Below are 57,671 nucleotides of genomic sequence, written 5' to 3' on the forward strand. Positions count from 1 at the left end.
AATTACATCACCAATTGCTTTTCCTGTTTCATTTTCGAATAAGCGATATACTTTTTTATATCCTGGATTCGTTATTTTTTCCGTATTTTCAGAAATTTTGATTTTAGGAATAATTTTTCCATTTTTTTCCAGAGCCACTAACTTATATACACCACCAAAAACTGGCGCACTCCGTGAAACAATAAGGTTTTCACCCACCCCAAATGAATCCAGCTGGGCTCCTTGATCCAATAAAGAACGAATCAAATATTCATCTAATGAATTTGATGCTGTTATCTTAGCATCAACTAATCCCGCAACATCAAGCATCACTCGCGCTCGCTTTGATAAATAAGCAATGTCACCACTGTCTAAGCGGATGCCTTTTAATTTTTTACCTAACGGCGCTAAAACTTCATTTGCTACTTTTATAGCATTAGGCACACCACTTTTTAATGTATCATATGTATCAACTAATAATACACAATCATCCGGATATGTAAGAGCATACGCTTTAAAAGCTTCAAATTCACTTTCAAATGATTGAACAAATGAATGAGCCATTGTTCCTACTACAGGAATATTAAACATCATCCCCGCAGAAACTGTAGCTGTCCCGGCAACTCCACCAATATAAGCAGCTCGAGCTCCATATGTAGCACTATCATAGCCTTGAGCTCGCCTTGCCCCAAATTCTAAAACCGGTCGTCCTTTTGCTTCTCGAACAATGCGGTTAGCTTTTGTAGCAATCAATGATTGATGGTTTACAGTTACCAATAATAAAGTTTCAATTAATTGTGCTTCTATAAATTTTGCACGAATTGTAATTAAAGGTTCATTAGGGAAAACCGGTGTACCTTCTTTAACCGCATATATTGACCCCGTAAAATGAAAATCTCGTAAATAATCAAAAAATTCTTCATCAAACTTATTTAGTGAGCGGAGATATTTAATATCTCCCTCACTAAAATGTAGGTGTTCGATACATTCAATCAACTGCTGAAGACCAGCAAATATTGAGAATCCACCATTATCTGGATTTTTACGATAATACATATCAAAATACACATATTCATCTTTATTGCCTTGTTTAAAATAATTATAAGACATTGTTAATTCATATAGATCCATTACCAATGTTAAATTACGTTTACTTCCTGCATGTAAATCCATCTATTGTTCTCCTTGTATATATTTATCATTATAATAAACTTTTTTCTTATAAAAATCTAGTTATTTTAGAAATATAGTTCATAAGACTGTCTTGGTTGTGGTTGCGGCTGTGGTAATGGCTGTGGCTTCATTGGTGGCATTTTTTCAAATAGTACTGGAACTAATAATTGTTGCCCAGGATAGATCATCATTTTATCATCTAGGCTATTCATATTTTTAATATAGTCAACTCGTGTATTAAATCGTCGTGCAATTGCATAAACGTTATCACCACGATTTACAGTATATAGAAAGATATCACCTACCTTTGGTGCAACTGTTGGCATTGGTCGCCGATCAAACAAATTATCCATGTAATCTTCGTACATGTACATCCCTCCTACCATAACCTATTCAAATAAAAAAATAATAAATAGGCAAAAAAACAGACTTCATAAAAAAGTCCGTTATCTTGCTAATTTATTTAATGCATCTTTAGCTGCCTGTTGCTCTGCTCTTTTCTTCGAAGAACCTACTCCAACCCCTAATACCATCTCATCCATTTTAACAGCCATTTCGAATACTGGATTATTTGACGGTCCTGATGATGAGATTAGATCATAAGTTACCGTCTTTCTCTGATCAGCCTGAATCAATTCCTGCAATTTTGTTTTAAAATCTGTAATTTCATCGTAATTAACATCCTCAACATGCTTATAGATCGTAATATCCAGCATTTTTTCAACATATTCTGGTCCACAGTCATGACATATCGCACCCATAAAAGCTTCAAAAATATCGGCTAAAACACTATCACGATCACGCCCACCATTATTCAACTCACCTGCTCCTAAATAAATAAGCGGGCCTAGATCAAGTTCTCTAGCAAAACGTGCTAATGATTCTTCACGAACAAGTTTTGCTCTAAGTTTGGTTAGACGGCCTTCTGGCAATTCCGGGTATAAATCAAAGATATGCCGAGAAACATGATACTGTAAAACCGCATCACCTAAAAACTCCAACCGTTCATAATCATGATTTTTCATTTTATTTTCATTTGCATATGAAGGATGCGTAAAAGCTTCCTTAAATATTTCTATATTCTGATAAGGTATTTCCATTTTTTGTAAAAATTGTTCTAATTCCACGTTAATTCAATCCTTCTTTCATTTTTTCCACAACGTCACTAGAAACCATTTCAAAAGCTAAGTTAATTGCATTTTCAAAAGCAATTGCATCACTTGAACCATGGGCTTTAATAACCGGTTTAACAAAACCCATCATTAAAGCACCACCTGCTGCCTTAGTATCAAATTTAGTCAATAACTGTTTTAAAGCCGGCTTAGCAAGAACCGCTCCTGCCTTGGTTCTAGTTGATGACATAAAACCATCTTTTAAACTTTTAACCAGCACTTTTGCAACACCTTCAATTGTCTTTAATGCTACATTACCTGTAAAGCCATCCGTTACGACAACATCAACTTCACCATCCAAAATCTCTTTACCTTCAATATTACCAACAAAATTAATTTCTTGCATATCTTCTAACAATTTATATGTTTCTTGATGAATCTCATCACCTTTATGATGTTCACTTCCAATATTTAATAAAGCAATTTTAGGGTTGGTAATTTTTAAAACATTTTTAGCATAAGCGTTACCCATGATTGCAAATGATTTCAACTGTTCAGCTGTATTTTCTGAATTTGCCCCAACGTCAAGCATTGCTACTTTATTATCACTGTAAGTAGGCATCATTGCCATTAAACAAGATTTTTCAACACCTTCAATACGTTTTAAAAATAACATTGCACTTGCATAATAGGCACCAGTATTTCCACAAGATAAGACTGCATCAACTTCGCCCTTACGAGCCAGCATCATTGTTTTAACCATACTTGATTCCTTTTTACGACGAATGGCTAAAATATTTTCTGTCATTTCCAGAACTTCTCGCGCATCGATCAAAGTCACTTGATCATATGGTTTTAATGCTTCTAATTCCTCAATCTTTCCCACAACATATAATTCATCTGTTTTATTTTTCTCTAAAAATGATAGACATGCTTCCACAACTATTCTGCTTCCTAAATCACCACTCATGGCATCAATTCCTAATTTCATCTACTTCACCTCATATTAGTCATAATTATAACATAAATTAATCAATATATTTATTATTGTTGATTAATTGTTCTTCGATTTCTTTTATTAATTTTAAATATATTAAATCATTAGATTTGCTTTCAAGCAGTTCTAATGCATCCTTTCTAGAAATTTCTAAAATATTGGCATCTTCGAAAATATTTCCAACACTAAACACCGGTAATCCACTTTGTTGATTTCCAAGTATATCCCCCGGTCCGCGCAATTTTAAATCATAGTAAGAAACTTCAAAACCATCATGACAATTTCTTAAAAATTCTAAACGTTCCCATGCCTCTTGACTTGAAGAATTACTTAATAAAAAACAATATCCCTGCTGATCACTACGACCAACACGACCACGCAGCTGATGAATCTGACTCAATCCAAATCGCTCAGCATTGTAAATAACAATCCAATTTGCATTACTTACATCTACCCCAACCTCAATTACAGTTGTTGAAACTAAGATTTGAATCTCATTAGCTTTAAATGCTGCCATGATCTGATCCTTTGTTTCATCGTCCATTTTACCATGAAGCAGACCAATTTGATACTGTTCTTTAAAATAGGCCTTCATCCCATTATATATTCCCGTAGCATCCCTGCTATCGATAGCTTCACTTTCTTCAACCAGAGGGCAGACAACATAACATTGTCCTCCACTTGCTAAATACTCTTTCAAACGGTTTAAAATAGGTTTCATACTATGTGTCTTAAAAACTTCTGTAATTACTGGTTTTCTTCCACTTGGCATCGTTTTAATAGTTGATACATCCATATCCCCATATATACTTATGGCCAGTGTTCGAGGAATCGGAGTTGCTGACATAACCATAAAATCTACTTGTTTACCTTTTTCTTTTAGTGCTTTACGTTGATTTACTCCAAAACGATGTTGTTCATCTGTAATAACTAAACCAAGTTTTTGATAAATTACTTTTTCTTGAAATAACGCATGTGTTCCAACCACAATATCAATAGTCCCGTTTTCTAAATCATTATAGATTCTTTGTTTTTCTTTATTTGATAAATGTCCTGTTAACAAAGCAATATTGATATCTATTTTTTTAAATAATTTGATTAATGAACGATAATGCTGAGTAGCTAATATTTCTGTTGGCGCCATCATTGCTCCTTGATATCCAGCTAAATAATTTGCATATAAACCAATTGCTCCAACCACTGTTTTACCACTTCCAACGTCTCCTTGAACAAAGCGATACATCATTGTTTCTTTTTGTAAATCATTAATTACTTCCAACGCTGCTTGTTCTTGATCAAAAGTCAATTCAAAAGGCAATTGGGCAATAAACTCATCTAGAGTTTGGCGATTAAATTGCTTTTTTATTCCCAAATTATCTTTCCTAGATAATTTAATGTATTGCATAGTTAATTGAAAACGTAAAAATTCCTCATATTTTAGATAACGTAACGCCTCTTTTACATCACCATTATTACTAGGAAAATGAATTAAATTCAATGCTAATTCTTTATGGATTAAATGATGTTTAATTAATAAATTAGTAGGAACCTCGTCTTGAATATGACCATGATAAAAATTTAATGCCTTTTTTACATAACCTTGAAAAGATTTTTGAGTAATTCCTTCTTTTAATGAGTATATTGGTGTAATCCCACTGATTTCATCAAGTGGTTTTAATCGTAAATCACTAGCAGTGATACTTTTTGTTTTACTATTATATTTACCAATAATGGTCAAAGGCATTTCTTTAGTCATATTTTTTTTCAAAAAATGACGATTAAATAAAGTTACTTTATAAACCTCCTGCTTATATAATATTTGAAAAGATAATCTAGATAAGCGCCCCTTATAAAATATTTTAGGCTCATCAATTAAAACACCTTCAATAATAACTTTTTCGTTATCTATTAAAGGTGTTTCTTCAATCGATTCATAACGATAAGGGAAATGTAAAACAAGATCGCGAACTGAATAGATATTCATATTATTTAATAATTCAATACGATTTGTATTTATTTTTAATTGTTGTAACGGTATTTGTTTAGTCATATTATCACCACGAACATTGTATATTATTTAAACAAAAATATCTACTATTATACAAAAAGCATTAATAAAACAACTAAGACTCCAATCCCAATTAAAATTGATAAAGAATTGGCTACAGCAGCTACTTCTCCTTCATATTTACACTGTCTTGTAAAGACTGCAGATACTGTACTGATCGGTGCAGCTAAAGCAATAATTAAAATCTTTTTAGCAAGCAGCGGCAATGGTAATAAGAAGAAGCACAAAGCCATTAATAACATATTTCCTAAAAGACGGTATGATAAAATAGAGATTAAATCCTTGAAGTCATCATGCGAAATTTTAATTTCTAATAACAGTCCAATCATCAGCATTGCTAAAAAACCATTTCCAGCGCCAATAAAATCAGTGATTGATAAAATTGGAGCTGGTATTTTTATTTTAAATAATGCTAAAAAGAAAATAACAATATATACATCAAAAGGAATTGATGAAAATAATTTTTTTATTACATTGCTTACGGATAACTTCTGTTCACTACTAACAACACTTGAAGCAATCGCAAAGGTTCCCCCTAATCCCATTAACGCATTTCCAACATCAAACATACATAAATAAGCTACACCCATTCCTGGGAAAAAAGCTTGAACAAACGGTAAAACAAAATTACCAATATTGTAGCCCGAACAATTGATCATATACGCTGCTCTTGTTGGTGCCGATTTCCCGTTACTAACAAAATACCCAATTGCAACCATTAAAACGTTTAAAATAATCCCCATTAAAATTAAAACAATCATAGCACCATTGATCGTAATTCCATTAGCATTAGAAAAAAGTGCACATGGCAATGTAACATTCATAATAATTGTTGCCAAAGTATAACCGTCTTCCTTTTTTAATATTCTAAATTGTTTTAATAAAAAACCGATAACTATTACAATTACAAAACCTAAAGCCTTTATTAACACATCAAACATATTTATTCCCCTTTTTATATGATAAGACAATCATAACTACTTTTTAAACTTTTTTTATTCTTTTTTCAAAATATAAAAAAATAAGTTATTCAATCGAATAACTTATTTATTGATCATTTCAATTGCTTGTTCTAAAACAGCTTGCCCATCCATTTTAGAAAAGTTAACACCATCAATTGAAGCAACCGGAATAGAACTATTAACGATACCTTTAACCTTTTCAAGATCTCCAGCATTTTGAGGAGCAACTAAAATACAATCAGCATCAGCCCAAGATAAGTCGATTGCGCTTTCAGCAACTGCCCAAATCATCACATCTATGTTCTTTTCTTTTGCATCTTTTTTCATTGCATTTACAAGCATACTAGTAGTTAAACCAGATGCACAGCATAGCAAAATTTTATACATAAATATACCTCCATAAACATTTATCATTTACATATGAAACGATTTTATCACAATGAAATTAAAATTACTACAATTTTCAGAATTTAAAAATAAATTTTGACATAAAACGATTCACTGTTTATTTTATGAAAAAATATAGTAAAATATCCCCTATTTTAGTTCAATTGATAAAATTCTTTCTAAATGTAAAGCTAAATAACCAATTTCTGATTGTGGAATCTCTTTTTTCATTACCTTTGATAAACGAATACAAATTTCTTTAGAACGTTCATATGCAAAAGGAAATCTTTCTTGGGTAAAATCACTAATATCCATTTGTAATTTTTCTTCAGTATTAAGACGTAATAATAAATATTTAATGTGATTCATCAGTCGAATATAAGAGATTGAATTACGATCAATTCCAATATTCAATTCTTTTCGTAATTTATCAATACTCTCATGAATTATTTCCATTGCCTGCATCGATTCGCCAACATGATCAGTACTAATGGCTGAATGAACATGTAATGTTATATAACCAACTTCATCTTCAGTTATTTCGAAACCAGTAATTGAATTGATTAATTGTTTACCTTTTAATGCCACCTTATATTCTTCTGGAAATAGTAATTCAATATCTTTGGTAAACGGATTAGACATATTAACATTTTCTTGGATTCTTTTAATTGCAAAATCAATATGATCGGCTAACGGCAATAAAATCTTTGTATCTACGTGATCAAATTGTTCTTGAGCAAATCTAATTATATCGGATGCGATTTCAATAAAAACGGGATCAACATTCCTGATAATCTCGTGTGGCAACCTTTTTTCCTGTTCTTTTGTTTCCATCTTATACTTTTTAACTCCATCACTTGGAATATAAATATCGTTTATCTTTTTACCAAAACCAATACCCTTACCTAAAAAAATAACTTCCTGATTATCTTTACTTGCTAAAATACTATTATTATTTAACACTTTTTCTATTCGATACATGATTATCCCTTCCCATCTTATCCGTTTTCCTTAAGCAGCAAAATCATTTTATGTTTCACATGTTTATCACCATTATAAACTTACTATAATCTAACTTGATTTATATTACTCTTACCTAATTAAACCTTATTTAGCTTTTCTAAATATTCTTCTAATTTCATTTTTAGGTTTGATGCCTTAGGCCAAAGACCAGCTGGATATTTAATTCCCGATAAATAATTCCTATAACACCTGATTTCTTTAGTATATTTTCATCTATCTTTGCAAGATCATTAACAAACCTATTATTTCAACTATCCAAATATTTAAAGTTATTCTTTCCACCCAGTCCTTTTACAATATAATAAAATTGCTGATTAAAACCATCTATAACTTTACTGGCTGTTAAAACATCAAAATTTTTCTCATCTTGCTGCAATAGCAACTTACCGTTATTACTACGTCCCAATGTTTTTAAGTTATATTTTAGAATTAAATATTTAAAACTACTATAATATAAAAGAAAATAAATAATCCCCACTGGAATTATTAGCAGCCAATTTGTTTTGGCGTTCCCCTGCAATATCCCGAATATAATTAAATCAAGTTAATCCTACTGTAATATTCAAAATATGTGCAGCAAGATAAGCACTTTCCGCCAAAATACTTGCATCCCAAATAACATTGGTGCCATAAAAATAAAAGAAAATTCAATCGATTCTGTGATTCCTGTTAATATACACATTAATGCCGCAGTCAGCAATATTCTACATACCAACTTTTTTATTGTGAATCGGCACATTGATATATCGCTAGAGCCACATCAGGTAGTCCAAATATCATAAATATAAACCCTCCTGAAAAATAGCGCGTAGCTGCTACACTAAAATAGAGTATGTTAGGATCAGCTAGTTGGGCAAAGAAAATATTCTGTCCACCTTGAACTAATAAACCATCAATAAGCATACTCCCGCCTACTGCAGTTTGCCAAAATGGTAGACAAAATACATGATGCAGTCCAAAGGGAACTAATAAACGCTTTATTACACCAAAAATAAAAGTCCCTAAATATCCAGTTTCATTTACCAAACTTCCCAGTGTATAAATAATACTTTAAATCTGCGGTCAAATCACATACATTATAATTCCCATAATAATAAAAATCGAAAGAATCGGTGTGAATTTTAATTTTTCAATACAGGATACACATTTAGAAAGCTTAGTTCGGTAAAAAAATGATTATGCAAGTACGCTACCGTCGTTCCAACAACTATTCCGCCAAAAATTTCCATTTCTAAAGTCGGAATTACGCATATTACCGTAATCGTACCCTTTAAAACATTATTACTATCGAATTATCAGCTAAGATTTGACCGTTAATTACCAATAACACATTAATTAATGCATACATTACAAAGAAAGCAATCACCGACGATAAAACCGTAACTGCTCTTTCTCTTTTTGCCATTCCCAAAGCCATTCCAGCTGCAAAAATAAAAGATAGATTATCAATGATTCCTAAACCCGCTTTTTTCATTATAACAAGTAGAGCATTTATTATCGTCACCTCGCCTAAAATCTTCTACAAATTATATGAAGTGATCATTGTTTCATTTGCAAAAGCAATTGCTAATCCGAACACCGATCTCGTAACTGGTAGAACTGCTATTGATAACATAAAACTTCGTTCGATTCTTTGTAACAGCGCAAAAATTCGCTCTTTCATTCTTTCCTCCGAATCCAACGAAATCCACTTTCTCTATGGTATCATTGAAAGTGCTTTCGGTCAATAAATTGTATTGAATCAAAAACATTTTTTACATTCTAAAAACACACGAATCTAATCGTGTGTTTTTATCCTCACAGCATTAATTGTGTTTTTTTCTTTTACCTGCTAATGCTAATGCACCTCCTGTAAGACCTAATAAAACAGCATAGCCTATAGTTTCAATGCTATCTCCAGTTTTAGGACTAGTGCCTTCATTATCCGTTATTTTAATTTTAACAAGTGCATTCAATGCCTCATTTAATTTAGCAGCTGCTATGTCAACCATATCTTGCGTTGCATTTTTATCATCATATACAGCTCTACCGTTTTCTAAAGCAATTACTAAACCCTGATAAGAATCTTTAGTATACTCAGATTCTTTGATTAATTCTGCTTTTTTTATAGCTTCTAATAATAACTCTTTATTTATATTTACTTCAATATTTACATTAGGAATATCGAATCCTGTTTGTGATGTTGTATTAGTAGAAGTTAATGTATTTTGATATAGCAGATAGAAAGCGGAAGCACTCCAGCTAAAATTCTTAGTATGTAGCCCTTCTCCCGTTTCAGGGTTATAATTTTCATGGATTGGTCCTGTTCCTAACAAGCCTTTAGCATGATCAAATAATTTCGTTGTTGCCACTTTCGCTTCATCATAATAGCCGTAATTTTGTAAAGCTTCTACCGCATATAGAGCTTGATCTAGCCATACTGGTCCACGCCAATATTTTTCTGGTGCATATTTATTATTATCTTTTGAAGCTGTTGGGAAAGGTACAAATGTATCAAACTTATTAGCATCTGTCATACTTTCTACAACTCGTGCAGCTTTATCTTTAGTCGCTGCTTTAGCCCATAGTGGGATCCATCCTTCAGTTCCTTTACCCCGATTCACTAATAATTTCTTTTCTGAACCATCTTCATTTGTTTGAACATCATAATAGAATCCAGTTTCTTCATCGTACATTCTATCATTAATATATTCTTGAATATATTGTGCCTCTTGTGTATATTTTACTACATCATTTTGATACCCCAATTCTTCTGCCATTGATTTCAAGAAACCTTTTTCAGCATATAAATAAGCATTTAAATCCACTGATTCTTGATTAATAACATATCCAATTGGCGCATGTTGATTATTTCTTACTGTATAAATTTCAATGCCTTTATCATCTGCCCCGTTTCCTTCACGGTCAAAACGTGTTGCATTATCCATTCCACTTTCCCAAGCAGCCGCTTCAATTCCAGCTTCTGGGCATACAATACGTTCCCCATTATCATCTAAAATATAACCGTCTTCATTAACTGTACCAAACCCTTCAACATACTGACCAACTGTATATTCATAATTACGCCAATCATAACATGTTTCATGCACCATTCCACCATATTCAGCAATACCATTTTTATCAATATCACGATTTGTATACCACCAGTTATGATAAGCAGCTAATTTGGGATACATTTCTTTTAAAAACTCTTTATCACCAGTTTGACGATAAACATTTTCAACTGCCCATGCTGCTAAAGCTGGTTTAGAATTTCGTTCATTCCAGTTACCGCCATCACCACCGCGATCTTCATTTTGATTATAGAAAATACAGTCAATGATAGCTCCTGCATCTTGAGGGCGTACTGCATCATCACTTTTAATTTGATAATCAAATAAAGCACGAACATTATCTTTAGCTAATTCTTCATTAAAATATGTTGTAGCTACTACTTGTTTCCAAGAATCCCATGCCCACATACCGATGAACCATTTATATGACATTGATGGAACGATTCCATCATGTTTGATTGCTCCAGCAGCAGAAAACCAGTTAGTCATCAATGTTTCTATTGATTTTACTGCAGCCCGTTGATAATTAACATTAGCATCTACTCCATTTTCAAAAATAGTATCTACATATCCTTGCCAACGAGAATTATTTTTCTCGAAATATTTTTGAGGATTTTTTAATAAATTAGTTACTTTAGTTTTTTCTGAAACTCTTTCTTCATTTGTGAAAGTAAAACTTTGTGTTTGATAAGTATTATATTCGCTATCAGCTCCAATCGTTATTGATTCATTTTTGGTAATTGTATATGATAACCGATCATCACTTACCGTTGTTTTAATATCATCTTCACTTAATACTACATCAAATGAGTTTTCAGTTGTTGTCATATATTCCCAAGTGCCTCTTTTTTCAATGAAGTTAACTTTCACCCCATCTGCACTTTCACTCAAAGTAGTTCCCATACTTTTATTTTCACTAGTATACCAAGTAAATAAATGTCCATCCCAAGATAAATTTAATTTTAAATCATTATTAGTTTTATTAATTATTTTTGTTTCGATCAAAGCACTTCGGTTAGTACCAAAAATTAATTTTAATTTTAATGTTAACTCAGCCAAATCATAAGTTTGTTCAAGACGACCTGGATAATATACCTCATTAGTAGTCGCTTTAGTTAAATCAATTTTTTCATTTCCTTGTGCTGTTACTTTTTCTAAATTAATTTTATTAATTGAATCAGATAAATTAATTGGATATTCTTCTGCAATGATTACTGGTCCAGCAAATCCCCCATATAGATCTGTTGCTGTTTTTTGATGTAGATAGTAACCATGCCAAGCTCCCATATCTGAAAAGTTATTATATTCATTTGTACTATATGTCCCGTAGATTTTTTCTTTTGGATCGGCAGTTACATCTAAAACATTTCCAAAATCAGTAAGGGGTTTTGTATTCTCAGCTGCTCTTGTAATCGTTATTGTAGAGCCCAACATCATGCATGACAATCCTAAAATCAGTCCTTTTTTCATGATACCTCTTTTTTTCATTCTCATCGATTTTCTCCTCCATATAAAACTGTAAAAAGATGTATGCTATAGGATAAAGATGAACGCGCGCTTTTTCATCAAAAAAGGCATCAACATATACTAAAAAAATATATAAAGATAAAAAATATCTTAATATAAATCTAGTATAGTTGATGCCTGCATTACCAGTTACACACTATTTCAATTTTTACAAACTAAATACTATCATTGTAAACGGTTACTGTCAACCCTTTTAGTGAAAATTGTTTTTATCCCAAAACATTTCCTTGTTTTTAAAATAATCATCACCTCGACAAAATATACTGCGTCCAACTATTTTGCCAAAACATTTGGCACTCTTTTTAGCAACTTCAAAACTCATTGGTGCAAAATACTGTTCATCGATTCTTTCATCTGGGCAATAATCCAAGAGATTCCCCTCAAAATAAATATTGTCTTTAAAAATAGTAAGTAGATCATCGGGTTTATAATAATATCCCGGGGCACTGAATTTAAAACCGATTTGGCTTAACACATGGATAACAAATTCAACACATGTATATGATTGATATGTAGCAAATCCCTTTGTTACTGGGTAAGTAAGAACCGAAAAAAGGTTATATAAATATTCTTCATTACCATACAACTCCCCAATAATCTCATTAGCTAATTTATATTGTTCTAAACTAACCGGAATTTTTATAATTGCAACATCAACAAATGTTTCTTTTCTTAATGTATAGCGAGGAATTGTTTCAAGGACAATCCCGGCTAAAAATAATGAATTATGCTGTAGACGAGCAAATGAATATAACGCTTGAAGATTTTCATCTAATGCGATGGCACTATGATTATAGCGAATCCTTCCAACTTTTCTAATCATGTAACCAAATCTTGTTGGTGTTTTGGAAACCATTAAATATAAATTTTTTGTTTTATCCATCGTTAGATTCCCTTCAATATTTTTTATCTTAATATTATAACCATACCATATATTTTAAATATCGACAAATTTTGTTCAATTTTAGAAAAAATACAAGTCCCGTTAAGGACTTGTATTTAAAGTAATTCTTCTACTTCTTTATATTTACCATTAAGTGCTTGAGCTACCGGCTTACAAGTAAAATATCCTTTATAAGTATTTAATCCTTTCATAAATCCAGCGTCTTCTTTAAGCGCCTCTATACCTTTGTCGGCAAGTTTTAAAATATATGGTAAAGTTGCATTTGATAGAGCAATAGTTGAAGTTCTTGGTACTGCTCCAGGCATATTAGCCACTGAATAATGTAATACTCCATGTTTTATAAAAACAGGATCATCATGAGTAGTGATATGATCACAAGTTTCAATACACCCACCTTGGTCAATTGCAACATCGACAATCGCACTACCTTCTTTCATTGTTTTAACCATATCTTCGGTTACTAATTTAGGGGCTTTAGCTCCGGGAATTAATACCGCTCCAATTACTAGATCAGCTGTTTTTAGAGCTTGTCGCAAATTATATTCATTATTATAAATCGTATGAATAACCCCATTACTAATATCATCGATATATGCCATACGTTCTGCATTAATATCAAAAACTCTTACGCTAGCACCTAACCCACAAGCGATTTTAGCAGCATTTAAACCGACTTTTCCACCACCGATAACCACAACTTTAGCCGGCATTACTCCAGGTACGCCACCTAATAAAAGGCCACTGCCGCCATTTGCTTTTTGTAGCATGTTAGCCCCTATTTGGACTGCCATACGTCCAGCCACTTCACTCATTGGGGTTAAAAGTGGCAAATTATGATTTAATTCAACGGTTTCATAAGCAATTGCAGTTGTTTTTGAATCAATCAATGCTTGTGCAAACGGTTGATCATTTGCAATATGTAAATAAGTAAATATCATTTGATCTTCGCGTAAATATTTGTATTCACTTTCTAGATATTCTTTTACCTTAACGATCAAATCTGCTTTAGCAAAAACTTCATCACAACTACAGATTATTGCTCCGGCTTCTTTATATTCATCGTCATTAAAACCACTGCCAGTTCCTGCCATTGTTTCAACATATACTTGATGTCCGGCCTTGCATAAGGCAAATACTCCAGCCGGCGTCATTGATACTCTATTCTCGTTATTTTTTATTTCTTTAGGAATTCCAATAATCATATTCTAATACCTTCTTTCATTAATCTTACTATTTTCAAAATAAGTTTAGTACTATTATATCGCATCTTTAGCTATTAAACAAAATTTTTTTAATCTCTATTATCTTTTTCTTTATGAACTTAGTAAAAAGAAATTAATCAATGATAATTTAGACTAGTATCGTCAATCTCTTAATAATTTTCTATAACTTCTTTATTTCCTTAGAAATAAAATCAATAAATTTTGTAACAGTTAAACTAAATGACTGATATTTTTTCCAGACAAATAATGAATGTGAATTTAAACTTGGATAGAGAGGTCTAAAGCATAGTTCGTCACTTGCCGCATCACAAATTGACCCTTCAACCACTACGGCATAACCTACATCATTTTTCACTAATATTGCCGCCGTAGTCGTTAAATCAGAAGTTGCACAAAATGATAGATTTTCATATCCTGTTCCGTACCAGTTGGAAAATATAGTCTGCGCTTCACTACGCGCTGAAGCAATTAAAGGTAAATCTATTAGATCTTTAGATGTTATATATTCTTTTTTTGCCAGTGAAGCATTCTTTTTCATTAATATTCCCCATTTTTCTTCAGCGTTAAAATGAATAAAATTTAATTTTTCAAGCTCAACCGGCTCTAAAACAACTCCAATATCAAGCAAGCCATTATCAATATTTTCTAAAATAAAATCACTATTTCCGTTTCTTATTCGAAAAGATACATGGGGATATATTTCTGAAAATTTTTTTATTAATTTTCCCATTGTCTGAGTAGCTTCTGTAACTCCACAGCCTATTGCTATTTCTCCACTGATATCATGACTTTGACTGCCAACTTCTAATTCCGCTTTTTCAGATAAAATAATAATTTCCTCGGCTCGTCTTTTCAAAACCATTCCCTCTTCAGTCAAGACCATCTTGCGTTTTCCACGAATAAAAAGGACGGCACCTAGTTCATCTTCTAACTGCATTAATTGCCTGCTTAAAGTAGGCTGAGTAATATGCAATAATTCTGCTGCACGAGTGATATTTCCTTCTCTTGCTACTGTCAAAAAATATTTCAATACTCTTATTTCCATTTTTTCACCTTCTTAATAGTCGTTTATAATTATGATAAAATAAAACCTAAATAATAATGAGGTAGTTGGCAAAAAACAATCAATATACCAATTTCAATCACTTATATCAATATTATATAGGTTTTCATTTATTTATACTATTAATTAAATAACTTTAAATTGACGCCATTTACCTTTTATAAATCTTATTACAAAACAAACTGAACGACATAACCAGTCAGACCCCATTGCAATCCATACACCAATAATTCCTAGATTAAAGATAATTCCAAATAACACGGCTGCACCTAGTCTAAATAAGATCATCGATACAATTCCAACAACCATTGAAAATTTAACATCACCAGCAGCCCGTAATCCATTTGGTAAAACAAAAGCAGTTGGATGTAATGCTGTTGCCATGATATTATGCATAATAACTAAAATAAAAGTTAAATTTCTTGCTTCACTTGATAAAGAATATAGATTCAAGATCCACGGCAATAACAATATAACAGCACTGCCAATGATTCCTGTGACAATATAGGATATTTTCATTAATTTTTTTATATAGTATTTTGCCTGCTCATAATCATTGGCTCCAATACATTGTCCTACAACAACTACAATACCCAAATTAATTGCATTTACAACAACAACTGCAATTTGATCAATACTTCCAGCAACGCTATTAGCAGCAATTTGACTTGTCCCAAATAAAGCAACAATACTCGTTACTAACACCCGACCAAGCGTAAATAATCCATTTTCAATTCCATTAGGTACTGCAATTTTTAAAATTCTACTAATCATTTCTTGATTCCATGCAAATACGTTTTTAATCTTTACATAAACTAAATTAGATGAGTTTAGTGATAATGCGAACATAATAATCGCTGCAACAATCCTTGATATCAATGTTGGTACAGCTACCCCTGCTACTCCAGCATGTAAAATAAATACCCCAATATAATTTCCAACAACATTAATAATATTCATTAAGATTGATACATACATCGTAGTTCTTGTTTTTTCCATTGATCTATATAATGCCGCTGCTGAATTATACACACCTAAAAATGGAAAAGAAATAGCTGAAATTAGAAAATACGTCGTTGCTGCTTTCATAACATCCATTTCAATCGCACCAAAAAATGTACTAAGGAGTATACGATGAAATACGAGACACCCCAGCATAATTACAGTAGCAATTACTATTGTAATCGTCAAAAGCTGACTAGATGCTTTGTTAGCATTCTTTCGATCTTTATTTCCAATATATTGTGAAACAATTATCGCTCCACCAGCATCAATAGCAGCTAGTACAGTAATGATTAAATTATTGAACATATCTACTAATCCAACACCTGAAATAGCCACCTCACCTGCATAAGATACCATTACAGTATCAGCTACTCCTACTGCCATGATTAAAATTTGTTCAATGATCAGTGGTAAAATTAGTTTTTTTAATGCCTTATTAGAAAACATTGTTTCTACCTCCCTTTTTCTTTACAAAAACATTGTATATTAGGAATATTATAATGTCTAATACCTATCATTTATCAGTATGATACCTTTAAAGCATTATAAATAGCAAAACTAGTAAATATTATCTTTGATACCTTTAATCTTCTTTATCCCATATTCAATAAAATAAACCATGCAATAACTGTTATCTTTTTATTAAAAAAACTAAATATAAATTTTTGTAATGATTTTTGACACTATCTGTATATTAATTTTTTCTTTATACTTTTTTAATGTCAAATAATTGACGTATTCATAGAAAAGTAAATATAAAAATAAGGAGAAAAGCAAATTATGAAGACAAAAAAATTTAAAGAAATATCAAATGAATGGATTGAGTTAAAAAAGCTATCAGTAAAATATCCGACAATTGCTAAATATAGAGTCGTTATTGACACACAGTTAGCCCATCAATTCAATGATTATACGATGGAACAGTTTAATGAAGATATTATCATTGCCTATTTTAATAAACTGTCTACTAAAGAAAACTATGCCAATAGTACCCTTCTAAGTATTCGATATGTATTAAGAGCCATTATTAATTATTCTCATCAAAAATATAAAACTAATAATTGTAGTTTTGAGCTAATTAAAATTGCCAAGAAACAAAGACAAATTAATACGTTGTCTAATTCTCAAAAAATCAATTTATCTAACTACTGCTTTAATAATTTTCAACCAATCTCTATAGCTGTTGCCATTTCTTTATATACCGGTCTTCGGATTGGTGAAATTTGTGCTTTAAAATGGGAAGATATTAATTTTGAAGACAACTATATTTATGTATATAAAACAGTTGAACGTTTAAAAAGCAAGGAGGACACCGGTAATAAAACTGCACTCATGATACTTAACCCTAAAACCAGTTCATCTAAAAGAATTGTTCCTATTCCATTATTTCTTAATGAATTCTTAGTTAATTATAAAAGTCGATATCAAATCGAAGATAATAATGTTTTTATCATTACCGGCAATAATAAAATACCTGATCCCAGAACAACTCAGTATCGTTTTAACAAATTATGTAAACAGTTTGATTTTAATACTAACTTCCATACTCTTCGCCATTCTTATGCTACTAATTGCGTTATGAACGAAGTGGATACTAAATCACTTAGTGAAATGCTTGGTCATTCAAATGTAGGAACCACGCTTAATCTTTATGTACATTCAAGTTTAGAATTTAAAAAGAAACAAATTAATAAAATTTCCAGACTATAATTTTTTATAAATAATTTTATTTTAAAACAGGTTAAAAATAAAATTTAATTACTTTATTTCAGCCTGTTTTTATTAAATTATTGGAAATAAGAAATTAGTTGTGGCTTCTTTATGAGAATCTTTTATGCATAAGAAATAAATTTTATGATCTAGCGTTTAATAGTAAGTGCCCTATTCTACACTTAATTCAAATACAAAAAAACTCTACGATAAAAATCGTAGAGCCAAACCAATTTATAATAATAAAAAAACTTAATTTATATACTAGTCCATAAAAACAGTCTTTATGTTACCACTCAAAATTTACAATTTAAGTAGAATATATCATTTTTTATAATTTCTGATTAATCCCTATTATATCCATGATAGTGATCATTATCTATAATATTATAACTTATTTGAATTTCAAACATAACTTTTAAAAAGGCACTAAATGTAATCACTTGGTATCTTATCATTTAACTCACTTTTATTTACAAGATATTTATTATAAATTTATATATTAAAACAGTAATATTTCACATAATGTGTTTAAAACAATAAAGACACTCCAATATTTATCACATTCCTTACTAACTTATTTTAAAAACATTACTATTCATTCTAAAATCTAATTTTGCATGATATTTAATAATCACTTTGATTCTCAAGGATTATGCAAAGAATATATATGAATTATTGAATATTTATATACATATACTTCGGTTAATGACAAATTACCCCAATATCAAATTTTTTCTTATCTTTTACTCTTATTCACTTATTTATATTATAAAACACTATATTTATGTAATGTCACCAAAAAGTTAGACATATTAAATTAAAACTGAATCTTGAAAAGGTCTGTAGTCTACATGCAAGCGAACTCAATCCTTTTCTTTTTGTATTAATTTTCTCATTATTATAATACTCGATATATTTAATAATTGTAGCTTTGAATTGTTCATGCAATTTTCTTTATGAGAATGTAATTACTTGATTTCTTTATCACTTAACCATTTTTGATAGGTTTTATGCTGACAATGTCATTCTTGATCTAAATGAAAGATTAATCCTTTTGAGATTAAATAATAATTGCAAACTAAGATGTTGAGTTTTTTATTAATACATCGCCTTATACTGGCAGTTAAAGCTACTAACCGATAATTTTTTCTGTTTCCAACTCTATTTATCAGTTCCATTTTTTCGATGGATAAAGTCAGCTTATTATGTTCTAATCTTATTCTACTCGTCGAGTCAAAAATTCTTATGACATACACTCGATAGATTTTTTAGATATTCCCATCCTTATATTTTTAAATATATTCTAATTTAAATTTTTTACTATCCCATATAAAAAGTGACCTCCTTTTAGGGGTCACTACAATACATTATTTTTTAATTTCTCTTTATTATTCGACACCAACTATAAATGAATAAACAGGCTGTTTACCATTTACTACTTCTAATTCAGCCTCAAAATTATCTTCAACAAAACTTTCAATTTCTTCAATGTCATCATCATTTACGTCTTCACCATAAATCAATGTAATCAATTCAGCATCCTCATCTACTAGTTTTTCTAAAACAACTTTTAATGCTTTTAATTTATTATCTTTACAAGCAACAATATCTTTTTCCACCAAAGCCATATAGTCGTTAGCTTTAATTTCTACACCATCGATATTAGTATCTTTAATTGCAAAAGTTACTTGTCCTGTTTTTACATTTCCTACTGCTTCTGTCATTTCAGCAACATTATCATCCAATGAAGCATCAGGATTAAACATGATACATGCTGATAACCCTTGAGGAATAGTTTTCGTTGGAATAACAATAACATTTACTTCATCTTCTAAAATTGTTGCTGTTTGTTGCGCAGTCATCACAATATTAGAATTGTTTGGAAGAATAATTACATTTTTCGCATTTACATCTCTAACTGCTTGAACCATATCCTCAGCTGATGGATTCATTGTTTGTCCACCACTAACAACATAATCACAATGTAGTTCTAAAAAAGCATCCTTTAGACCATCACCTGCACAAACAGAGATAACTGCTGTTTCTTTAGCTTCACGTTTTGGTTTAGCATTGTCATCAACTCCGACAATCGTTCCTGCATTACTTTGAATAGTATCTGCCTGTTCTTGCATATTTTCAATTTTCAGTTTAACAAATTCACCAAATCGTTGAGCAATGTTTAAAGCATTACCAGGTTTTAAAGTATGAACATGAACTTTAACGATATCTTCATCTTGAACAACAACAATACTTTCACCAGGAATTCTCGCTAATTCTTTCTTTAATTGCTCCTCTTTAAATTTATCAACCAAAGAAGGCTCTAGACGAACAATAAACTCTGTACAATATCCATAACCTTCTTCTCCACCTTCAATATCAGCTACAGCATTCATCGCGGAATCAGATGATTTAATTTCTACATAATCGACTGTTTCTCCTGCTAATCCAGCTAAAAAGCCAGTAAAAACTAATAGTAGTCCTGCTCCACCACTATCTACTACTCCAACTTCTTTTAAAACTGGTAATAATTCCGGTGTTCTTTCTAATGAAGCCTCTGCTTCTTTAACAAAATAAGAGAAAACATCTTCAATTTCCATTCCAGGCTTTGCGTATTTTACTACCGCTTCACTCGATTCTCTAATCACTGTTAAAATAGTTCCTTCAACAGGACGCATAACAGCTTTATAAGCAACTTTTGCACCACTTTCTAGTGCTTGAGCCCAAAGTACTGCGTCAGCTTCTTCATGACCTTGAAGTGCCATTGAAACCCCTCTAAAAATTTGTGATAAGATAACTCCAGAATTTCCTCGAGCTCCCATTAAAAGTCCCTTAGATAATTTTTTTGAAATTTCTCCAATATTATTTGAATCCATTCCCTCAATTTCTTTAGCACCAGCAGAAAATGTCAAAGACATATTTGTTCCAGTATCACCATCAGGTACAGGAAAGACATTTAATGCATCAATTTCAGGATGATTATTATGCAACGTATTTGCGCCACATAAAACCATCTCTTTAAATAATTTTCCAGTTACAACTTTCATCTTCTATCTCCTCTACTCTATTCCTCGAACACCTTGAACATATACATTCACTGATTCGACATTTACATCTAAAGTAGACTCAACTACATATTTAACTTTCTTTTGGACTTCACGTAATACTTCCGTCATTTTAATTCCATATCCTAATAAAACATATAGATCTAAAATTAAACCAGTTTCACCATCTCGAGCAACGATTCCCTTAGAATAATTTTCTTTACGTAACAAATCATAATAACCATCTTTTAATTTTTTTTGACTTGCCATTCCAACAACGCCATAACATTCAATTGCAGCACCGCCAGCAATTGTAGCAACAACATCTAAAGAAATGTTAACAGTTCCCATATTATTATTTTTTTCAATCATTTATATACCTCCTCGTATACAATTGAATTGTATTCATCAATAACTAATTATATCTTAAAAATTCGTTCTTGACAATTATATTGCAGTCAGAAATTATTGTAACAAACCATAAAAAAATTCAAGCAAAAAAAATGTAATAATTTTTCAAAAAATAATTGCAATTTAAAACTAAAAATGATACTATATGCAAGTACGTTAAAACACTACTAATGAAGAGGAGGAGAACCTATGTCAAGAAAATGTCAAATCAGTGGTAAAGGACCTATGTCTGGAAATACACGTTCTCATGCATTAAACTCAAGTAGAAGAAAATGGAATGTTAATTTACAAAAAGCTACTATTTTAGTAGATGGTAAACCTACGACTGTAAGAATTTCTGCTAGAGAATTAAGAACTTTGAGAAAATCAGCTTAATAATATAAATAGTACTGCGGTACTATTTTTATTTTATCCAATTATAGTTATTCTATGATTGGTTTTTTTGAAACTTTTTTTCATTAAATTTACATTATTTTCTTATTCAATGAAACTATATTAATAAACAAGGCCAATGTATTTACACCTCAATTATTTCCTAATATGATAATACTATATAAATTAGGAGGATAATTAAATGACATTTCCAAAAGATTTTCTATGGGGTGGTGCTGTAACCGCTCACCAGAGCGAAGGTGCTTATAACGCAGGTGGTAAAAGTCCTGCAGTGTGTGATCTCTTCCCTAAACCAGAACATAGTGATTTTAAAGACGGAATTGATAGCTATCATCGTTATGATGACGATTTTTCATTATTTGAAGAAATGGGCTTCACCAGTTATCGTTTCTCAATTGACTGGTCAAGAGTATGCCCAGATGGTATTAACTTTAGTGAAGAAAGTATGCAATTCTATGATGATTTTATTGATTCAATGATTCGGCATGGAATGGAGCCAATGTGCTCATTATATCACTTCGAAATGCCCCAATTGCTAATGAATAAATATAACGGATTTTATTCACGGGAAGTAGTAGATATGTTTGTTACCTATGCTAATAAAATGATTGACCGTTATGGTGATCGTGTAAAAAAATGGATTTCATTTAACGAACAAAATGCAATTGCTTTACCAGGCAGCAGTAAGGTAGCTTATGGTGCCGTTTGTCCAAAAGACATTGACGAACAAACATTTATTAATCAGCTGGTTCACAATACTTTTGTTGCTCATGCTAAAGTTGTTGAAAAAGTTCATACTATCGCTGATGCTAAAGTCTTAGGAATGGTAATATATATTCCTGCTTATGCCGCCACTTGTAATCCTCTTGACGAGCTAGAATCTCGAAATCAAATGGCACTTACAGACATGTATTTTGATATGTTTACGTACGGGGAGTATTCAAGTTACATGATGGCAAAAATGAAAAATGAAAATAATCTGCCAAAAATGCTAGATGGAGATTTAGAGTTGCTCAAAAAGAATAAGGTTGACTGGCTATCATTAAGTTATTATTTTTCAACAGTAGCTTCACATGGCAAACTAAGCATTGAAATGAACGGTAATGCAAAAGCAGCTACCAATCCATATTTAAAAGCTAGTGAATGGGGTTGGCAAATCGATCCCCTTGGTTTACGTATTGGTTTAAGGGATATTTATGCGAAATATCGTTTACCGATTATGGTCGTTGAAAACGGCTTTGGAATGCGTGATATTTTAGAAAATGAAACCGTTATCGATGATACAAGAATTGATTACATGAAAGATCATCTTGAGCAAATCGCATTAGCAATTAATGAAGGTGTTGACTGTCGTGGATATTTAATGTGGGGACCAATTGACATTTTGAGTTCTCAAGGAGAGATGTCTAAACGCTATGGTACTATTTATGTTAATCGGGATGATAAAGACTTAAAAGATATGAAACGTTATAAAAAGAAAAGTTTTTATTGGTATAAAAAAGTTATTTCTACCAATGGTGACGATATAAAAAATGATTAATCTAAAAATTAGCCGTTTTGGCTAATTTTTTTGTTTTAATATCTATACATCTAAATAAAAAGTAAGGTACAATAAAAAGTAGGTGATAGAAATGAAAAAACTAATTCAAAGATTATATTATCGTATTAATAATCGGGTCCTCGACTACCGCTATAAAGTTAATAAAAATGCTGGTTTATGCTTTGCTTACTATTTAATCATGTCAATCATACCGATTTGTTCACTGTTTGCCTTCTTTGCCTCCATATTAAATGTTGATCTTGGCACCTTAGAACAATTACTAAAAAACTACTTAACTCCTGAATTTTCTAACATAATAATTGCATCCTTAAAATCAAGTCATATTACTTTATCATCAATAATTATCTTATTTATCTCATTATTTGTTGTTAGTCGAGGAATCAACCAGCTTTATGGAATTTCAAAAAACTTATTTCCTTCTGCACATCAAAGGAATATAATTATTGAACAATTATTAATGCTTTTAAAAACGATTGCTGTTTTCGTTTTATTATTACTAATAATATCCATATTAACAATCATCCCTCTAATTAATTATTTTATTAATTTTAAAGATATTTTAGTACTTGGTGATTTATATTTATTTTTAGTTTTTTTTATTATTTTATTTTTATTATATAAGATTATTCCAGATGTTCATGTTCACATTTTTGACATTGTAAAAGGAGCCTTTTGTTCAAGTATACTGATGTTAATTTTATTATCTGCTCTTGAATTTTATTTTAGCATAGCAGATTATACTAGCGTATACGGTCCATTGGCTTCTGTTGTAGTTATTATGATATCTTTTTCTCTGATTGCTGAAACAATTTTTATTGGCATGTATATCATGTTTGAAGCTCATATGAAAAGATTAATCATTGAAATGAAAAAAATAATCATTCTTAAAAAAATAAAAAACGAAGAATATTTTTCCTTCGTTTTTATTTTTTAAATTGACGTTTAAATGCATCAAAAATTGATTCTTTCTTCTTTGAAAGTTTTGATAATTTAGTATATAATTCTTTTTCTTCAGATGAAAGTTTAGTCGGAATCTTAACTTCGATTCTAACCATTTCATCACCATAATTAGTACTACGAAGATCTTTAACGCCCTTACCCTTTAGACGCAGTATTGTTCCTGATTGTGTTCCAGCAGGAATTTTTACTGTAACATCCCCTTGAACAGTTGGAACATCAACTTCACATCCTAATGTAGCATCTACATTAGAAACAGGAATAGTAATATGAATATTTCGCCCTTCACGTTTAAAATGTTCGTGACTTCCTACTTGAATTTCTACAAATAAATCTCCATTAGGTCCACCATTTGCTCCTCGTCCACCTTTGCCAGCTACGCGCAATTGTTGATTAGAATTAATACCAGCTGGTATATCTAATTGTACTGTCACTGTCTTAGTTTCATATCCACGTCCATGACAATGTGGACATTTCTCTTTAACAACTTTTCCAGTTCCATTACAGTCAGGACAAGTAGTTTCAGTTACAAATGTCCCAAATGGTGAACTTTGCTGCTGTTGAACAGTTCCACGTCCACCACAGCGTGAACACGTTTGGACATCATTAGGATTTTTAGCCCCACTACCGTTACAATGAGTACATGGTGCATCATAAGTAACTTTAATATCTTTCTTTACACCATTTACTGCTTCCATGAAACTGATATTTAAACGCATTAAGCGATCATCACCACGACGTGGTCCTGTATTTCTTTGACGTGATCTTCCGCCACCACCAAAGAAAGATCCAAAAATATCTCCTAAATCAACATCTTCAAATCCAAATCCACCAAAACCACCAGCACCACCATTACCAGCACCTTGCTCAAATGCAGCATGACCAAAGCGGTCATAAGTGGCTTTTTTATTAGCATCTGATAATACTTCATAAGCTTCTTGGACTTCTTTGAACTTTTCTTCAGCACCAGGCTCTTTGTTGACATCAGGATGATATTGTTTTGCTTTTTTACGATAAGCTCGTTTGATCTCATCGGCTGAAGCCTGTTTACTTACACCTAAGACTTCATAATAATCTCTTTTATCAGCCATATTTTCACCCTCTTTTTATACTATTTAAAACCAAGGCGGCAAAGCCTTGGCTTTAAATGATTAGTTCTTTTCTTCGAAATCTGCATCAACAACATTATCATCTTGTGCATTTGCTGTACCAGCATTTGCATCACTAGCTCCTGCTCCACCTTGTTGTTGATATGCATATGAAGCCATTTGTTGTGCCATTTGTTCTAATTCAGACATTTTAGCTTCTAATGTAGCCATATCGTTGTTATCTAAAGCTGCCTTTAACTCATCTTTTAATTTTTCAGCAGATTCTTTTTGAGTAGCATCAATTTTGTCACCTTGTTCTGCTAAAGCTTTATCGATTTCATTAATCATTTGTTCAGCTTTATTTCTTGTTTCGATATCTTTACGTTTTTGTTCATCTTCAGCTTTATTAGCTTCAGCTTCTTTAACCATTCTATCAATTTCTTCATCACTTAAACCAGTTGAGTTTTGAATAACGATAGATTGTTCTTTTTGAGATTTTAAATCTTTAGCTTTAACATTTACGATACCATTAACGTCAATGCTGAAAGTTACTTCGATTTGAGGTACACCACGTGGAGCTGGTTCAATACCGTCTAATTTAAATAAACCTAATTGTTTATTATCTTTAGCCATTGATCTTTCACCTTGTAAAACGTTGATATCTACAGCAGGTTGATTATCAGCAGCAGTTGAGAATACTTGAGATTTAGTTGTTGGAATAGTTGTATTTCTTTCAATTAATACTGTCATTACACCACCCATAGTCTCAATACCTAATGATAATGGAGTAACATCTAGTAATAATACATCTTTAACATCACCAGCAATAACCCCACCTTGAATTGCAGCACCCATAGATACTACTTCATCAGGGTTAACAGATTTATTTGGATCTTTTCCTAATAATTTTTTAACTGATTCTTGAACAGCAGGAATACGAGTAGAACCTCCTACTAATAATACTTGATGAATTTCAGTTGGGTCCATACCAGCATCTTTCAATGCTTGACGTACAGGAGTTTCAGTTCTTAAAACTAAATCACGAGTTAATTCATCAAATTTTGCTCTAGTTAATGTTAATTCTAAGTGTAAAGGCCCCGCTGCACCAGCTGAGATGAATGGTAATGAAATTTGTGTTTGCATAGTTCCTGATAAGTCTTTTTTAGCTTTTTCAGCAGCTTCTTTAACACGTTGCATTGCCATTTTATCATTTGATAAATCAACACCTTGATCTTTTTTGAATTCTTCAACAACCCAATTCATGATTTTTTCATCAAAATCATCACCACCAAGTTTATTATCCCCAGCAGTAGCTAATACTTCAAAAGTTCCATCAGCTAAGTCTAAGATAGAAACGTCAAATGTACCTCCACCTAAGTCATATACTAATACTTTTTGTTCTTGATCTAATTTATCTAATCCAAACGCTAAAGCAGCAGCAGTTGGTTCATTGATAATACGTTCTACTTCTAAACCAGCAATTTTACCAGCATCTTTAGTAGCTTGACGTTGTGCATCGTTAAAGTATGCAGGAACTGTAATAACTGCTTGTGTTACAGTTTCACCTAAATATGCTTCAGCTGTTGCTTTTAAGTTTTGTAAGATCATTGCTGAAATTTCTTGTGGTGTATAGTCTTTACCATTTGCATGTTCTTTATGATCAGTACCCATATGACGTTTAACTGACATAATTGTATCTGGATTAGTTACTGCTTGACGTTTAGCAGCTTCACCAACGATAATCTCTCCATTTTTAAATGATACTACTGAAGGAGTTGTTCTGTTTCCTTCTGGATTAGCGATTACTTTAACTTCACCGTTTTCCATAACACTGACACATGAATTTGTTGTACCTAAGTCAATACCAATAATTTTACCCATAATTAAATTCCTCCTATTTATTCACTTACTTTTACTAAAGATGCACGAATAACGCGATCTTTTAACTTATATCCTTTTTGTAACTCTTCAACAATCATATTTGTTTTAAAGTTATCATCTTTTACGGTCATAACTGCTTGATGGAAGTTTGGATCAAACTCTTCACCCTCAGTTTTAATTACTTCAACACCTTGTGACTTTAATACTTCCATCAGTTGGTTATAAATCATTTCATAACCCTTCAAAAAGTTTTTAATTTCATCACTAGGATCAACTACAGCTAACGATCTTTCAAAATTATCTACAACAGGTAATAATTCTTCAATAAATGATTGCATCATAAATTTCATTGCATTAGCATGTTCGTTCTGTAATCTCTTCTTAAGATTTTCCATATCAGCAAACACTTTATAATAATCAGTTTTCCAAGTATTTACTTCATCTTCTAAATTCTTAAGTTGATCTTCAACTGTAATTTCATCTTCTTTTGTTTCAACTGTTTCTTCTGCAGTCTTTTCTGTAGATTCTTCATCTACTACTGTTTCTTTTTCCTTAGCCACTACATTCACCTCTATTCATCGTTTGAATCATCTGATTCGTCAAAGAACGCCTCTTCAATATTCCTTGAAATATACTCTACTAAGGAAACTACTTTTTCATAAGGCATTCTTGTTGGCCCAATTACTGAAATAGATCCCTTGGTTCTCTCTCCTGTTCTAAATGAAGCTGAGATGACCGATACATCCTCAATTTCATTAATCGGTGAATCAGAACCAATTCTTACCGTTACTCCTTCTTCATCAGATAAAGGTTGTAAGGCATTCCATACTTGAGAGTTTTCAAATGCACTAACGATTCTTCTCAATTTATTTACATCATTATACTCAGGCTGGTATAACATATTTTCTTTTCCTGAAAAATATACATTGCTCGAAGCAAATCGAACAAAAGCTTCAAGAAAAGCATTAAATAATTCCTCATGCTCCTTGATTTTAGCTGATAACACCGGTTTTACATCACGTTCTAAACGAAATGCTACCTGATCAATCGGTGTCCCTATCAATAAATCATTCATCACTGCAACACAACTCACCAAATCATCAATTTTATGATTACGGTTTAAATCAAACACCTTGTTTTCAACATAGCCTTGATTCGTAATAATAATCGCAGTAACTCGGTTATCATTCAAAGGAACAATATTGATTTGCTGCAAAGTATCTTCGCTAGAATCTGGTCCCAAGACTACCGATGTTAGATGCGTTAGTTCACTTAACATCTCACAACTTTCATGAATAATTTCATTCAAACCACGATGACGATCGCTAAAAATTTGCGCTACTTGGTTTTTAATCCCTTCATCTAGATCCCGCTTTGCAAGATTATCAACATAGAATCGATATCCTTCAACCGAAGGAACTCGTCCGGAAGATGTATGAGTTTTTTCTAAATAACCATACTCTTCAAGAAAACTCATCTCATTACGAATGGTTGCACTTGAATAAGGCAATTGATATTTTGTCATCAAAGCTTTTGACCCAACTGGTTCAGCCGTTTCAATAAACTCATCAACAATACATTTAAATACTAATAGTTGCCTCGCTGTAAGCATCAGTTTCACCACCCTTAGCACTCATCTTTCCTTTGTGCTAAATACATTATACATCAATAATTAGCACTGTCAACACCTTTGTGCTAAAAAATAAAAAAAGAATTATAAATCCGATTTCTATTTAAAACAACTCTATAATCAATCTAATTCCTTGATAAAATCACAAAAAAAACAGCCCTAAGGCTGTTAAATTTTTTCAAAAACACTTGACGGTTGTTTACAAACTGGACAAATAAAATCTTCAGGCAATTCATCTGCTTCTAAAATAAATCCACAAACAGTACATCTCCAACCATGTTTTGAAGTATCTGCTTGATAACTAGAAGCATTTTTAGGTGTTGTTCCATTTTTCTTATTATGATAATTTGCATAAGTTAATACTTCACCTTCATTAATCACTTTACAATCAATAACATCGCCAACAAACATAATATGTGTTCCAACATCTGTCATTGAAATAACTTTAACACTAAATGAAGCAGCTATTCCTTCGGTGATTTGTTTAATATTTTGACAATCAACTTCATAATCAATCCCATCAAATTTGTTAACATCTTTACCAGACTGAAAACCAAATCTTCTGATAACATCCATATCAATATCATCAAGTAATACCCCAACGTTATAAACACAACTATTTTCAATTAACGATGTAGTATAATTATTTTTATTCAGCGTAATACAAACTCGTGCCGGCTCTGAAGTAACCTGTACAAAAGTGTTAGCAATACAAGCACTATCCTTACCATCACAACTGCTAGATACAACATACAACCCATAACTTAACTTAAAAAATGCTTTATTGTTCATATCCCAACCTCCTTATTAGTAATGATTACTATTTGATTATACATCTTTTATTTCCTATTGTAAACCCAATTTAGAAGATTTAACCGTTCACTATACGATAACTCATCTAATTATCCCCGTTTATAAAAAATCTATTAAGATTTCATTTAATAACTTAATTGATTCACTAGTTGCATGTAAATAATCATTTTCAATTACTAACGTTTTCATCTTCAAATGTTTATCAATAGCAGTTTGATAAACATCAACTGCTCTAAGACCATATCTCTTTTCAAATTCTTTTAAATCTAAGCCTTTCACCAAACGTAATGACATCATTAAATGGTTAAACATCGTTTCTTCTTTAGAATTAATCATCTTTGTGATTGTATTTTGACGACGTAAATAAGCATTTAAATTACGATTATGTTCTATTAAGCAATCATCAATTTTTCCACTGGCTCCTACCCCAATTCCATAATAGTTATCATACTGCCAATAAGCTAGGTTATGAAGTGACTCATATCCAGTTTTCGCAAAGTTACTGATTTCATATTTATGGAAACCTATTTGTTCTAAAGATTCCTCTATCAATTGAGTGATTTTCGATTCCACTTCTTCATCAAGCGGTTGATAATTTAGATTTTTCAAGACAGTATGATCTTCTAAAATTAGTGAGTAGTAAGAAATATGCTCGATCGGTAACTGTCTAACCTTAGCTAAATCATTTTTTATATCCGTAATCGTTTGATTAGGCAAACCATACATAAGATCAATTGAAATATTATTAAAACCAATTTTGCGTGCATAATCGATAATCCGCTCAACTTGTATAGTCGTATGCTGGCGATTAATCTTTTTTAAAAGGATATCATTAAATGTTTCAACCCCGATACTTAAACGGCTAACACCACCTCTTTTTAAAATATCTAATTTATAATAATCGATACTTTCTGGATTAACTTCTATGGACACCTCTTTAGTCTCACTACTTATGTATGGTTTAATAATATCCATCAGCCATTCTAATTGTTCATCATTTAAACTGCTCGGTGTTCCACCACCAATATATATAGTCTTTAGCGGCTCTGTAATATTTAAAGCTTGAAGTTCATGTTTTAAAACCGCCAAATAATCATCGGCTTGATGTTCGTTATAAAAAACTTTACAAAAGTCACAATATGCACAAATTTGTTCACAAAAAGGAATATGCAGATATAATGAATTAGTCTTCATTTTCAAAACCAAATTCTTTAGCCAAACCACCTAAAGAAGTTTCCTTATACGCACTATTTAAATCTTTTCCTGTTTCTTTCATCACCCGAACAACCGCATCAAAAGAAACTTTATTTTTTCTCAAGTAACCCAGCTGCTTAGCATACATCGCCGCATCCATTGCTCTAAGTGCACCAAAACCATTACGCTCAATACAAGGAATTTGAACATAGCCGCCTACAGGATCACATGTTAAACCAAGATTATGTTCTAAGCCCATTTCACCAGCATATTGAATCAGATTATTATTAAGTTCTAAAATCCAGCCATAAGCAGCCGCTGCCATTGCACAAGCACTTCCGATTTCTGCCTGACAACCACCATCAGCGCCAGAAATAGTTGCATTTGTTTTAATAACATTGCCAAATATTCCAGCTACTGCTAATGCTTTTATAATCTCTTTTCGAGGAATTTCTAATTGTTTGTAACAATAATATAAGACTGCTGGTAAAACTCCGCTAGCTCCACATGTCGGTGCAGTAACAATACGATGTCCACTGGCATTTTCTTCACTAACCGCATAAGCATAACTACTAACTAATAAGCGATCTCGTTCTCCACTACGACGTGTGTTGATTGCTTGTTGATACATTGATTTAGCAACTCTTTTCAATCCCAGTTTTCCTGGAATAACTCCCGTTGTTGATAATCCAGCTTCAACACAAGCAAACATTGCATTTAGTACTTCAAATAAATAAGCTTTAAAATGCTCATCTTCATACTCGATTGTATAATCATATAAATTGATTCCTTTACGATCACAATATTCTAAAATTTCCGTTAAATTACCATGCGGATATACTTGCTTAGAAGGTTGCAAAGAACTATCATCATACATTAAAGCTCCACCACCTACTGAATAAACTGTAATTTTATCAAGCAATTGATTTTCCCGATATATTTCAAAAATCATCCCATTTGGATGTTTAGGTAATGCTGTATTAACAAAGTGTATCTTAACACTATCTTTACCTAAAGTTTCTTCAATAATGTAATCTGTTAAATGGCCTTTCCCTGTCAATGCTAACGAGCCATGTAGATATACTTCAAAATGTGTAGCCTGAGGATAGGTTTCCTTAACCTTTAATGCCGCTCTTTGTGGTCCCATCGTATGGGACGAAGATGGTCCAACCCCAATTTTATATAACTCTCTTAATGATTCCATAATACCTCCTAAATTCTTACCATAAATAATTCTAAACCCATTTTTTTATCCATTTTACCTGTTTTGATTTCTACATCAAGACGTGATAAATCATCTAAACATTGCAATAATTCATTTAAATCAAAATCTTTTCCTTCTTGACGAACATATTTTAATCGGTAAGGATTAACTCCCAGTATTTTTCCAATTTCTTTATCATTATAACCTTTACGATCCAATAATTTAACTTGGTAAATTAGCCGCATTTGACCCGCTATAAGAACAATCAACTTAATTGGTTCCTCATTTAAAATCATTAGATCATGATAAATCGAAAACATTTTTCTTCGATCTTTTTGAAGAATCGCACTAGTTAATGCAAAAACATTTTCATCCAACGGCTTACTTACCAATTCATCAACAATATCATATGTAATATGTTTGCTGTACAAACATAGTTTTTCCACCTCAAGAGCAACATTATTCAAACTATCTCCTAAACGACTCAATAATAATTCTAATGCATCATCATCGATCGTTGCATCTCGACGTCTGATTGCTTGACGTGTACTGTCTGATAGCTTATAATGATTAACTTTATCTATTTCAAAAAATTGTGCTTGTTTACGTAAATTTTTAACAATTTTTTTACGCTCATCAAAATCTTTACCAACATGATAAATTACAAATATTACTTCTTCACTATTAATTAAACATTTTTCAAAATACTCTAACTCATTATTATCTTTTTTTACTTTCTTTGTCGTTAAAAAATAAGGGTTTTTCAACACAACCATTTTCTTGTCGGTTAAAAAAGGAGGTGTGATCAAATCTTCATAAACTTCTTCTAAACTATCTTCATTAGCCCGATATGTTGAAATATTCATATTATCCTCATTACAATCATATTCTTTTTTTAAAGACTGTAATTTTTGTTCCATCAAAAAACTTTCTTCACCATATATTACAAATATCATTTATCGTTCCTCCAACAGTAATAATTATAGACTATTTAATCATTAAAGTCATTGAAAATATAATTATCATCACCATAATAAACAATCTTCACCATGCCCATTTCATCACTACGATAAACCTTTACTCCATAATCATTTAAGCGGGTAATTACATCATCATGGGGATGACCATAATAATTATCTTTACCACAGCTAATTAGGGCAATTTTAGGTTTTATTGCATTTAAAAAAGCTGCACTAGTCCCCGTATTACTGCCATGGTGGGAAACCTTTAATACATCAATTTTAAGCTCTGGATAATCGTTGATCAACTGTCGTTCTACTGCATTGGATATATCCCCTGTAAATAAATATTTCAACTTATTGATCGTTACCAACAAAACTAACGAACTATCATTATTATCTGTTGATTCAGGTGTTTTCAGTATCTCAATTTCTACCTGCCCAATTTTAAATTTATCTTGGTATGATGTAATAGTATGTCCAATTTCAATTTGATCCGCAAGTGACTGATAAGCTCCACTATGATCAAAATCATCATGAGAAATAAAAACATGATCTAATTTAAACACTCCTACCGAACGTAAATATGGTACTAATGTTAAAGCAGCTAGATCTTTATTTCGCAATCCCCCAGTATCGATTAAAATATTTCCTTGATTATAAGGCTGTTGAATAAAAAAACAATCACCTTGACCTACATCAATCATAACCACTTGACCAAAAGTCTGATAGTATGGTTTAAAATAAAACATGATCACTAAACTTAGCAGTAATAGAATCTCACGGTGAATTCGCTGTTTAATATTTATTTTGACTATTAATTTAAAATAAATATAGTAATATCCTAAAATAAAAAATAAAGATGGTTTAGAAAAATTAATAAAAAAAGAGAAGTCCGTACTAAAAACAACAATATTATCTAGAACTTCAATTACTAGACTAATAACCGGTTTAAAGAAATTACCAAAAATCACATATAACCATAGCAGTTGATATAACACTGAAATCAGTGGTGTTAAAATAATCCCTAAAAACAATGACAGTATATTAATTCGATATTGAATCGAAATAACGATTGGTACGCTAGCTCCATAAACTATCTCATTCAGGTACCTATGATGATTAATCAAAATAATTATTAAATACATAAAATAGGAAAAAACAAAAGATAAATTATAAATAATATATGGATTCATAAATACAAAAAACATAGCAACAAGACTAAAGCAGTCTAATTGATTTAGATACTTTTTAAACAAAGTCATCAAAAGCATTACTAAATACGCCCGCATAAAAGAAATATTATATGGAATAATATACATATACACACCAATTATAATTAGACTGAGGTAATTAATTAAATATTCCGGTAATAAAAAAATTAATACTTTTTTAATCAACCTTCTTAATATATGAATATGTAGTCCTGACAAAGCAAACAAATGAACAATCGACAACTCTGTTAATTGATGATAATAATCATTGATCATTTCATCTCTTATTCCCAAAATAAACATGCTTGCATAACTATTAACTAGCTCTTTACCGTCTATTCGTTTTTGAAGTTTTTGAAAAAGCGTATTATGTTTTTGACTATTTATAAGGCGTAGTAAAGATGCATTATTAGTAATCCCTTGACTATACAAATAGTTACGATAATCAAATGCGTTATCGTTTGTTGCACGACTAATTTCAAAATAATTAACCTCAATTTCTAATTCATCACCAACTTCATAGCCAATAAACTCACCATATACTTTGATCTTTGTTTTTGTTGTTTTCAATACAATGCTCTTTTCATCCCTACTAATTATATACCCGCTTATAATTGGTTCATCGGTCGGCTGAGGCCACCTAATAAACACTAAAAAGAAAATCATAACCAGCCCTATCGTTACAAGTCGCCCCCACCCAAAATGACGAATTATAAAGAACGCATAAATAATTAAGAGCACTAAAAAAACTGGATGAATCAACATGACCAAAACACCTAACAAACATGCTACCGCATAGTAAATCAAATGATATCTTAAAGACATAATAACTCCCTTATTCGCAAATAAGTTTTTTCTCCTATCCCTGATACTTCTTTTATCTCTTCGATGGTAGCAAATGGGTGTTCATTACGATAATCAATAATTTTATCTGCAGTTTTTGGCCCAATTCCCTTAATCGTCATCAATTGTTCTTTTGATGCATGATTTAAAGAAATTAAATTTTTATTTATAGGGATATAAAAAACTGTTTGGCTATCCAAAACAGTTTTTTGATCAAATCCATAAACATTATCAGTATTTAATGCTTTAAATACATCTTCGATTGTTGGTGAAGAATTAAATACTAAAGTTTCATTATACTTACCTTCAACAATTATTTTTACTTGTGGATCTGATTCAATTTCATTTAATGATGTTTCAGGCAATGTAAATGAATAAACAGTTGAGATAATTAAAATAATTAACAAACCAATAATTTCATGTTTTTTCACAATACCTCCACAAAAAAAGACTGTAAAAACAGCCTTATTCATCAATATTTATATTTAAATGTTTATATGCTTCACTCGTTGCAACACGACCGCGAGGAGTTCTCTTTATCAAACCGATTTGAAGAAGATAAGGTTCGTAGACATCTTCTAATGTTTGTGGTTCTTCTCCAATTGAAGCTGCCAGAGATTCCAGACCTACCGGTCCCCCCTTAAAGCGATGAATGATTCCTAACAAGTATTTATGATCCACATCATCTAGTCCTAATTGATCTACTTTAAGACGATCTAAAGCCTCAATCGTCCGCTCTTTACTGATAATTTCTTCACCGTTGAACTGTGCAAAATCTCGAACCCGTCTAAATAATCGATTAGCAATACGCGGTGTTCCGCGGGAACGCATCGCCAAAGCCGATTTAGCGTCATCATCCATTGGCATTGAGTAGACACGACTGGTCCGATCAATAATCGTTTTTAAATCCGTTTCATCGTAATATTCCAGTTTAGAAATAATTCCAAAACGGTCTCGTAATGGTGCTGACAGATCACCAGCTCTAGTTGTTGCTCCAACTAAAGTAAATGGCGGTAAATCAATTCTTACTGAACGTGTTGATGCTTCTTTACCAATCACTACATCAACACAAAAATCTTCCATAGCTGGATAAAGAATTTCTTCAACCACTTTATTTAAACGATGAATTTCATCAATAAATAAAACATCACCCGGTTCCAATGCTGTTAGAATAGCAACTAAATCACCAGTTTTTTCAATACTTGGACCAGTTGTAATTTTGATATTTGTCCCCATCTCATTAGCAATAATCATTGACATCGTTGTCTTTCCTAGTCCAGGAGGCCCGTACAATAACACATGATCTAGTGATTCGTCACGCAGTTTAGCTGCCCCAACAAAAACTTTTAGATTTTCTTTTAAGTTAGTTTGACCAACATATTCATCGAATGATGAAGGACGCAAACTACTATCATCATCAATAACATTTGCATCAAGAATCTCATTCCTTGTCATTTTCTACCTCCTACTTTACTAATAAACTTAAAGCTCTTTTTACATAACCGTTAGTATCTAGTTTTTCATTTAATAGGACTGCCAAAGCTTTATCCACTTCAGATTTTTTATAACCTAGGGCAATTAATACTTCAGCCGCCTCGTCTAAATCATTATTATTTATCAGTGTTGTTGCTGTTGGTGTATTTTTAAACTTACCTTGAAGATCTAAAATAATCTGCTGCGCTGCTTTTGGTCCAATTCCAGGAATTTTCTTTAAATATGCTACATTCCCTGTTTCAATTGCACTTATAATGCTTGTTACATCACCAGTAGCTAAAATTCCTATCGCTGTTTTACAACCAATCCCTTTGACCAGAATTAATTTTAAAAACATTTCTTTTTCTTCACTTGTTTTAAATCCATATAATAATAATGCATCTTCTTTAACTTGTTGGTAAAGAAAAATCTTTATTTCTTTACCTCGTGTATATTCATATGGATTATTGACATATATCAAATAACCAATTCCACTATTTTCTACAACAATATGATCAATATTCATCTCAACTACCGTACCAATTAAGTAACTATACATTCCCTACTCCTTCACATTTACTATTATACAGCACATCGTACTGTTTTTTATCTCAAAATCGTTTCAAACCATTCTCAACAATTATAGCATTGTAAAAGAAAAAAACCAACTAGTATTACTAGCTGGTTACTCATAAAAATCAAATTCAAACTCACCGATAGCAACATTATCACCATCTTGAGCTCCGGCATTTCTAAGTGCATCATCAACACCCATATTACGCATTTTAATCAATAGTCGTTTTAATGAATCATCACTTACTAACGATGTCATTGCCACCATTCTCTCGATCTTCTTGCCAGTAATTTGCCAATTACCATTACCTAAATTATGTAATTCAAATGGTTTATCTTCCTCATCACCCATTGTATAAAGAACAGTATGTTCAACTTCATCTTCCATTGTGAAAGTTGGTGCAGTAGCTAACGCATCAGCAACCGCATATAAAACCTGATCTACACCATCATGAATAATAGCACTAATTGGGAAAATCTTAACATCTTCACCAACCTGTTTTTTAAAACGAACTAAATTTTCTTCAGCCCCTTCTTCATCCATTTTATTTGCTACAACGATTTGAGGACGTTCTAATAAACGATATTGATATTCACCAAGTTCTTTATTAATAGTAACATAATCCTCATATGGATCACGGCCATCGACTGCTCCCATATCAACAATATGAACGATTACTCGACAACGTTCAATATGGCGCAAGAATTGATGCCCCAAACCTTTACCTTGAGCCGCTCCCTCAATCAATCCTGGTAAATCAGCCATAACAAAACTACGTCCATCTTTTACTTGAACCACTCCTAAATTAGGAACGATCGTAGTAAAATGATAATCTGCAATTTCCGGGCGTGCTCGTGAAACAACTGATAAGAGTGTTGATTTACCTACTGATGGAAAACCAACCAATCCCACATCCGCCAATAATTTCAATTCACAAATAAGATCGAAATTTTCACCAGGTTCACCACGCTCACAAATTTGTGGTGCAGGATTCCGTGAAGTTGCAAAACGCGCATTTCCGCGACCACCACGGCCACCTTTAGCAATTACAACACGTTGCTTATCTTCGGTTAAATCCGCCATGATCTGCCCAGTTTCTTCATTAAGAATCATTGTTCCAACCGGTACTTTAATGACCGTATCAATAGCATCTTTACCATGCATTTTTTTAGCCATCCCATTTTGACCAGATGGTGCCTTATATAATCGATTATATTTCAAATCTAACAAAGTTGATAATGAGGTCGTCGCTTGAAAAATCACACTTCCACCACGACCGCCATCACCTCCAGCTGGACCACCTTTTGGTACATGGGCCTCACGTCTAAAAGCTACTGTCCCGTCACCGCCTTTTCCAGCTTCAACTCTAATTTTTGCTTTATCAATAAACTGCATATATCCACCTCTTTTCATCTCTTTATTATTATGATACAAATAATCAGTTATTAGTACAAGAAAAAATCCCTTTGCAGGGATTTTAATTATGCAGCTGGGTAAACAGAAACTTGTTTTCTATCTCTACCAAGTCTTTCGAATTTTACAACTCCATCAACTGTAGCAAATAAAGTGTCATCTCCACCTTTTCCTACATTAGTACCTGGATGAACTTTAGTTCCTCTTTGTCTATAAATAATAGACCCTGCAGTACAAAATTGCCCGTCAGATAATTTAGCTCCTAATCTTTTTGATTTAGAATCACGACCATTTTTAGTTGACCCTACCCCTTTTTTAGAAGCGAATAATTGTAAATCTAATTTGAACATCATATGTTACACCTCCACTTTAGATATCTTAATAAATCGACCATAGCTTTCAACCATCGTTTCTAAAGTTACAACAAGTGTCTCTAGCACCACTTGACAAACTTCATCAGTATGATTGACAACTACATTTATATATCCTTCATTAATCTCAATCGTTCCTAAGCCTTTAGCTAAGAATCCTTTTTTTGCAAGCATATTCATTGCTCCAATACCAACAGTAGAAACACCAGCACAAACTAAATCTTTACCATATTCTCCACTGTCAGCGTGACCTGTAATACTAAGATTAACAATTTGATTATTATTTTGTTTTACTAAAACCTTAATCATTTGATTAAGCTTCTGCAGTTTCTTCAGCAGCTTTTTTAGCAGTTTTATTAATTGTATTGATTACTAATTTTGTATAAGGTTGTCTATGACCTTGTTTTTTGTGGTAATGTTTTTTAGCGTTATATTTATAAATAACAACTTTCTTTTCTTTACCTTGTTTTTCAACAGTAGCTTCAACAGTAGCACCTTTTACATAAGGAGCACCTAATTTCATTGTTTTATCGCCTACAGCTAATACTTTATCAAAAACAACTTTTTCTCCTGCTTCAACATCTAATTTTTCTACAAAGATAGTATCTCCGGCTTCAACTTTTAATTGTTTTCCACCTGTTTCAATAATTGCGTACATATCGCACCTCCTATAATATTCTAAGACTCGCCAACCAAGGCAGCATTGCTTTAATACCTTTTATGTGCGGTTGTAGCTAGAGGTCTACAACACATGCATTATATTATTTTTACCCATCAAAGTCAATTACTTTTTAAGTTTTTTATTAAATATTGAAGTACTTCTTTTTCACTATAACCATTCCCACCAATCAAATAATAATTTTCATATGGGCGGTAAAAACGGTAGTCATGATTAATTTTAAGCCGATGATATTGATTATCATGCATCCTTTTCAAATATAATCTGATAATTATATAACGGAACTCTTTAATATATTGATAATTTATATAGAGCAAATAAAAATAAACTAAGATATATCCCATTTGATTATATAATACAATCAAAACTGATAAAGAAAAAATTGAAACTTTAATTTGTAACTTGACTGCTCGATAATAATCTTTAAATAATGAAAAAACTAGTAATAATATTTTTGATCCATCAAGAGGATAAATCGGTAAGAGATTAAAAACAAATACTAATTGGTTAACTGCCAATAAATATTCGCTATCAAAAAATACTTTTATTACTATAAACATTCCCAAATGAGTAGATAGACCCGCCATGACTATTACCAGTTCTTCAATAATATGATGAGTCCCATAATCATTTAAACTCAAAAAAGCTCCAAAAGGGAAAATCTCAACTTTCTCAATTTCAAAATTAAATTTTTTAGCAAAATAATAGTGTCCAAATTCATGAGTACAGACAATAAACAAAGCACTCAAATAAGCAAATAAATTGTCATTTAACCAAGCAGCGATTAGATAAATCAAAGTAAAAGGATGGATATACCAATCACTCCATCCTTTGATACTCTTCATAACTAATTTCCTTACCTAAATGTTCAAACTGTAAAACAAACTGATCTTGATAACTACCTAAAACCATCCCTTGATCTACCTCGTCATACAATGTCACCATTACATTATCAATATTACTATAAGTAATTTCTACATCATTCTTGCCTAGAATTACTACATATCCGCTCAAGTTTTCATCATTACCAGTTGCAATTACGCGCCCAGCTTCAATACTTAATACCTCATTACTATTATTTTTATAATAGTCATCTTTAACATGCTGATACTCCACGCCACTAGAAACACTAACATCATCACTTGGCAAAAAAGAAAATAAATTATCAGATATCCAGCTTGTTACCGCTTTATAATTAGTATCATTCAAAATCATTTTCTTAATATTAGAATCCGGATTGATTTTAATATATGACATTGATACTAAAACCACTAAAATTACGACCATAAACTTTACCATAAAATTATAGAATCGCTTAAAATTATCATCATTTAATGGCTTTTTATTAGTGCCCCGGCGCTTTTGCATTCTTTTTCTTACATCATCTAGATCACTCATTCTATCACCTATTCCATTATATGAATCTGATGATATTAAAGACGTTAATTATGAATAAAAAAATCGACGAATTAAACTTTTCTTTTTATATTTAGCATAAGGTACTTGCTGCCCGAGTATGCGCTTTGAAATATTAACAAAACAGCTATGTAATAAATGTTGATTATTTAAGAAAATCGGCACACCACGATTATTAGCTTCAATCATATCATGGCTATCGTAAACAATCCCTAGCAGCGGTAATGATAAAATCTCTTGAGCATCTTCCACCGTTAATGAGCGAGCTCCTTCAATATCATCAACATTAACTTTATTAATGATCATATTAATAGTATTAATTCCCTTTTTCATCAATAAACCAACAACACGATCGGCATCACGTAATGATGATACATCTAAATTGACAACAACAATTGCTTCATTAGCTAATGAAGCAGAATATTGAAAACCTTTTTCGACTCCAGCTGGACTGTCCACAATAATAAAATCATAATCTTTATTTAATCGTTCAATTAATGAATTCATTATTTCTGTATCTAGATTTTCAAATGATAAAGATTTACATGACGGTAATAAGCTCAATCCATCTATACGCTTATCCTTAACTAATACTTGTTCAATTGTACAGCGGCCTTCAACGACGTCATTTAAATCATAAACTACACGATTTTCTAACCCCATCATCACATCCAAATTCTTCAATCCAAAATCACCATCAATTAAACATACTTTAAATTTTGAAAAAGCTAAGGCACTAGCCAGATTAACGCTAACACTACTTTTACCTACCCCACCTTTTCCGGAAGTAACTACAATAACTCTAGACATATATCATATCCCCCTTATCTAAGAATATTTCGTTGTCCTTATAATAAAGCATCGTAAGTTCATAACTTGTATAATTTCGTCGAGATACCCCATTAATTCTAACATGGGCATTTTTAAAGAATTGTCCACTAATTTTTGCTCGAGCATTTAATCCCTCAACCAATCCACTGACGCGCCCCATTACATACAACTTTCCTTTAAATCTAACAATAGCTCCGGGATTAACTTGACCAATAATCAAAGCATCTTGATCCAATTCTAAAATTTCTCCAGCATGAACAGTTTTGTTGATTACTTTAATCTTATTTTTCTTCTCTACTTTGGCCATATTGATTCCATCAAACAATAATACCTGCTTACTAAATAATAAATCCAATAATCTTAATAATTCATGAATACTTAAAATTCGACTTTTAAAATCAAAAAAAGCCCTCGGATAATAGCCATCACTTTTAAGCAATGGTGATTCCAAGAGACTTTCCAATTCATTCATTAAACTATTAAAATCTTGATTATCATCTAAAACAAAAACTAGATGATTATTAACTCCTTTTACTTTGATATGCATTGACTTTACCCTCGAATCCTAATTTCTTGTGGATAAAATATACTGGTGCAATCAATAATAAATTAGCTCCTAACGTCGGTAAAAGACGATTTGTCAAGAAAGCTACGATTGATAGCTGCGTAACATTTGTTATCCACACTAACCAATATATCACAACTTCTTGGGCGATTATTGTCACAATTACGGCGATAAACATCTCTAAAAGGGTATAAGTTGCTAATTTAGTATATTTCTTTCCAAAAAAAGCATAAACACAATAAAGCAACACATAAATCAGTAAACTATTTGCGTAGACAATCGCATAATAAAGTCCAGTCACAGTTGCAAATATGTATCGGTGTTCATCACCAATTGTATTATTCAGCAATGTGAACATCATCAAACTAACACAAGGAACAATTGTTATTCCTAATTTATCAAAATTATACGGTAAATAATAACTAATAATGCTATCAACAACAAAACTTAATGCCATCACTAGATAATAACGATATAATTGCTTATTCATTACTATCGCTCCTAAACACTACCGCAACATATGACAGATCATTAAAATCTGCTGCCGGCTTAACTCTAATTGTTTTTGATGTTCCATCTTCAGAAACAATAGAACTTTCTACAGTTCCAATATAAATTCCTTTAGGCGCTTTCCCACCTAAGCCAGAAGTTATTACTTTGGCATTATCTTCAAATTTTTCAACATCACTAAATAGAGTAATTTCAAAACATTTTGACTCAATGTCATAACGATTTAAAAGTCCATAAACATTTTGATCACCATTAATAACTTGAATCGGTAATGCAGAAGTAGGATTCTCTGCTGTTAATAACTGAACTCGCGCCGTCACTTCTGTAACCGAAGTAACCTTACCAATCATTCCTTTTGAAGAAATTACGACCATATCTTTGCTAACTCCAGCCAAACTTCCTAAATCAATTGTAATTTCGTTATTCCAATCATCACTTTCACGAACAAATGATGTTGTCTTAACATTATAATCAGTTGGCAAATATTCAATATTTAGCATCTTTTTCAACTCATCAATCTCTTTTGAAAGAACATCAGTATTAACTTCGACACTGGCATAAGATGATAATTTTGCTTTTAAAATCTTATTTTCTTTATAAACATCTTTTAACTCATTATATTCACTAAATAAATTACTTACAAATTCAACTGGTTTTTTTACTACATAATACTCTATTGCAGCAATCGAATCGCTGACCATTCGCTCAAGTCCCCCTTGGGTTCTTGAAAATACCAATGATATAGTAGAAAAAACAACAATTGCTACCGTTATAATTAAAACTATTCTCTTATTTCTTTGTTTTTTACGATTATTCAAATTACCACCTCACATCCATATCATTATAAGGCATTAATATAAAATAATCAATTATCTTTAAACTTCAATAATCTTATTTGAAGCAAAACTATAAAATCTACTACGACCAATAATTAAATGGTCAACTACATCTATATCTAATTCTTTTGCCATACTATATAGGCGCTCGGTTGCTTCAATATCTTCAATTGATGGTTCAGGATTACCCGAAGGATGATTATGAACGACCATCACACGATTACTACCACAGATCAATGCTTCTTTAAACAGCTCTCTCCCACTAATAATAGATATGTTATTCCCACCAATAAATACGGTTTTTTCTTTAATTACCTCTAAGCGTGAATTTAAACATAATACAATCACTTTTTCCTGCTGTTCAAACATTAATTGATTTTTCAACAATTCATAACCATCACGCGGTTCTTTAATAGCTGACATAGCCACAGGCTGTTTATCCAAACGTTTAGCAATTTCAATAATAGCTAAAACTTCTATTGCTTTAGCTTGTTTGATTCCTTTAATCTGAATCAACTGATAATAATTGATATCATGCAAATAACGAAAACCCCCAATTTCATTTATAACACGTTGAGCCAATTCAATCGCTGATTCTTGCTTATTTCCAGTTCTTAAGACTAATGCTAATAATTCAATATTATTTAGGCTTTCAATTCCGTGATGGAAGGCTTTTTCGCGCGGTCGTTCTTCCAATGGATAGTTTTTTAATTTCATGATCCTAATTCTTTAATAATTGCTTCATAATCTTGTTTTTCAATAACCTCTTTAAAACTACTTTCGAATTTCGTTTGTTTTATTACACATGTGATTCCACTTTCACTAATTGTATTCCCCATGTCCTTTGCCTCCTTTTCATCCAAAAACACACCTGTTATCACTACGAAATTATTATCTTTTTGATACTTATAATTCGGTTTCCCTAAATCTGATAACTTTTTTATCATTTCATTAGCGTTTTCATCTTGTTTATATATTCCTACTTGAACTATGTAAGTATTAATATAACTATTGATCGTTGAAAAAAACTTCAAATAGATTCCACAAAAACAAATTGATAAAGCAACTGCTAACACTACTACAAGTCTTACTATTTTCATCTTGCACCTCCAAATCTAGTATATGTTAGCAGTTTATAAATATGCTCAATTAACGTGTAATTGAAAAACGTTTTCTTAATAATTTAGCAACGCTATAACCAGCAGCTACAGCTACTAAAGAAATCACATAAACAATCGCTCCGCCACCATTGATCTTTTGCTGAGATGTAATCGATAATTCTTTCATTTTAACGCCACTCGATTGAAATAATTTTAGGAATCGATACACGTCCAGCCCCCGAACGAAACATCTTATAAATTGCAGTTCCAATTACGACACAAAAGAAAAATCCCGTAACACCACCGCCCATTACTTCCATTTGCATACATTGCTGTAATTCATTCATTTTTCTTGCCTCCTCTTTTGAATTTAAGGTCACACTCACCACTAAACCTTATATTATTATTTACTGCAAGAAAATAATTTTTACTTTTAAAAATAGAAAAAAGATGAATTTCTTCATCTTTTTACATTTGTTCTAATTTTTCTTTTACAGCATCATACTTAGATTGATAATCCGCTAATTTATTTCTTTCTAGTTCAACTTTTTCTTTTGGAGCTTTTGAAGTGAACTTCTCATTTGCCAACATATTTTGACAACGTTTAATTTCTCCTTCTAACTTTTTAAGTTGATTAGCTAATTTTTCTTTTTCAGCATCTTTATCAATATAATCCCCTAATTCAACTAATAATGAATTGCCACCTTTAATTGTAATATTTGCAACCTCACCAGCAGCATTAAGATTATAACCTGAACAAACTGCATTACATAATTTCTTGATGTAAGGTAAACATTTATTTAACAATCCTTCTAGATCATCGTTTTTAGTATTGATCACGTATGGCACTTCAATTGCATTTTTAATCGTATATTGTGTTCTGATTTCACGGATACCTTTTACAATATCGATTAAATATGTAAATTGATCATTAATACTTTCATCAGTAAAATGATCATTTACTTCTGGCCAGATAGCAATACAAATAGATTCTTCTAAATGTGGAATTGCCTGGAAGATTTCTTCAGTTACAAATGGCATGAATGGATGCAGCATTTTAACAATCGCATTTAAAACATAAACTAATGTATTTAAACTTGCCTGTTTTTCTGTATCATTAGTACTATTTAAATGTACTTTTGTAAGTTCAATATACCATGAACAGAAGTCATCCCAAATAAATTTATATAACTCACTACCAACATTAACAAATTCAAATTTATCCATGTTAATATCTACTTCACGAATCACTTCATTTAAACGATTTAAAATCCATTTATCACAAAGATTTAGATTATCAAATGATAATTCTTCAAATTTCATTTCATCATCAATATTCATTAAAACAAAACGAGCACTATTCCAAATTTTATTGATAAAGTTCCATGATGCTTCTAATTTTTCCGGAATATAACGCAAATCCATTCCTGGTGCCGAATTAGTTGTTAAGAAGAAGCGTAATGTATCAGCACCATATTCATCAATAACATCCATCGGATCAACACCATTGCCTAACGATTTTGACATCTTTCTCCCTTGTTCATCACGAATCAAACCATGAATTAAAACATGTTCGAATGGTCTTTCCTCAGTGAAGTGTAATGATTGGAAAATCATTCTGCTCACCCAGAAGAAAATAATATCGTACCCTGTAACTAAAGTATTGGTAGGAAAATAACGCTTAAATAATTCACTATCGGTATTAGGCCATCCAAGTGTTGAAAATGGCCATAGTGCACTTGAAAACCATGTATCTAGGACATCTTCGTCTTGTTTCCAGTTTTCTAAATCAGCAGGTGGATTTTTCCCAACATAAACTTCACCGGTTTCTTTATGATACCAAGCCGGTACTTGATGTCCCCACCATAATTGACGAGATATACACCAGTCTTCAATATTTTCCATCCACTGATTAAATGTTTTTTCAAAACGTTCAGGGACAAAATTTACTTTAGAATCCTTTAACTGATTTTCTAAAGCTGCCTTAGCTAATGGCTCCATTTTAACAAACCATTGTTTTGATAAATATGGTTCAACGATTGCATTACTTCTTTCTGAATGCCCCACCTGATGCATATGTTTTTCAATATGGTCAACAACCCCAGCTGCTTTAAAATCAGCAACCAAAGCCTCTCGACAAGCAAAACGATCCATTCCTGCATATTTATGTGCCAGTTCATTCATAGTTCCGTCATCATTCATACAAATTGGCATTTCTAAGTTATATTTTTTTGCTAACGCAAAGTCATTAGGGTCATGAGCAGGGGTACATTTCATTACCGCTGTCCCAAATGACATATCAATATAGCTATCAGCCATGATTGGTAACGCTTCACCATTAGCTGGATTGATTGCTTTTTTCCCGACTAGGTGAGTATAACGTTCATCATCAGGGTGCACAAATATAGCTTGATCGGCAAACATTGTTTCAGGACGTGTTGTCGCAATAATTAATTGTTCATCACTATCAACGATTTGATATTTAAAATAATACATCGCCCCTTCAATTTCTTTATGAATCACTTCAATGTTACTTAATGCCGTTCTTTGAACTGGGTCCCAATTAATGATCCGTTTCCCTTGGTAAATCAATCCTTCATTATATAATTTAACAAATACTTCTTTAACTGCTTCGCTTAAACCATCATCTAAAGTAAAACGTTCTTTAGAATAATCTAATGATAAACCTAATTTTTCCCATTGAGCTCGAATAATTGAAGCATATTCTTCCTTCCATGACCATGCTTTTTCTAAAAAGCCATCACGACCAAGATCATAACGAGAAATACCTTCTTCACGCATCCTTGCCTCTACCTTAGCTTGAGTTGCAATACCCGCATGATCCATTCCCGGCAGCCACAAAGCATCATAACCTTGCATTCTTTTATAACGGATGATCATATCTTGTAAAGTTGTATCCCAAGCATGACCTAAGTGTAATTTACCAGTTACATTAGGTGGGGGAATAACAATTGAATACGGCTTTTTGCTAGTATCACCAGCTTCAAAATATTTTTTATCGATCCAATGACGATATTTTCCTTCTTCTACTTTATGATGATTATACTTCGGTTCCAGTTGTTTGCTCATCAGTTGTTACCTCCAAATCAATAAAATCATTTTTGTTTTCACGAATAAATTTAGCTGCTTTATTAACAATTCCAGAAGATTTCAACATTGACAATAATGAGCTTGTAAAATCAGAAAAATTATATTTTCCATAATCACTATCTTCATCTAATTCAATTTCTTCCTCATTTTCAATCATTACAGCTAATTTTTCTGCTGCAGTCATCAACTCAGCAATTTCATGGCAATCCACAGCCTCAAATGCTTTAATGGCATATGGACGATAAAGGCAATATGGTTCCTTAATAAAGAATGAGTGCAATGAACCACGCCCTCCTTCCATTGAAAGTTCTACTTGATAAATAGTGTAGATCAGTAATTCGCTTGGTGTCATTACATCAATCAATGTTCCAGTAATTTCTTCTCCTTCATACAATTTATCTTCTTTTGCTAAAAGGTGGAATAAAACAGCATGTGTTAACTCTTCATCAGGAGTTTGATCAAACACTTCGCTTGTAAAATGACTATACTTAACCCGGTTTTCTTCATATGCAGCCCGCTGTTGTTTTTGATATTTTTTAACTTGACGCATTTTACCACTATAAAAATACATTAAAAATAAACATCCACCTAAAAATAAAATCCAAACCACTGAATAACTCATAATTTCCTCCTTAAAATAAAAAAGCACCGTCATAAGGACGAATGCTCGTGGTACCACCTTACTTTGCATAGCTTATCTATGCCTCAAGACCTTAACGCAGTCATACGTGTCTACCTACTTTTTTCAATAGACATGCTCCTAGGCTACCTTCAATCCATTATCTTATCCCCTTCCACCAGCCAGGGACTCTCTTAAAAGTTTCTGGATCTACTCCTCCTAATCATTGCTAGAAATATTCTAACAAAATCATCAGCCCTAGTCAATCGCTAACTTTTTATTTAACGAAGAAATTGAATCCAAATAATATAATAAGCGAGACATCATGATAATATTATTAATTTCATCATGTCCTAATTCAATGATCGGAACAACATGTAACAAACACTGTAATAAAAGCCGCTCTTCTTTTAAGAGCTTTATCTTACAAAAATAACTATCAAGAATAACGTCAAAATCAAAGATAAACTCTGGAATTCTTTGATACATATTATAAATATCATAAATACATAAGTTGATTTTAATTTGATCAATAGAAATTAATTTACTTTCTTTCATCATTACATGACTATAATTAAAATTATTATATGTCAGACATAATCTTATCGTATCTAGATTGCAAACATATTGTTCATAGCATTCCAAAAGTTCTAAGGCTTTTTTTAGACAACCTTCAATTCGATGATAATTTAAAACAAACATCCATCCTGTTGGACTACGATACGATAAAACTTCAAAATTACTCATAATTTCATTGTAATAAGCTTGACGCTCATGAATAATATTTGCTATATCTTCAATTTGACGTTTAAAAAAACTCTTTGAAACACTATAATTAAAAAAAGAAGTTGAATGCAAATATGATAAGCATTCATAATAAAATTTTAATTTTAATTCTTTAACGATTGCATTATCACTTGCTAACCAAGGACTTAAATAAAAAGTTTTATCCTCATAACTTGTTAGAACTTGTTTTTTATAATTTCTGATTACTGGCAAAAAGCATTTTAAATGCAAGCTCTCTATATGATCAATAACAACAGTCAATCCATTGTCTTCAACAAACTTTAAACAAAAGAATCCTTCACGACATTTTACTTTATAGACTTTTTTTGTTACTTTAATATAACCAATAACTTCTAGTGAATAGGCTTCCTTAATTAATTCGTTCATGGAACATATGGAATGATTAAGACACTGCCGGCTTCTAGAGCCTTATCTTGGTTATAATTGCGGATTATTTCTTCTTCCACACTATAACGGGTCGCCACTTCACTATAACTATCATTTTCTTTAACTATATATAAGTAATAAGTTCCCACACTATCGCTAGTGTCTTGAAAAATTGGTCGTGACTTGCTTTGGTAAACCTTTTCTTGAAGTTGTTCACTAATCTCCTCAGCCATAGCTGTTTCTTTTTTACTGACTTCCATTACAGCAGCTTCTTTAGCAACATGTGCCATTGGTTCTTTGGTCATATGAACAGCCGGTTCTTTTGCTGCGTGTACTGATGACTCTGATTTCTGCGGTATTACAGCAACTTTTGATGTTTCTAAGTTTTTAGGATGATTATCCATTTCTTTTGCCACTGCTTTTATCTCTTTTACTGTTGAAGTCGTAGTTTCAGCAGCCATCGGCTTACTTTCTGGCTGCTTTGCTTGAGCAACGTAAGCTGGAGTTACTGGCCCAGTTTCTTGGACTTCGACAGGTTTAGCTCGAACTAATTGCTCAATTGAAGCATTAGCTGGTTCAGTATCCTTGATTAAGTTTTCAATTTCTTCAAGTGCTTCATCATGCCCAAGATGCTCATCCCGTACATATCGATCTTCTCCTTCTACCACCCCATGAATACCTACTTCAATCTTAATTTGGATATTTCCATCTTTAATAAAATAATCAAAATCTTCAACTTTAATATTGAAATCTCGCTGATCAACAATCTTATCAAATGTTGCCAATACATCTAATTCAATATTTTCATCAAATTTATGATTGCCATTATACTCTCCTTTAACAATTAAACTTCCTACTGCTCGAACGCCTACACTTTCAATCTTGTAATTAATAGACTCATCTACTGATAATGATAATAATTCATTCAATTGATGATTTAAATCAATCCATTTTTCAAAATATATCTTTTGCATATATACCTCCCATCAAACTATATGCACGATTCTTAAAAATATGAAAAAAGACCGCCTTTTATAGAATATACTAATTCATTCTACTTTGTTCCACCAGAATCTAGATACTTTGATATTATTTAAACAAAATAAAAGTAGATACATTTAAAAGCTCTATCTTTCTTGCATCTACCATCATTTTACTTTTTAAAATCTAATTAAAATTAATATCGCATAGCTCATAGATAAAGTTCCATGCTTCTTCAATTCCTTTTTTCCTTAAGCTTGAAAAACGAACAAATTTATCTTCAGGATGAAACCCCAAAGTATCTTTGATAATTTTTTCATTCTTTTTCAGATCATTTCTTTTTAATTTATCTTCTTTGGTTGCCACGACCATTACCGGAACATCATGATGTTTAACAAATTCATACATCAGCACATCATCTTTAGTCGGTTTATGACGATAATCAACTAATAAAATAAATCCTCTTAAAGTTGAACGTAAAGTTATGTATTCATCCATTGTCTTACCAAATTGCTTAGTAATACTATCATTAACTTTAGCATAACCATAACCAGGAACATCAACAAAATATAATGCATCATTGACATTAAAAAAATTTAATGTTCTTGTCTTTCCTGGAGTTCCTGAAACTTTAGCTAAACCATTATGATTTAACATTGCATTAATAAAACTGCTTTTACCAACATTACTACGTCCCGCCAAACACATTTCAGGAAAACTTTCTTCTGGCCATTGACTTTTCCATGCTGCGGATAAAACATATTCTGCTTTCTTTATTTTTACCATTCTCATCACCTTTTTCATTGTACCACACAATAAGAAAAAAAGGGTTATTTTTAACCCTATTTTTCAAGTGCGTGATCTAGTACTGTATCAATATGATCAGCTAATACGATTTCTAATTCATCTTGAACAGATTTTGGTATATCATCAATATCTTTAGCATTATCCTTTGGGATAATAATCTTTTTAATTCCAGAACGATGCGCTGAAATTGATTTTTCTTTTAAACCACCAATTGGCAGCACATTTCCCCGTAATGTAATTTCACCCGTCATAGCAATATCATTGCGAACCGGCTGATTTTTAAAAGCTGAGTAGATAGCAGTGGTCAAGGTAACACCTGCACTAGGGCCATCTTTCTTTACAGCTCCTTCAGGCACATGAATATGAATATCTTCTTTATCAAATGCAATTTTTTCAAGACCATATTTCTCTTTATTAGCTTTCATATAGTCTAATGCAATCGATGCTGATTCTTTCATTACATCCCCTAATTGACCAGTAATAATAAATTTACCAGATCCTTGGAAATGATTGACTTCAATTGGTAAAATATCTCCACCAAATTGTGTATATGCCATACCAGTAACGACACCTATTTGGCTATGATCTAATTTCTTAGTATGTTCAAATGGTGCTTTACCTAAATGTTTTTCTAAACTTTCTTTATTAACTGTTAAGTTATCACGTTTTTCTTTTAAAACGATTAATACCGCTTTACGACAAATCTTTGCCAGCAATCTCTCAAGATCACGAACTCCAGCTTCGCGCGTATAGTGACGAATAATCGCCATAATTGCATCATCTTCAATTACTAGTTGATCTTCCTTTAAACCGTGTAAAGCTAACTGCTTTTTAATTAAATGATTTTTAGCGATCATTAGTTTTTCTTGTTCTGTATATGAAGATAGTTCAATGATTTCCAAACGATCTCTAAGCGGAGCTGGAATATTTCCTAGATCATTTGCAGTAGCGATAAACAATACTTTTGATAAATCATATGGTTCTTCCAAATAATTATCAGAGAATTGACTATTTTGTTCAGGGTCTAAAACTTCAAGCATTGCACTAGTCGGATCACCTTTATAGTCACTTGACATCTTATCGATTTCATCAAGTAAGAAGACCGGATTTATTACTCCCGCTTTCTTCATCCCTTGAATAATTCTTCCTGGCATAGACCCAAGATAAGTACGACGATGTCCACGTACTTCAGCTTCATCTTTAACTCCACCTAATGATGCCTTGATGAATTCACGCTGTAGTGCACGGGCAATACTTTTAGCGATTGAAGTTTTCCCAACCCCTGGTGGCCCAGCAAGACAAATAATTGGTGCTTTTAGCGATTTAGTCATTTGTTTAACCGCTAAGTATTCAACAATTCGTTCCTTTACCTTTTCAAGACCATAATGATCTTCATTTAAAACATCTTCAATTGCTTGAATATCTTCAACATCTTTAGTTTCTTGATACCAAGGTGTTTTCATCATCCAGTCAATATATGTTCTTACTACATTAGCTTCTGAAGAAGCTGCTGGCATTGTTTCAAAACGGCGTAATTCTTCTTCAATTTTATCCTTAACATGCTGTGGATAAGGATTTTTTTCAAGTTCTTCACGAATCATTTCTGCATCGTCTTCCTTCGGTACACTATCACCTAATTCCTCTTTAATAGCCCGAAGTTTTTCTCTTAAATAGTACTCACGTTGATTTTCATCAATACTTTCACGAACTTTACGATTAATCGTTTCTTCAATTTCACCTATCACTTTTTCCGATTCAATTGAACTAGCTACTAATAATAAACGTTCATTGATATTAATAGTTTCTAAGATTTTTTGTTTTTGATTAAGATCAATTGGTAAATATTGTCCAATTGTGTCAGCTAAAACACTTGCTGATACTCCACTAGTTAATCGATTGATTGAATCTAGCGGCATATTTGGCATACTGCGTTTTGCTTGTTCAAAATACGAAGTTGTCTTACGAACTAAAGCAACTTCTTCATTTCGATCTCCAAATTCATCTTCAATAATTTCAACAGTTGAGTAGATACTTCCTTGTTGTTCTTCAAAGTTAGTCAGCCTAACTCTTTTTGCCCCCAAAACAGTTAATTTGATAGTTCCCGAACTGTCACGGCGCACTTTACGATCAATTTTACAAAGAGTTCCAATATGGAACACATCATCAAAAGAAGGATTATCCACTAATGGATTGATTTGTGAGACAAAAATGATATTGTTATCATGTTCATTAGCACTTAATTCAAGTGCCTTTAAACTCACTGGACGACCAACATCTAATGTTAACCTGTTTTCTGGGAAAACAATCATGCCCCGTGTACAAACTACCGGTAACGTTAATACAGTTTGTTCATTCATTCTATTTCCTCCTATTTCGCTATTTTACTAAAAAGACGCATGAGCGTCTTTTCATTATTTTAAGTTGTCTTTTACTAAATCAACAGCTTTACGAGTTAACAAATCGTTTTCGATACGGCTCATATTTCCTTCGAAAATTTTCTTAACTTCGTCTAATTCTTTTTGATAATATTCAGCAATTGTTTTTAATTCTGTTTCTAATTCTTCATCACTAACTGCTAATTTTTCTTCTTCGATAATTGCTGCAAGAATAGCATTTAATTTTACTCTTTCTTCAGCTTGAGGTTTAATATCTTCTTTGATATCATCTTTTGATTTACCAGTAAATTGTTGGTAAACTTCAAAATTTAACCCTTGTCTTTGTAAATTTTGTTCAACTTCTTGTAACATTAATCCTTGTTCTTGTTCTAATAAAGCATCACTGTCTTCTACTTTAGAAGACGCTACGATTGCTTTATATAAATCATCCATGAATTTATTTTCATTTTCAGATTCTTTACGAGTTTTAATATTAGCTTTGATATGATCCTTCAATTGATCTAAAGTTTCAACACCATCAATATTTACATCTTTAGCTAATTCATCATCAATTTCTGGTAAATGTTTTTCTTTGATTTCATGTACAGTCACTTTGAAAGTAGCTTCTTTACCAGCCAAATCAGCTGCACCATAATCTTCTGGGAAAGTAACAACGATATCTTGTTCTTTATCTACAGTCATTCCAATCACTTGATCTTCAAATCCTGGAATAAATGAACCACTACCGATTTCTAATGGATAGTTTTCACCTTTTCCACCTTCAAAAGCAACACCGTCTACAAATCCTTCAAAATCAATTACTGCAGTATCACCTTTAGCAACTTTCCCACCTTCTTTTACTGTTAATTCAGCAAATTGAGTTTGATAGTTTGCTAATTGTTCTTCGATTTCTTTTTTAGTTACTGTAACGCGACCTTTTTTAACTTCTAATCCTTTATATTCACCAAGCTCAACTTGTGGTTTTACTGGTACTAAGATTTGAACTTCCAATTCATCAGCATCTACTTTTTGAACACTTAAAGCAGGTTGTGCTACTGGTTCAACATTTGCTTCAGTTAAAATTTCAACAAATTTTGTTTGTAAAATCATATCTGTTGCTTCTTCTAAAACACTAGCTTTAGAAACTCTTGCTCTTACCATAGCTGCAGGTGCTTTACCTGGTCTAAAACCATCGATTTTCACATTTTTAGCTAATTTATCAAGTGCTTTTTCTTGAGTAGCTTTCCATTCTTCACTATCAAATGCTACTGTTAGTTCTACGATTGCATTTTCTAATTTTTTATTATTGATTTTCATACTATTCTCCTTTTTTAGTTTCATCACGTATTATATACTAACAATACTATTAATTCAACTTTTTTGAACAATTAATCTTGCAATTTCAGTACTTTAATATTCAATTTCTTTAATTTCATTTAATTTTTCTAAAATTTCTTCTTTATCACAATTATAAAGGTACTCGATATCATCTAATTCAATGTCAATATACTGCATCGACGCAATATGATAATGAATTGCTGCAGCAATTGGACGATAATCATAATCATCGATATATTTAGGATAAACTAAATATAGATAGAAATTTAGAAACTGCTCACACAATGAATATAACGAAGGATTATCATCTTCAATTCCTTCAGATAAAAGATTTAAGATCGTTCCACCAACTTCTTGATTCAAAACTAATGGAGCATAACTTGGATTAATTCCATATTCAATCCCCTTTTTTACCAAGGTCATTTCTTCATCTATTTCTTGATCAATCATCAATTCAATGAGTAAACTCTTAGCGAAGCTAGGCTTATTTTCATCTTTCAAAAAATTACGAATAGCTGGTAATAGGCGCCGAATATTAATTCCTTCCATTTGTTCAATTGCCATATACAATAAATCCTCATTAGGCAAATCTTTCATCAAAATATTTTCCATATCATCCAAACTAAAAGCATTATTATGCCGTTCCATTCCCTCGTTTGCTTCACGTTTAGCTAACAGCAGTTCATCATGAGCAGCATTAAAGATTGCTTCATATTCATACGGAATATATGGCATTGATAATTCTTCTACCATGATATTGATTGCTTCTTCAAACTCCTCTAGTTCCTTTAAAGTAGCCACATAAATACTTACAACATCATAATAGGTATTACTTGCTTTCGCTTTTGCTAACATTCCTTCAGCTTTAGCCATTTGATATTCACCTAAACCATAAAGACAAACAAGACGCTGATACCGCGTCATTTCGTCATCCATATCATTCAATAGATCAAGTGCATCTTGAAATTGATTATTAGCTATATATTCTTCAATCATATTTTCTCCTTAAAAATGATGTATCTAGGATACATCACTATTCTTCTTCTAAATCAAATTCATAATCCAAGACATCTGTAGTTTCTTCTTGTTCTTGGAGACTTTCAATCACTTCATTATAAAGTTCTAACTTACTATCCTTTAAAAAATCATCATCTGTCAAAGGCATAATCATCACTCCTTACAAACGTAATTATAGCAATACTTTATCATTTTGCAATCGAAACACCTCAAATAATTCTTCGTAGTAGTCATTAAAAACACTATTTTTACGCCAGATAAAATTAATATCATGTTTTATTGTTAAAGCATTTACTTTGACTTGCTTCAATCTTCTTTCAGCTAATTCTTTTTCAACAGCTAATTTATAGATAAAAGTTATTCCATGATTATTTTTAACAAGACGTTTGATCATATTAATATTACCAATTTCAATAATATTACTAAAATCATCAATATCTAAATTCCGCTCTTTTAACCATCGTTCAATAATTTCTCGTGAACCTGAGCCATTTTCACGAATAATTAGATTATACTTAAATAATTCACTAATATCATGGACTATTGACAATGGAAAATCAATTGAACCAACACATATATATTCATCTTGACAAAATTTTCGATAATCATACTCTAATTTATTAAAGTATCCTTCAACTAAAGCAAAATCAAGTTGTCCTTCATTGATCATCTTTAATAACTCACTTGTATTTGCAACCTGCATCTTAATCATTGTGTTTTGATTTTCATTTAACAATTGATCAATCACTTTAGGCATCACATATTCCCCTACTGTAAGTGTTGCTCCAAAAACCAGCTCTTGTTTCAATGACAAATTATTTAATTTATTTTTCAAAAAAATATCATCATGCTTTAATGTTGTAGCTACATCAAACAAAATTTTTCCTGCTTTAGTTAATTGCATCTTTTTACCAATATACATAAATAACTTAACATCATAATATTCCTCTAAATAACGAATATGACCCGAAACAGCTGGCTGAGTAATATTTAAATACTGACTTGCTTTAGTAAAATTCATATATTTGCATACCGCCAAAAAAGTATCGATCCGAAAATCTAACATTAAATCACCTCATTATAACTATAACATATTATTATCGT

Annotated in this window: 59 protein-coding genes and 2 other annotated features (1 of these 61 running past the window's edge); of the genes, 4 read left to right on the top strand and 55 right to left on the bottom strand. The window is 31.7% G+C overall.

The genetic code is table 11. From position 1 onward, the window contains the following. The 16 genes from EYR00_RS09225 to EYR00_RS09300 all read right to left on the bottom strand — a co-directional run. Positions 1-1,152: the 5' portion of a nicotinate phosphoribosyltransferase gene (locus tag EYR00_RS09225; protein ID WP_003536781.1), read on the bottom strand. 309 nt of this gene lie to the left of the window's left edge; the window shows 1,152 of its 1,461 coding nt (coding positions 1-1,152); it begins with the start codon at positions 1,150-1,152; the stop codon falls past the left edge of the window. 65 nt (positions 1,153-1,217) lie between these two features. After that, positions 1,218-1,520: a LysM peptidoglycan-binding domain-containing protein gene (locus EYR00_RS09230; RefSeq protein WP_008791500.1), complete on the bottom strand. Its 303-nt coding sequence runs from the start codon at positions 1,518-1,520 to the stop codon at positions 1,218-1,220. Between the two features lie 78 nt (positions 1,521-1,598). Next, positions 1,599-2,279, bottom strand: a complete 681-nt coding sequence (gene rnc, locus EYR00_RS09235) for a ribonuclease III (RefSeq protein WP_003536778.1) — start codon at positions 2,277-2,279, stop codon at positions 1,599-1,601. A 1-nt stretch (position 2,280) separates the two neighbouring features. Continuing rightward, the gene (gene plsX, locus EYR00_RS09240) at positions 2,281-3,255 is read right to left on the bottom strand and encodes a phosphate acyltransferase PlsX (protein WP_003536769.1); all 975 of its coding nucleotides are present in this window, start codon (positions 3,253-3,255) and stop codon (positions 2,281-2,283) included. A gap of 37 nt (positions 3,256-3,292) precedes the next feature. Then, positions 3,293-5,311 carry an ATP-dependent DNA helicase RecG gene (recG, locus tag EYR00_RS09245; protein WP_003536768.1) on the bottom strand — a complete coding sequence of 673 codons (2,019 nt, stop codon included), beginning with the start codon at positions 5,309-5,311 and terminating at the stop codon, positions 3,293-3,295. Positions 5,312-5,358: 47 nt separating this feature from the next. Beyond that, on the bottom strand, positions 5,359-6,270 hold the full coding sequence (locus EYR00_RS09250; RefSeq protein ID WP_003536767.1) for an AEC family transporter: 912 nt from the start codon (positions 6,268-6,270) through the stop codon (positions 5,359-5,361). Between the two features lie 102 nt (positions 6,271-6,372). Continuing rightward, positions 6,373-6,678 (bottom strand): PTS sugar transporter subunit IIB, encoded by a 306-nt coding sequence (locus EYR00_RS09255; RefSeq protein ID WP_008791498.1) that lies wholly within the window; start codon positions 6,676-6,678, stop codon positions 6,373-6,375. 150 nt (positions 6,679-6,828) lie between these two features. After that, positions 6,829-7,659: a PRD domain-containing protein gene (locus tag EYR00_RS09260; protein WP_003536765.1), complete on the bottom strand. Its 831-nt coding sequence runs from the start codon at positions 7,657-7,659 to the stop codon at positions 6,829-6,831. Between the two features lie 762 nt (positions 7,660-8,421). Next, a complete protein-coding gene (locus tag EYR00_RS09265) occupies positions 8,422-8,727 on the bottom strand; it encodes a PTS transporter subunit EIIC (protein WP_003536755.1) in 306 nt (101 codons plus the stop codon). Between the two features lie 244 nt (positions 8,728-8,971). Next, positions 8,972-9,205 carry a PTS transporter subunit EIIC gene (locus tag EYR00_RS09270; protein WP_152916950.1) on the bottom strand — a complete coding sequence of 78 codons (234 nt, stop codon included), beginning with the start codon at positions 9,203-9,205 and terminating at the stop codon, positions 8,972-8,974. Positions 9,206-9,220: 15 nt separating this feature from the next. Further along, positions 9,221-9,364 (bottom strand): hypothetical protein, encoded by a 144-nt coding sequence (locus EYR00_RS09275; protein ID WP_003536753.1) that lies wholly within the window; start codon positions 9,362-9,364, stop codon positions 9,221-9,223. Between the two features lie 142 nt (positions 9,365-9,506). After that, on the bottom strand, positions 9,507-12,248 hold the full coding sequence (gene ygjK, locus EYR00_RS09280; RefSeq protein ID WP_034558791.1) for an alpha-glucosidase: 2,742 nt from the start codon (positions 12,246-12,248) through the stop codon (positions 9,507-9,509). 226 nt (positions 12,249-12,474) lie between these two features. Then, positions 12,475-13,164, bottom strand: a complete 690-nt coding sequence (locus EYR00_RS09285; RefSeq protein WP_003536750.1) for a hypothetical protein — start codon at positions 13,162-13,164, stop codon at positions 12,475-12,477. Between the two features lie 116 nt (positions 13,165-13,280). Beyond that, positions 13,281-14,387 carry an alanine dehydrogenase gene (ald, locus tag EYR00_RS09290; protein ID WP_003536749.1) on the bottom strand — a complete coding sequence of 369 codons (1,107 nt, stop codon included), beginning with the start codon at positions 14,385-14,387 and terminating at the stop codon, positions 13,281-13,283. Positions 14,388-14,568: 181 nt separating this feature from the next. Further along, the gene (locus EYR00_RS09295) at positions 14,569-15,453 is read right to left on the bottom strand and encodes a LysR family transcriptional regulator (RefSeq protein ID WP_003536748.1); all 885 of its coding nucleotides are present in this window, start codon (positions 15,451-15,453) and stop codon (positions 14,569-14,571) included. A gap of 144 nt (positions 15,454-15,597) precedes the next feature. Then, the gene (locus EYR00_RS09300) at positions 15,598-16,923 is read right to left on the bottom strand and encodes an MATE family efflux transporter (protein WP_003536747.1); all 1,326 of its coding nucleotides are present in this window, start codon (positions 16,921-16,923) and stop codon (positions 15,598-15,600) included. Positions 16,924-17,256: 333 nt separating this feature from the next. Between EYR00_RS09300 and EYR00_RS09305 the strand changes: the two genes are divergently transcribed. Then, entirely contained in the window at positions 17,257-18,186 is a 930-nt protein-coding gene (locus EYR00_RS09305) for a tyrosine-type recombinase/integrase (protein WP_003536746.1), read from the top strand. A 795-nt stretch (positions 18,187-18,981) separates the two neighbouring features. On the opposite strand, the gene EYR00_RS16110 is transcribed toward EYR00_RS09305, so the two are convergent. The 3 genes from EYR00_RS16110 to EYR00_RS09320 all read right to left on the bottom strand — a co-directional run bounded on the left by EYR00_RS16110 (position 18,982) and on the right by EYR00_RS09320 (position 21,602). Beyond that, positions 18,982-19,137, bottom strand: coding sequence for an IS3 family transposase (locus EYR00_RS16110; RefSeq protein ID WP_118671815.1), 156 nt, complete (start codon positions 19,135-19,137; stop codon positions 18,982-18,984). Between the two features lie 440 nt (positions 19,138-19,577). Then, on the bottom strand, positions 19,578-21,233 hold the full coding sequence (locus EYR00_RS09315; RefSeq protein ID WP_003536744.1) for a DAK2 domain-containing protein: 1,656 nt from the start codon (positions 21,231-21,233) through the stop codon (positions 19,578-19,580). A gap of 12 nt (positions 21,234-21,245) precedes the next feature. After that, complete coding sequence (locus EYR00_RS09320; protein WP_003536743.1) at positions 21,246-21,602, bottom strand: Asp23/Gls24 family envelope stress response protein; 357 nt, start codon at positions 21,600-21,602, stop codon at positions 21,246-21,248. A 228-nt stretch (positions 21,603-21,830) separates the two neighbouring features. Between EYR00_RS09320 and rpmB the strand changes: the two genes are divergently transcribed. The 3 genes from rpmB to EYR00_RS09335 all read left to right on the top strand — a co-directional run bounded on the left by rpmB (position 21,831) and on the right by EYR00_RS09335 (position 24,529). Next, entirely contained in the window at positions 21,831-22,016 is a 186-nt protein-coding gene (gene rpmB, locus EYR00_RS09325) for a 50S ribosomal protein L28 (protein ID WP_003536741.1), read from the top strand. Between the two features lie 199 nt (positions 22,017-22,215). Then, entirely contained in the window at positions 22,216-23,574 is a 1,359-nt protein-coding gene (locus EYR00_RS09330; protein ID WP_003536739.1) for a glycoside hydrolase family 1 protein, read from the top strand. 91 nt (positions 23,575-23,665) lie between these two features. Continuing rightward, the gene (locus tag EYR00_RS09335; RefSeq protein ID WP_117580573.1) at positions 23,666-24,529 is read left to right on the top strand and encodes a YhjD/YihY/BrkB family envelope integrity protein; all 864 of its coding nucleotides are present in this window, start codon (positions 23,666-23,668) and stop codon (positions 24,527-24,529) included. On the opposite strand, the gene dnaJ is transcribed toward EYR00_RS09335, so the two are convergent. From dnaJ to EYR00_RS09510, 36 genes are all read right to left on the bottom strand, one after another. Then, a complete protein-coding gene (gene dnaJ, locus EYR00_RS09340) occupies positions 24,519-25,643 on the bottom strand; it encodes a molecular chaperone DnaJ (RefSeq protein ID WP_003536735.1) in 1,125 nt (374 codons plus the stop codon). The two genes, EYR00_RS09335 and dnaJ, sit on opposite strands and share 11 nt — an antisense overlap. A 60-nt stretch (positions 25,644-25,703) precedes the next feature. After that, positions 25,704-27,521, bottom strand: a complete 1,818-nt coding sequence (gene dnaK / locus EYR00_RS09345; protein ID WP_003536734.1) for a molecular chaperone DnaK — start codon at positions 27,519-27,521, stop codon at positions 25,704-25,706. Positions 27,522-27,538: 17 nt separating this feature from the next. Beyond that, positions 27,539-28,090 carry a nucleotide exchange factor GrpE gene (grpE, locus tag EYR00_RS09350; RefSeq protein WP_003536732.1) on the bottom strand — a complete coding sequence of 184 codons (552 nt, stop codon included), beginning with the start codon at positions 28,088-28,090 and terminating at the stop codon, positions 27,539-27,541. Positions 28,091-28,092: 2 nt separating this feature from the next. Beyond that, positions 28,093-29,133, bottom strand: coding sequence for a heat-inducible transcriptional repressor HrcA (hrcA, locus tag EYR00_RS09355; protein ID WP_008791490.1), 1,041 nt, complete (start codon positions 29,131-29,133; stop codon positions 28,093-28,095). Between the two features lie 186 nt (positions 29,134-29,319). Then, a complete protein-coding gene (locus EYR00_RS09360) occupies positions 29,320-29,943 on the bottom strand; it encodes a flavin reductase (protein WP_003536728.1) in 624 nt (207 codons plus the stop codon). A gap of 120 nt (positions 29,944-30,063) precedes the next feature. Beyond that, entirely contained in the window at positions 30,064-31,158 is a 1,095-nt protein-coding gene (hemW, locus tag EYR00_RS09365; protein ID WP_003536725.1) for a radical SAM family heme chaperone HemW, read from the bottom strand. Beyond that, positions 31,148-32,362 (bottom strand): L-serine ammonia-lyase, iron-sulfur-dependent, subunit alpha, encoded by a 1,215-nt coding sequence (locus EYR00_RS09370; protein WP_003536723.1) that lies wholly within the window; start codon positions 32,360-32,362, stop codon positions 31,148-31,150. The genes hemW and EYR00_RS09370 overlap by 11 nt, the downstream gene beginning before the upstream one ends. Before the next feature lie 8 nt (positions 32,363-32,370). Further along, entirely contained in the window at positions 32,371-33,318 is a 948-nt protein-coding gene (gene holA / locus EYR00_RS09375; RefSeq protein ID WP_003536721.1) for a DNA polymerase III subunit delta, read from the bottom strand. A 35-nt stretch (positions 33,319-33,353) separates the two neighbouring features. Further along, on the bottom strand, positions 33,354-35,360 hold the full coding sequence (locus EYR00_RS09380; RefSeq protein ID WP_003536719.1) for a ComEC/Rec2 family competence protein: 2,007 nt from the start codon (positions 35,358-35,360) through the stop codon (positions 33,354-33,356). Further along, a complete protein-coding gene (locus tag EYR00_RS09385; protein WP_224209011.1) occupies positions 35,351-35,809 on the bottom strand; it encodes a ComEA family DNA-binding protein in 459 nt (152 codons plus the stop codon). The genes EYR00_RS09380 and EYR00_RS09385 overlap by 10 nt, the downstream gene beginning before the upstream one ends. Before the next feature lie 34 nt (positions 35,810-35,843). Further along, positions 35,844-36,833, bottom strand: coding sequence for a Holliday junction branch migration DNA helicase RuvB (gene ruvB / locus EYR00_RS09390; RefSeq protein WP_003536715.1), 990 nt, complete (start codon positions 36,831-36,833; stop codon positions 35,844-35,846). A 10-nt stretch (positions 36,834-36,843) separates the two neighbouring features. Then, on the bottom strand, positions 36,844-37,410 hold the full coding sequence (gene ruvA, locus EYR00_RS09395) for a Holliday junction branch migration protein RuvA (RefSeq protein WP_003536713.1): 567 nt from the start codon (positions 37,408-37,410) through the stop codon (positions 36,844-36,846). 126 nt (positions 37,411-37,536) lie between these two features. Next, complete coding sequence (obgE, locus tag EYR00_RS09400; RefSeq protein ID WP_020994554.1) at positions 37,537-38,820, bottom strand: GTPase ObgE; 1,284 nt, start codon at positions 38,818-38,820, stop codon at positions 37,537-37,539. Positions 38,821-38,906: 86 nt separating this feature from the next. Continuing rightward, positions 38,907-39,191, bottom strand: a complete 285-nt coding sequence (rpmA, locus tag EYR00_RS09405; protein ID WP_008791486.1) for a 50S ribosomal protein L27 — start codon at positions 39,189-39,191, stop codon at positions 38,907-38,909. A 3-nt stretch (positions 39,192-39,194) separates the two neighbouring features. Then, positions 39,195-39,518, bottom strand: coding sequence for a ribosomal-processing cysteine protease Prp (locus EYR00_RS09410; protein WP_003536709.1), 324 nt, complete (start codon positions 39,516-39,518; stop codon positions 39,195-39,197). A 4-nt stretch (positions 39,519-39,522) separates the two neighbouring features. Beyond that, entirely contained in the window at positions 39,523-39,867 is a 345-nt protein-coding gene (gene rplU, locus EYR00_RS09415) for a 50S ribosomal protein L21 (protein WP_003536708.1), read from the bottom strand. Between the two features lie 13 nt (positions 39,868-39,880). Further along, positions 39,881-39,949 (bottom strand) — a sequence feature (ribosomal protein L21 leader region). A gap of 40 nt (positions 39,950-39,989) precedes the next feature. Then, a complete protein-coding gene (locus EYR00_RS09420; RefSeq protein ID WP_003536707.1) occupies positions 39,990-40,733 on the bottom strand; it encodes a site-2 protease family protein in 744 nt (247 codons plus the stop codon). Next, complete coding sequence (locus tag EYR00_RS09425; RefSeq protein WP_003536706.1) at positions 40,708-41,286, bottom strand: M23 family metallopeptidase; 579 nt, start codon at positions 41,284-41,286, stop codon at positions 40,708-40,710. The genes EYR00_RS09420 and EYR00_RS09425 overlap by 26 nt, the downstream gene beginning before the upstream one ends. A gap of 48 nt (positions 41,287-41,334) precedes the next feature. Next, positions 41,335-42,114 (bottom strand): septum site-determining protein MinD, encoded by a 780-nt coding sequence (minD, locus tag EYR00_RS09430; protein WP_003536705.1) that lies wholly within the window; start codon positions 42,112-42,114, stop codon positions 41,335-41,337. Continuing rightward, positions 42,107-42,682 carry a septum site-determining protein MinC gene (locus tag EYR00_RS09435; RefSeq protein WP_003536704.1) on the bottom strand — a complete coding sequence of 192 codons (576 nt, stop codon included), beginning with the start codon at positions 42,680-42,682 and terminating at the stop codon, positions 42,107-42,109. The genes minD and EYR00_RS09435 overlap by 8 nt, the downstream gene beginning before the upstream one ends. Next, positions 42,657-43,190 carry a rod shape-determining protein MreD gene (locus tag EYR00_RS09440; RefSeq protein ID WP_003536703.1) on the bottom strand — a complete coding sequence of 178 codons (534 nt, stop codon included), beginning with the start codon at positions 43,188-43,190 and terminating at the stop codon, positions 42,657-42,659. The genes EYR00_RS09435 and EYR00_RS09440 overlap by 26 nt, the downstream gene beginning before the upstream one ends. Continuing rightward, the gene (mreC, locus tag EYR00_RS09445) at positions 43,183-44,028 is read right to left on the bottom strand and encodes a rod shape-determining protein MreC (RefSeq protein ID WP_003536702.1); all 846 of its coding nucleotides are present in this window, start codon (positions 44,026-44,028) and stop codon (positions 43,183-43,185) included. The genes EYR00_RS09440 and mreC overlap by 8 nt, the downstream gene beginning before the upstream one ends. 57 nt (positions 44,029-44,085) lie before the next feature. Next, on the bottom strand, positions 44,086-44,763 hold the full coding sequence (gene radC, locus EYR00_RS09450) for a RadC family protein (protein WP_003536700.1): 678 nt from the start codon (positions 44,761-44,763) through the stop codon (positions 44,086-44,088). Beyond that, positions 44,760-45,146 carry an SPOR domain-containing protein gene (locus EYR00_RS09455; RefSeq protein ID WP_003536698.1) on the bottom strand — a complete coding sequence of 129 codons (387 nt, stop codon included), beginning with the start codon at positions 45,144-45,146 and terminating at the stop codon, positions 44,760-44,762. Before EYR00_RS09455 ends, radC begins: the two co-directional genes overlap by 4 nt. A 49-nt stretch (positions 45,147-45,195) precedes the next feature. Beyond that, positions 45,196-45,333 carry a hypothetical protein gene (locus EYR00_RS09460; RefSeq protein ID WP_003536696.1) on the bottom strand — a complete coding sequence of 46 codons (138 nt, stop codon included), beginning with the start codon at positions 45,331-45,333 and terminating at the stop codon, positions 45,196-45,198. 1 nt (position 45,334) lies between these two features. Next, complete coding sequence (locus tag EYR00_RS09465; protein ID WP_008791484.1) at positions 45,335-45,493, bottom strand: hypothetical protein; 159 nt, start codon at positions 45,491-45,493, stop codon at positions 45,335-45,337. Between the two features lie 121 nt (positions 45,494-45,614). Further along, entirely contained in the window at positions 45,615-48,236 is a 2,622-nt protein-coding gene (locus EYR00_RS09470) for a valine--tRNA ligase (RefSeq protein WP_003536691.1), read from the bottom strand. Further along, a complete protein-coding gene (locus EYR00_RS09475; RefSeq protein ID WP_008791483.1) occupies positions 48,208-48,879 on the bottom strand; it encodes a hypothetical protein in 672 nt (223 codons plus the stop codon). Before EYR00_RS09475 ends, EYR00_RS09470 begins: the two co-directional genes overlap by 29 nt. A gap of 30 nt (positions 48,880-48,909) precedes the next feature. Further along, positions 48,910-49,112, bottom strand: a binding site (T-box leader). A 22-nt stretch (positions 49,113-49,134) separates the two neighbouring features. Continuing rightward, a complete protein-coding gene (locus EYR00_RS09480; RefSeq protein ID WP_003536687.1) occupies positions 49,135-50,049 on the bottom strand; it encodes a hypothetical protein in 915 nt (304 codons plus the stop codon). Further along, positions 50,046-51,023 (bottom strand): LysM peptidoglycan-binding domain-containing protein, encoded by a 978-nt coding sequence (locus tag EYR00_RS09485; protein WP_003536685.1) that lies wholly within the window; start codon positions 51,021-51,023, stop codon positions 50,046-50,048. Before EYR00_RS09485 ends, EYR00_RS09480 begins: the two co-directional genes overlap by 4 nt. Before the next feature lie 193 nt (positions 51,024-51,216). After that, complete coding sequence (yihA, locus tag EYR00_RS09490) at positions 51,217-51,816, bottom strand: ribosome biogenesis GTP-binding protein YihA/YsxC (protein ID WP_008791481.1); 600 nt, start codon at positions 51,814-51,816, stop codon at positions 51,217-51,219. A gap of 56 nt (positions 51,817-51,872) precedes the next feature. Beyond that, positions 51,873-54,194: an endopeptidase La gene (gene lon, locus EYR00_RS09495; protein WP_003536682.1), complete on the bottom strand. Its 2,322-nt coding sequence runs from the start codon at positions 54,192-54,194 to the stop codon at positions 51,873-51,875. Positions 54,195-54,248: 54 nt separating this feature from the next. Beyond that, entirely contained in the window at positions 54,249-55,529 is a 1,281-nt protein-coding gene (tig, locus tag EYR00_RS09500) for a trigger factor (RefSeq protein WP_040434206.1), read from the bottom strand. 93 nt (positions 55,530-55,622) lie between these two features. Continuing rightward, entirely contained in the window at positions 55,623-56,546 is a 924-nt protein-coding gene (locus EYR00_RS09505; protein ID WP_003536677.1) for a hypothetical protein, read from the bottom strand. A gap of 37 nt (positions 56,547-56,583) precedes the next feature. Next, a complete protein-coding gene (locus EYR00_RS15885; protein ID WP_003536675.1) occupies positions 56,584-56,715 on the bottom strand; it encodes a hypothetical protein in 132 nt (43 codons plus the stop codon). A gap of 24 nt (positions 56,716-56,739) precedes the next feature. Then, positions 56,740-57,633: a LysR family transcriptional regulator gene (locus EYR00_RS09510; protein ID WP_003536672.1), complete on the bottom strand. Its 894-nt coding sequence runs from the start codon at positions 57,631-57,633 to the stop codon at positions 56,740-56,742. Positions 57,634-57,671: the final 38 nt, after the last annotated feature.

The sequence above is a fragment of the Thomasclavelia ramosa DSM 1402 genome (assembly GCF_014131695.1).
Classification (GTDB): domain Bacteria; phylum Bacillota_I; class Bacilli_A; order Erysipelotrichales; family Coprobacillaceae; genus Thomasclavelia; species Thomasclavelia ramosa.

Bases quoted from the DNA above. Each gene is read 5' to 3' on its own strand.
- EYR00_RS09230 (WP_008791500.1), bottom strand. From the start codon at position 1,520: ATGTACGAAGATTACATGGATAATTTGTTTGATCGGCGACCAATGCCA.
- plsX (WP_003536769.1), bottom strand. From the start codon at position 3,255: ATGAAATTAGGAATTGATGCCATGAGTGGTGATTTAGGAAGCAGAATA.
- recG (WP_003536768.1), bottom strand. From the start codon at position 5,311: ATGACTAAACAAATACCGTTACAACAATTAAAAATAAATACAAATCGT.
- EYR00_RS09250 (WP_003536767.1), bottom strand. From the start codon at position 6,270: ATGTTTGATGTGTTAATAAAGGCTTTAGGTTTTGTAATTGTAATAGTT.
- EYR00_RS09255 (WP_008791498.1), bottom strand. From the start codon at position 6,678: ATGTATAAAATTTTGCTATGCTGTGCATCTGGTTTAACTACTAGTATG.
- EYR00_RS09260 (WP_003536765.1), bottom strand. From the start codon at position 7,659: ATGTATCGAATAGAAAAAGTGTTAAATAATAATAGTATTTTAGCAAGT.
- EYR00_RS09275 (WP_003536753.1), bottom strand. From the start codon at position 9,364: ATGAAAGAGCGAATTTTTGCGCTGTTACAAAGAATCGAACGAAGTTTT.
- ygjK (WP_034558791.1), bottom strand. From the start codon at position 12,248: ATGAGAATGAAAAAAAGAGGTATCATGAAAAAAGGACTGATTTTAGGA.
- EYR00_RS09285 (WP_003536750.1), bottom strand. From the start codon at position 13,164: ATGGATAAAACAAAAAATTTATATTTAATGGTTTCCAAAACACCAACA.
- ald (WP_003536749.1), bottom strand. From the start codon at position 14,387: ATGATTATTGGAATTCCTAAAGAAATAAAAAATAACGAGAATAGAGTA.
- EYR00_RS09295 (WP_003536748.1), bottom strand. From the start codon at position 15,453: ATGGAAATAAGAGTATTGAAATATTTTTTGACAGTAGCAAGAGAAGGA.
- EYR00_RS09300 (WP_003536747.1), bottom strand. From the start codon at position 16,923: ATGTTTTCTAATAAGGCATTAAAAAAACTAATTTTACCACTGATCATT.
- EYR00_RS09305 (WP_003536746.1), top strand. From the start codon at position 17,257: ATGAAGACAAAAAAATTTAAAGAAATATCAAATGAATGGATTGAGTTA.
- EYR00_RS09315 (WP_003536744.1), bottom strand. From the start codon at position 21,233: ATGAAAGTTGTAACTGGAAAATTATTTAAAGAGATGGTTTTATGTGGC.
- EYR00_RS09320 (WP_003536743.1), bottom strand. From the start codon at position 21,602: ATGATTGAAAAAAATAATAATATGGGAACTGTTAACATTTCTTTAGAT.
- rpmB (WP_003536741.1), top strand. From the start codon at position 21,831: ATGTCAAGAAAATGTCAAATCAGTGGTAAAGGACCTATGTCTGGAAAT.
- EYR00_RS09330 (WP_003536739.1), top strand. From the start codon at position 22,216: ATGACATTTCCAAAAGATTTTCTATGGGGTGGTGCTGTAACCGCTCAC.
- EYR00_RS09335 (WP_117580573.1), top strand. From the start codon at position 23,666: ATGAAAAAACTAATTCAAAGATTATATTATCGTATTAATAATCGGGTC.
- dnaJ (WP_003536735.1), bottom strand. From the start codon at position 25,643: ATGGCTGATAAAAGAGATTATTATGAAGTCTTAGGTGTAAGTAAACAG.
- dnaK (WP_003536734.1), bottom strand. From the start codon at position 27,521: ATGGGTAAAATTATTGGTATTGACTTAGGTACAACAAATTCATGTGTC.
- hrcA (WP_008791490.1), bottom strand. From the start codon at position 29,133: ATGCTTACAGCGAGGCAACTATTAGTATTTAAATGTATTGTTGATGAG.
- EYR00_RS09360 (WP_003536728.1), bottom strand. From the start codon at position 29,943: ATGAACAATAAAGCATTTTTTAAGTTAAGTTATGGGTTGTATGTTGTA.
- hemW (WP_003536725.1), bottom strand. From the start codon at position 31,158: ATGAAGACTAATTCATTATATCTGCATATTCCTTTTTGTGAACAAATT.
- EYR00_RS09370 (WP_003536723.1), bottom strand. From the start codon at position 32,362: ATGGAATCATTAAGAGAGTTATATAAAATTGGGGTTGGACCATCTTCG.
- holA (WP_003536721.1), bottom strand. From the start codon at position 33,318: ATGATATTTGTAATATATGGTGAAGAAAGTTTTTTGATGGAACAAAAA.
- EYR00_RS09380 (WP_003536719.1), bottom strand. From the start codon at position 35,360: ATGTCTTTAAGATATCATTTGATTTACTATGCGGTAGCATGTTTGTTA.
- ruvB (WP_003536715.1), bottom strand. From the start codon at position 36,833: ATGACAAGGAATGAGATTCTTGATGCAAATGTTATTGATGATGATAGT.
- ruvA (WP_003536713.1), bottom strand. From the start codon at position 37,410: ATGTATAGTTACTTAATTGGTACGGTAGTTGAGATGAATATTGATCAT.
- obgE (WP_020994554.1), bottom strand. From the start codon at position 38,820: ATGCAGTTTATTGATAAAGCAAAAATTAGAGTTGAAGCTGGAAAAGGC.
- rpmA (WP_008791486.1), bottom strand. From the start codon at position 39,191: ATGATGTTCAAATTAGATTTACAATTATTCGCTTCTAAAAAAGGGGTA.
- EYR00_RS09410 (WP_003536709.1), bottom strand. From the start codon at position 39,518: ATGATTAAGGTTTTAGTAAAACAAAATAATAATCAAATTGTTAATCTT.
- rplU (WP_003536708.1), bottom strand. From the start codon at position 39,867: ATGTACGCAATTATTGAAACAGGTGGAAAACAATTAAAAGTTGAAGCC.
- EYR00_RS09420 (WP_003536707.1), bottom strand. From the start codon at position 40,733: ATGAAGAGTATCAAAGGATGGAGTGATTGGTATATCCATCCTTTTACT.
- EYR00_RS09425 (WP_003536706.1), bottom strand. From the start codon at position 41,286: ATGAGTGATCTAGATGATGTAAGAAAAAGAATGCAAAAGCGCCGGGGC.
- minD (WP_003536705.1), bottom strand. From the start codon at position 42,114: ATGTCTAGAGTTATTGTAGTTACTTCCGGAAAAGGTGGGGTAGGTAAA.
- EYR00_RS09435 (WP_003536704.1), bottom strand. From the start codon at position 42,682: ATGCATATCAAAGTAAAAGGAGTTAATAATCATCTAGTTTTTGTTTTA.
- EYR00_RS09440 (WP_003536703.1), bottom strand. From the start codon at position 43,190: ATGAATAAGCAATTATATCGTTATTATCTAGTGATGGCATTAAGTTTT.
- radC (WP_003536700.1), bottom strand. From the start codon at position 44,763: ATGAAATTAAAAAACTATCCATTGGAAGAACGACCGCGCGAAAAAGCC.
- EYR00_RS09455 (WP_003536698.1), bottom strand. From the start codon at position 45,146: ATGAAAATAGTAAGACTTGTAGTAGTGTTAGCAGTTGCTTTATCAATT.
- EYR00_RS09460 (WP_003536696.1), bottom strand. From the start codon at position 45,333: ATGAAAGAATTATCGATTACATCTCAGCAAAAGATCAATGGTGGCGGA.
- EYR00_RS09465 (WP_008791484.1), bottom strand. From the start codon at position 45,493: ATGAATGAATTACAGCAATGTATGCAAATGGAAGTAATGGGCGGTGGT.
- EYR00_RS09470 (WP_003536691.1), bottom strand. From the start codon at position 48,236: ATGAGCAAACAACTGGAACCGAAGTATAATCATCATAAAGTAGAAGAA.
- EYR00_RS09475 (WP_008791483.1), bottom strand. From the start codon at position 48,879: ATGAGTTATTCAGTGGTTTGGATTTTATTTTTAGGTGGATGTTTATTT.
- EYR00_RS09480 (WP_003536687.1), bottom strand. From the start codon at position 50,049: ATGAACGAATTAATTAAGGAAGCCTATTCACTAGAAGTTATTGGTTAT.
- EYR00_RS09485 (WP_003536685.1), bottom strand. From the start codon at position 51,023: ATGCAAAAGATATATTTTGAAAAATGGATTGATTTAAATCATCAATTG.
- yihA (WP_008791481.1), bottom strand. From the start codon at position 51,816: ATGGTAAAAATAAAGAAAGCAGAATATGTTTTATCCGCAGCATGGAAA.
- lon (WP_003536682.1), bottom strand. From the start codon at position 54,194: ATGAATGAACAAACTGTATTAACGTTACCGGTAGTTTGTACACGGGGC.
- tig (WP_040434206.1), bottom strand. From the start codon at position 55,529: ATGAAAATCAATAATAAAAAATTAGAAAATGCAATCGTAGAACTAACA.
- EYR00_RS09505 (WP_003536677.1), bottom strand. From the start codon at position 56,546: ATGATTGAAGAATATATAGCTAATAATCAATTTCAAGATGCACTTGAT.
- EYR00_RS15885 (WP_003536675.1), bottom strand. From the start codon at position 56,715: ATGCCTTTGACAGATGATGATTTTTTAAAGGATAGTAAGTTAGAACTT.
- EYR00_RS09510 (WP_003536672.1), bottom strand. From the start codon at position 57,633: ATGTTAGATTTTCGGATCGATACTTTTTTGGCGGTATGCAAATATATG.